This window comes from Streptomyces triticagri (genome assembly GCF_003429565.1).
Taxonomy (GTDB): domain Bacteria; phylum Actinomycetota; class Actinomycetes; order Streptomycetales; family Streptomycetaceae; genus Streptomyces; species Streptomyces triticagri.
Genome location: NZ_QUAK01000008.1, coordinates 1 through 55,888 on the forward strand (window position 1 = coordinate 1; position 55,888 = coordinate 55,888).

The 55,888-nt window shown below is 71.5% G+C and carries 55 protein-coding genes and 1 pseudogene (1 of these 56 cut by a window edge); 39 read left to right on the forward strand and 17 right to left on the reverse strand.

Translation table 11 applies throughout. From position 1 onward, the window contains the following. Positions 1-52: 52 nt before the first annotated feature. Positions 53-406 carry a YybH family protein gene (locus tag DY218_RS00820; protein ID WP_128553960.1) on the reverse strand — a complete coding sequence of 118 codons (354 nt, stop codon included), beginning with the start codon at positions 404-406 and terminating at the stop codon, positions 53-55. 63 nt (positions 407-469) lie between these two features. On the opposite strand from DY218_RS00820, the gene DY218_RS00825 reads away from it, so the two are divergent. Both DY218_RS00825 and DY218_RS00830 read left to right on the forward strand, forming a co-directional pair. Then, positions 470-793 (forward strand): helix-turn-helix transcriptional regulator (locus DY218_RS00825; protein ID WP_128553961.1); only part of this gene is annotated, 324 nt, incomplete at its 3' end. A gap of 1 nt (position 794) precedes the next feature. Then, positions 795-1,714: pseudogene (locus DY218_RS00830) on the forward strand (helix-turn-helix transcriptional regulator); the annotation flags it as partial. Here the strand turns inward: DY218_RS00830 and DY218_RS00835 are convergent. After that, positions 1,706-2,746: a LacI family DNA-binding transcriptional regulator gene (locus DY218_RS00835; RefSeq protein WP_128553956.1), complete on the reverse strand. Its 1,041-nt coding sequence runs from the start codon at positions 2,744-2,746 to the stop codon at positions 1,706-1,708. The pseudogene DY218_RS00830 and the gene DY218_RS00835 overlap by 9 nt on opposite strands. 390 nt (positions 2,747-3,136) lie before the next feature. Here DY218_RS00835 and DY218_RS00840 point away from each other — a divergent pair, with 390 nt between their 5' ends. The 7 genes from DY218_RS00840 to DY218_RS00870 all read left to right on the forward strand — a co-directional run bounded on the left by DY218_RS00840 (position 3,137) and on the right by DY218_RS00870 (position 13,072). Then, positions 3,137-4,420, forward strand: coding sequence for an ABC transporter substrate-binding protein (locus tag DY218_RS00840; RefSeq protein WP_128553950.1), 1,284 nt, complete (start codon positions 3,137-3,139; stop codon positions 4,418-4,420). An 11-nt stretch (positions 4,421-4,431) separates the two neighbouring features. Then, positions 4,432-5,394 (forward strand): carbohydrate ABC transporter permease, encoded by a 963-nt coding sequence (locus DY218_RS00845; RefSeq protein WP_128553949.1) that lies wholly within the window; start codon positions 4,432-4,434, stop codon positions 5,392-5,394. Positions 5,395-5,453: 59 nt separating this feature from the next. Further along, a complete protein-coding gene (locus DY218_RS00850; protein ID WP_233521284.1) occupies positions 5,454-6,305 on the forward strand; it encodes a carbohydrate ABC transporter permease in 852 nt (283 codons plus the stop codon). Positions 6,306-6,373: 68 nt separating this feature from the next. Next, on the forward strand, positions 6,374-7,669 hold the full coding sequence (locus DY218_RS00855; protein WP_128553947.1) for a glycoside hydrolase 5 family protein: 1,296 nt from the start codon (positions 6,374-6,376) through the stop codon (positions 7,667-7,669). Positions 7,670-7,730: 61 nt separating this feature from the next. After that, positions 7,731-10,778, forward strand: coding sequence for an alpha-mannosidase (locus DY218_RS00860; protein ID WP_128553946.1), 3,048 nt, complete (start codon positions 7,731-7,733; stop codon positions 10,776-10,778). Between the two features lie 360 nt (positions 10,779-11,138). Next, a complete protein-coding gene (locus DY218_RS00865) occupies positions 11,139-12,488 on the forward strand; it encodes a transcriptional regulator (RefSeq protein ID WP_128553945.1) in 1,350 nt (449 codons plus the stop codon). Between the two features lie 53 nt (positions 12,489-12,541). Next, entirely contained in the window at positions 12,542-13,072 is a 531-nt protein-coding gene (locus DY218_RS00870) for an NUDIX hydrolase (RefSeq protein WP_128553944.1), read from the forward strand. A 72-nt stretch (positions 13,073-13,144) separates the two neighbouring features. Here DY218_RS00870 and DY218_RS00875 read toward each other — a convergent pair whose 3' ends face one another. Both DY218_RS00875 and DY218_RS00880 read right to left on the reverse strand, forming a co-directional pair. Next, the gene (locus tag DY218_RS00875; RefSeq protein ID WP_128553943.1) at positions 13,145-13,402 is read right to left on the reverse strand and encodes a hypothetical protein; all 258 of its coding nucleotides are present in this window, start codon (positions 13,400-13,402) and stop codon (positions 13,145-13,147) included. 372 nt (positions 13,403-13,774) lie between these two features. Then, positions 13,775-14,635 carry a 3-hydroxybutyryl-CoA dehydrogenase gene (locus tag DY218_RS00880; protein ID WP_128553942.1) on the reverse strand — a complete coding sequence of 287 codons (861 nt, stop codon included), beginning with the start codon at positions 14,633-14,635 and terminating at the stop codon, positions 13,775-13,777. A gap of 253 nt (positions 14,636-14,888) precedes the next feature. Between DY218_RS00880 and DY218_RS00885 the strand changes: the two genes are divergently transcribed. Continuing rightward, positions 14,889-16,130, forward strand: coding sequence for a glycoside hydrolase family 10 protein (locus tag DY218_RS00885; RefSeq protein WP_128553941.1), 1,242 nt, complete (start codon positions 14,889-14,891; stop codon positions 16,128-16,130). A 79-nt stretch (positions 16,131-16,209) separates the two neighbouring features. Here the strand turns inward: DY218_RS00885 and DY218_RS00890 are convergent, their stop codons facing one another. Then, entirely contained in the window at positions 16,210-16,395 is a 186-nt protein-coding gene (locus tag DY218_RS00890) for a DUF1918 domain-containing protein (protein ID WP_128553940.1), read from the reverse strand. A gap of 132 nt (positions 16,396-16,527) precedes the next feature. Next, positions 16,528-17,439: a DMT family transporter gene (locus DY218_RS00895; protein WP_407703531.1), complete on the reverse strand. Its 912-nt coding sequence runs from the start codon at positions 17,437-17,439 to the stop codon at positions 16,528-16,530. Here DY218_RS00895 and DY218_RS00900 point away from each other — a divergent pair. The 3 genes from DY218_RS00900 (at position 17,345) to DY218_RS00910 (ending at position 20,072) form a co-directional block, all read left to right on the forward strand. Further along, a complete protein-coding gene (locus tag DY218_RS00900) occupies positions 17,345-18,916 on the forward strand; it encodes an aminotransferase-like domain-containing protein (protein WP_407703530.1) in 1,572 nt (523 codons plus the stop codon). The genes DY218_RS00895 and DY218_RS00900 overlap by 95 nt on opposite strands. 70 nt (positions 18,917-18,986) lie before the next feature. After that, a complete protein-coding gene (locus DY218_RS00905) occupies positions 18,987-19,403 on the forward strand; it encodes a GNAT family N-acetyltransferase (protein ID WP_128553937.1) in 417 nt (138 codons plus the stop codon). Between the two features lie 96 nt (positions 19,404-19,499). After that, on the forward strand, positions 19,500-20,072 hold the full coding sequence (locus tag DY218_RS00910) for a histidine phosphatase family protein (RefSeq protein WP_128553936.1): 573 nt from the start codon (positions 19,500-19,502) through the stop codon (positions 20,070-20,072). 489 nt (positions 20,073-20,561) lie between these two features. Here the strand turns inward: DY218_RS00910 and DY218_RS00915 are convergent, their stop codons facing one another. Then, positions 20,562-21,164: a CGNR zinc finger domain-containing protein gene (locus DY218_RS00915; protein WP_128553935.1), complete on the reverse strand. Its 603-nt coding sequence runs from the start codon at positions 21,162-21,164 to the stop codon at positions 20,562-20,564. Between the two features lie 57 nt (positions 21,165-21,221). On the opposite strand from DY218_RS00915, the gene DY218_RS00920 reads away from it, so the two are divergent. The 3 genes from DY218_RS00920 to DY218_RS00930 all read left to right on the forward strand — a co-directional run bounded on the left by DY218_RS00920 (position 21,222) and on the right by DY218_RS00930 (position 23,920). Beyond that, positions 21,222-22,418, forward strand: coding sequence for an MFS transporter (locus DY218_RS00920; protein WP_128553934.1), 1,197 nt, complete (start codon positions 21,222-21,224; stop codon positions 22,416-22,418). A 93-nt stretch (positions 22,419-22,511) separates the two neighbouring features. Then, the gene (locus DY218_RS00925) at positions 22,512-23,324 is read left to right on the forward strand and encodes a VOC family protein (RefSeq protein ID WP_128553933.1); all 813 of its coding nucleotides are present in this window, start codon (positions 22,512-22,514) and stop codon (positions 23,322-23,324) included. Positions 23,325-23,377: 53 nt separating this feature from the next. After that, entirely contained in the window at positions 23,378-23,920 is a 543-nt protein-coding gene (locus DY218_RS00930) for an MOSC domain-containing protein (RefSeq protein ID WP_128553932.1), read from the forward strand. Between the two features lie 32 nt (positions 23,921-23,952). Here DY218_RS00930 and DY218_RS00935 read toward each other — a convergent pair whose 3' ends face one another. After that, positions 23,953-24,603 (reverse strand): TetR/AcrR family transcriptional regulator, encoded by a 651-nt coding sequence (locus DY218_RS00935; protein ID WP_128553931.1) that lies wholly within the window; start codon positions 24,601-24,603, stop codon positions 23,953-23,955. Between the two features lie 124 nt (positions 24,604-24,727). Between DY218_RS00935 and DY218_RS00940 the strand changes: the two genes are divergently transcribed. Both DY218_RS00940 and DY218_RS00945 read left to right on the forward strand, forming a co-directional pair. Further along, positions 24,728-25,150 carry a DUF4345 domain-containing protein gene (locus DY218_RS00940; protein ID WP_128553930.1) on the forward strand — a complete coding sequence of 141 codons (423 nt, stop codon included), beginning with the start codon at positions 24,728-24,730 and terminating at the stop codon, positions 25,148-25,150. Between the two features lie 163 nt (positions 25,151-25,313). After that, entirely contained in the window at positions 25,314-25,724 is a 411-nt protein-coding gene (locus DY218_RS00945) for a RidA family protein (protein WP_128553929.1), read from the forward strand. A gap of 3 nt (positions 25,725-25,727) precedes the next feature. On the opposite strand, the gene DY218_RS00950 is transcribed toward DY218_RS00945, so the two are convergent. Then, positions 25,728-26,204 (reverse strand): hypothetical protein, encoded by a 477-nt coding sequence (locus DY218_RS00950; protein ID WP_128553928.1) that lies wholly within the window; start codon positions 26,202-26,204, stop codon positions 25,728-25,730. A gap of 172 nt (positions 26,205-26,376) precedes the next feature. Between DY218_RS00950 and DY218_RS00955 the strand changes: the two genes are divergently transcribed. Then, positions 26,377-27,045, forward strand: coding sequence for a TetR/AcrR family transcriptional regulator C-terminal domain-containing protein (locus tag DY218_RS00955; protein WP_128553927.1), 669 nt, complete (start codon positions 26,377-26,379; stop codon positions 27,043-27,045). Positions 27,046-27,146: 101 nt separating this feature from the next. After that, entirely contained in the window at positions 27,147-28,205 is a 1,059-nt protein-coding gene (locus DY218_RS00960) for a vWA domain-containing protein (protein ID WP_128553926.1), read from the forward strand. 84 nt (positions 28,206-28,289) lie between these two features. On the opposite strand, the gene DY218_RS00965 is transcribed toward DY218_RS00960, so the two are convergent. The 4 genes from DY218_RS00965 to DY218_RS00980 all read right to left on the reverse strand — a co-directional run bounded on the left by DY218_RS00965 (position 28,290) and on the right by DY218_RS00980 (position 31,241). After that, the gene (locus tag DY218_RS00965) at positions 28,290-28,853 is read right to left on the reverse strand and encodes a dihydrofolate reductase family protein (RefSeq protein WP_128553925.1); all 564 of its coding nucleotides are present in this window, start codon (positions 28,851-28,853) and stop codon (positions 28,290-28,292) included. A 32-nt stretch (positions 28,854-28,885) separates the two neighbouring features. Beyond that, entirely contained in the window at positions 28,886-29,491 is a 606-nt protein-coding gene (locus DY218_RS00970) for a dihydrofolate reductase family protein (RefSeq protein WP_128553924.1), read from the reverse strand. A 77-nt stretch (positions 29,492-29,568) separates the two neighbouring features. After that, positions 29,569-30,144 (reverse strand): hypothetical protein, encoded by a 576-nt coding sequence (locus DY218_RS00975; RefSeq protein WP_128553923.1) that lies wholly within the window; start codon positions 30,142-30,144, stop codon positions 29,569-29,571. 329 nt (positions 30,145-30,473) lie between these two features. Beyond that, positions 30,474-31,241, reverse strand: a complete 768-nt coding sequence (locus DY218_RS00980; protein ID WP_128553922.1) for a VOC family protein — start codon at positions 31,239-31,241, stop codon at positions 30,474-30,476. A gap of 45 nt (positions 31,242-31,286) precedes the next feature. On the opposite strand from DY218_RS00980, the gene DY218_RS34095 reads away from it, so the two are divergent. From DY218_RS34095 to argH, 7 genes are all read left to right on the forward strand, one after another. Next, a complete protein-coding gene (locus DY218_RS34095) occupies positions 31,287-31,460 on the forward strand; it encodes a hypothetical protein (RefSeq protein WP_158573946.1) in 174 nt (57 codons plus the stop codon). Between the two features lie 94 nt (positions 31,461-31,554). After that, the gene (argC, locus tag DY218_RS00985) at positions 31,555-32,583 is read left to right on the forward strand and encodes an N-acetyl-gamma-glutamyl-phosphate reductase (RefSeq protein WP_128553921.1); all 1,029 of its coding nucleotides are present in this window, start codon (positions 31,555-31,557) and stop codon (positions 32,581-32,583) included. Positions 32,584-32,656: 73 nt separating this feature from the next. After that, positions 32,657-33,814 (forward strand): bifunctional glutamate N-acetyltransferase/amino-acid acetyltransferase ArgJ, encoded by a 1,158-nt coding sequence (gene argJ, locus DY218_RS00990; RefSeq protein ID WP_128553920.1) that lies wholly within the window; start codon positions 32,657-32,659, stop codon positions 33,812-33,814. Next, positions 33,811-34,725: an acetylglutamate kinase gene (gene argB, locus DY218_RS00995; RefSeq protein WP_128553919.1), complete on the forward strand. Its 915-nt coding sequence runs from the start codon at positions 33,811-33,813 to the stop codon at positions 34,723-34,725. The genes argJ and argB overlap by 4 nt, the downstream gene beginning before the upstream one ends. Continuing rightward, a complete protein-coding gene (locus tag DY218_RS01000) occupies positions 34,722-35,960 on the forward strand; it encodes an acetylornithine transaminase (protein WP_128553918.1) in 1,239 nt (412 codons plus the stop codon). Before argB ends, DY218_RS01000 begins: the two co-directional genes overlap by 4 nt. Before the next feature lie 19 nt (positions 35,961-35,979). Further along, positions 35,980-36,513 carry an arginine repressor gene (locus DY218_RS01005; protein WP_128553917.1) on the forward strand — a complete coding sequence of 178 codons (534 nt, stop codon included), beginning with the start codon at positions 35,980-35,982 and terminating at the stop codon, positions 36,511-36,513. A 159-nt stretch (positions 36,514-36,672) separates the two neighbouring features. Continuing rightward, entirely contained in the window at positions 36,673-38,100 is a 1,428-nt protein-coding gene (gene argH, locus DY218_RS01010) for an argininosuccinate lyase (RefSeq protein ID WP_128553955.1), read from the forward strand. A gap of 44 nt (positions 38,101-38,144) precedes the next feature. On the opposite strand, the gene DY218_RS01015 is transcribed toward argH, so the two are convergent. Beyond that, positions 38,145-38,609, reverse strand: a complete 465-nt coding sequence (locus tag DY218_RS01015; RefSeq protein ID WP_128553916.1) for a YdeI/OmpD-associated family protein — start codon at positions 38,607-38,609, stop codon at positions 38,145-38,147. Positions 38,610-38,719: 110 nt separating this feature from the next. Here DY218_RS01015 and DY218_RS01020 point away from each other — a divergent pair, with 110 nt between their 5' ends. Together DY218_RS01020 and DY218_RS01025 are read left to right on the forward strand one after the other, a co-directional pair. Beyond that, the gene (locus tag DY218_RS01020; RefSeq protein ID WP_128553915.1) at positions 38,720-39,271 is read left to right on the forward strand and encodes a TetR/AcrR family transcriptional regulator; all 552 of its coding nucleotides are present in this window, start codon (positions 38,720-38,722) and stop codon (positions 39,269-39,271) included. Further along, complete coding sequence (locus DY218_RS01025; RefSeq protein ID WP_128553914.1) at positions 39,268-40,815, forward strand: MFS transporter; 1,548 nt, start codon at positions 39,268-39,270, stop codon at positions 40,813-40,815. The genes DY218_RS01020 and DY218_RS01025 overlap by 4 nt, the downstream gene beginning before the upstream one ends. Positions 40,816-40,834: 19 nt before the next feature. On the opposite strand, the gene DY218_RS01030 is transcribed toward DY218_RS01025, so the two are convergent. Then, on the reverse strand, positions 40,835-41,506 hold the full coding sequence (locus DY218_RS01030; protein ID WP_128553913.1) for a lysophospholipid acyltransferase family protein: 672 nt from the start codon (positions 41,504-41,506) through the stop codon (positions 40,835-40,837). A 242-nt stretch (positions 41,507-41,748) separates the two neighbouring features. Between DY218_RS01030 and DY218_RS01035 the strand changes: the two genes are divergently transcribed. From DY218_RS01035 to DY218_RS01045, 3 genes are all read left to right on the forward strand, one after another. Next, on the forward strand, positions 41,749-42,915 hold the full coding sequence (locus tag DY218_RS01035) for a glycerophosphodiester phosphodiesterase (RefSeq protein WP_128553912.1): 1,167 nt from the start codon (positions 41,749-41,751) through the stop codon (positions 42,913-42,915). 118 nt (positions 42,916-43,033) lie between these two features. Next, entirely contained in the window at positions 43,034-43,597 is a 564-nt protein-coding gene (locus tag DY218_RS01040) for an RNA polymerase sigma factor (RefSeq protein WP_128553911.1), read from the forward strand. A 17-nt stretch (positions 43,598-43,614) separates the two neighbouring features. Continuing rightward, the gene (locus tag DY218_RS01045; protein ID WP_128553953.1) at positions 43,615-44,127 is read left to right on the forward strand and encodes a GNAT family N-acetyltransferase; all 513 of its coding nucleotides are present in this window, start codon (positions 43,615-43,617) and stop codon (positions 44,125-44,127) included. Here the strand turns inward: DY218_RS01045 and DY218_RS01050 are convergent. Together DY218_RS01050 and DY218_RS01055 are read right to left on the reverse strand one after the other, a co-directional pair. Next, positions 44,109-44,585, reverse strand: a complete 477-nt coding sequence (locus DY218_RS01050) for a hypothetical protein (RefSeq protein WP_233521282.1) — start codon at positions 44,583-44,585, stop codon at positions 44,109-44,111. The two genes, DY218_RS01045 and DY218_RS01050, sit on opposite strands and share 19 nt — an antisense overlap. A 1-nt stretch (position 44,586) precedes the next feature. After that, positions 44,587-44,946 carry a hypothetical protein gene (locus DY218_RS01055; RefSeq protein WP_128553910.1) on the reverse strand — a complete coding sequence of 120 codons (360 nt, stop codon included), beginning with the start codon at positions 44,944-44,946 and terminating at the stop codon, positions 44,587-44,589. Positions 44,947-45,015: 69 nt separating this feature from the next. On the opposite strand from DY218_RS01055, the gene DY218_RS01060 reads away from it, so the two are divergent. From DY218_RS01060 to cobT, 7 genes are all read left to right on the forward strand, one after another. Beyond that, entirely contained in the window at positions 45,016-45,660 is a 645-nt protein-coding gene (locus tag DY218_RS01060) for an HAD family hydrolase (protein ID WP_128553909.1), read from the forward strand. A 390-nt stretch (positions 45,661-46,050) separates the two neighbouring features. Further along, positions 46,051-47,118: a methionine ABC transporter ATP-binding protein gene (locus DY218_RS01065; protein WP_233521281.1), complete on the forward strand. Its 1,068-nt coding sequence runs from the start codon at positions 46,051-46,053 to the stop codon at positions 47,116-47,118. Then, positions 47,115-47,849, forward strand: coding sequence for a methionine ABC transporter permease (locus tag DY218_RS01070; RefSeq protein WP_128553908.1), 735 nt, complete (start codon positions 47,115-47,117; stop codon positions 47,847-47,849). Before DY218_RS01065 ends, DY218_RS01070 begins: the two co-directional genes overlap by 4 nt. A 78-nt stretch (positions 47,850-47,927) precedes the next feature. Further along, a complete protein-coding gene (locus tag DY218_RS01075; RefSeq protein WP_128553907.1) occupies positions 47,928-48,752 on the forward strand; it encodes a MetQ/NlpA family ABC transporter substrate-binding protein in 825 nt (274 codons plus the stop codon). 166 nt (positions 48,753-48,918) lie between these two features. Beyond that, complete coding sequence (locus DY218_RS01080) at positions 48,919-49,557, forward strand: GNAT family N-acetyltransferase (protein ID WP_128553906.1); 639 nt, start codon at positions 48,919-48,921, stop codon at positions 49,555-49,557. Between the two features lie 178 nt (positions 49,558-49,735). Next, positions 49,736-50,941 carry a precorrin-6y C5,15-methyltransferase (decarboxylating) subunit CbiE gene (gene cbiE, locus DY218_RS01085; RefSeq protein ID WP_128553905.1) on the forward strand — a complete coding sequence of 402 codons (1,206 nt, stop codon included), beginning with the start codon at positions 49,736-49,738 and terminating at the stop codon, positions 50,939-50,941. A gap of 457 nt (positions 50,942-51,398) precedes the next feature. Beyond that, positions 51,399-55,888: the 5' portion of a nicotinate-nucleotide--dimethylbenzimidazole phosphoribosyltransferase gene (gene cobT / locus DY218_RS35765; protein WP_407703529.1), read on the forward strand. 1,873 nt of this gene lie beyond the right edge of the window; only the first 4,490 of its 6,363 coding nucleotides appear in the window; its start codon is at positions 51,399-51,401; its stop codon lies beyond the right edge, outside the window.

Sequence of the window (55,888 nt, forward strand, 5' to 3'; positions counted from 1 at the left end):
GTGCCGGAACCTCGCGGGTTCCGGCACCGCGCCCTGTGTCACGACCGGGGCGTCACGACCCCAGGGCCGGCTGGTCCGCCGCCCACAGCCAGGTCCCGTCCGGCTGGCGGCGGGCCACCTCGACGGTCACATCGCCGTTGGTGAGCGTGGCCGCGGTCAGCGCCAGATCCCCGGACACCAGCGCCGGATGCTGGGTGCCCGGTGAGAGCACCGGCGCGGCCGCGACGAACTGTTCGTACACCTTGCGGATCTCCTCATGTCCGGTGGCGAGGCTGCCCGGCGGGAAGGCGAGGACGGCGCCCGGCTCGTACAGCGCCACGAGCCCTTCCACGTCGCCCGCGTTGGCGCGCTCGATGAAGTACCTGCCCAGGTCGTTCGGCTCGGTGGCCGCTCTTCTGTCTGTCATGCGGAGCAGCCTCGCAAGCCATACGTGACACCCTCTGTCACGTATGGCGGTACGGTTCCGGGCATGCGCGCCGACCGCCTGGTGTCACTGGTCCTGCTCCTTCGGCAGTACGGCCGGCTGTCCGCGACCGCGCTCGCCCGCGAACTCGAGGTGTCCACCCGCACCGTGCTGCGCGACGTCGAGGCGCTGTCCGCGGCGGGAGTGCCGGTGTACGCGGAGCGTGGCCGGCACGGCGGATTCGCCCTGCTGCCGGGTTTCCGTACCGAACTCACCGGGCTCAACCACGAGGAGGCGCTTGCGCTGCTCGTCGCCGGATCACGCCGCGGCGCGCAGGCGTTCGGCCTGGGATCGGCACTGGCCTCGGCCATGCTCAAGGTGGTCGACGCCNTGTCCGCGACCGCGCTCGCCCGCGAACTCGAGGTGTCCACCCGCACCGTGCTGCGCGACGTCGAGGCGCTGTCCGCGGCGGGAGTGCCGGTGTACGCGGAGCGTGGCCGGCACGGCGGATTCGCCCTGCTGCCGGGTTTCCGTACCGAACTCACCGGGCTCAACCACGAGGAGGCGCTTGCGCTGCTCGTCGCCGGATCACGCCGCGGCGCGCAGGCGTTCGGCCTGGGATCGGCACTGGCCTCGGCCATGCTCAAGGTGGTCGACGCCCTGCCCGCGAGCTACCGGGACGTCGCCGCCGACGCGGCCCGGCGTCTGCTCATCGACCCGGACACCGATCTGCTCGCGCGTCGGGAGCCGGCCGAGGAGCTGCCGCACGCTGTCGTGGCCGAGGTCCGGCGCGCGGTGTTCGCCGGGCACCGGCTGCGCATCCACTACGCGGCCGTGGACCGGACCCCGAAGTGGCGCACCGTCGATCCGATCGGCCTGGTCACGGTCCGCGGGCAGGGCTACTTGCTGGCCACGAGGTCGGGTGCGGACCGCACCTACCGGCTTGCGCGCATCCTGGCCGCCGAAGAGGCCGCCGAGCCGGCGCAGCGTGCGGAACGGGTCGATCTGGAGCGGCTGTGGCAGGAGCGCAGCACGCGATTCCGGACCGGGGGCGAGCAAGTCACCGTGCAGATACGGGTGGCGGCGGAGCGGCGCGCTGAGCTGGTCGGCACGGCGCTGGCCGTCCGCGCCGAAGTCGCCGGTGCGGACGGACTGTTGTGCGTCGAGGCGAGCTTCCAGGACCGGCGGCATGCCGTGTGGGCGCTGTGGCAGCTGGGCACGGACGCGGAGGTGCTGGCGCCCGAGTGGCTGCGTACGTCCTTGCGTGAGCGGGCAGCCGCGATCGCCGCCCGCTACGAGGAGTCACCGTGACCGCGGCCCGGGGCCGGTGACGTTCCGTGCGGGCACTCCCGTGCTCTCCCGCTCGATCAGGGTCGGCAGCGGCATCCGGGCGGTGCGCTCCGGCCCGCCGTCGAGCAGGGCGGTGAGCTCCTGGGCGGCGAGGCGGCCGAAGGCGAGGGTGTCCCGGGAGAGTGCGGTGAGCCAGGGGTGGACCATGCGGCACAGCACGGAGTCCTCCCAGGACACGATGGACACGTCGGTGGGGACGCCGAGGCCGAGGCCCGCGGTGACGGCGGCGCCGGCGGCGGCCATCACGTCGTTGTCGTAGATCAGGGCAGTGGGCGGCTCGGACTCCTCCAGTACGCGGCGGGTGACCGTGGCGCCCTCGGTGTCGGAGTAGTCCGTGGTGACCGAGCGCGCGCCGGTCAGTCCGCGGCGGGTGGCCTCCTCGCGCAGGGTGCGGATGCGGCGCTCGGTGTGGGTGAGCGAGTCGAGGCCCGCGATGTGCACGATGCGGCGGTGGCCGAGCTCGTACAGCCGGCCCACGACGGCGGACATGGCGCCGATGTCGTCCGCGCGGATCTGGGAGAGTCCGGCATGGGTCTCGTCGCCCGGGAGTCCGCCGATGACCACGCCGGGCAGGCCGAGTTCGGCGAGGAGCGCCGGTCGCGGGTCGTCGACGCGCGGATCGACCACCAGGACGCCGTCCACCCGGTGCTCGGCCCACCAGCGCCGGTAGACCGCGCATTCGGCGGGCACGTCGTCCACCACCTGGAAGAGCAGGCCGAGGCGGCGATCGGCGAGCACTTCCTGGATGCCGGAGATCAGCTGCAGGAAGAACGAGTCCACACCGAGGGTCTGTGCCGGCCTGGCCACCACGAGTCCGACGGTGGCCGATCCCTCGCCGGACAGGGCCCGCGCCGCGGTGCTCGGGTGCCAGCCCAACTGCGCGGCCACCCGGCGGATTCGGTCGCGGGTGACCTCGGAGACGCCCGGCCGGTCGTTGAGCGCGAAGGAGACGGCGCTCTCCGAGACTCCGGCCCGCCGGGCTATGTCCTTCATCGTCGGCCTGCGCGCGGCGCTGCGGCGGGCCGGCGGAATGTCGTCGGCGGACGGGGAGTTCGCAGTCACCCGTGCCCCTTTCCCCGTTGGTCCCTGCGCATCGTAAGGCCTCGGACGGATCCGGTCGAGAGGTGTGCACCGATCGACTAATGCGCTTGAGCTGATGAGTCAGGCGTTGACTCTAAAGCGCATTAGTCACGACTGGCAATCCCTCAAGAAGGTTGCTCTGACCTGCAGTTGTGTCGGAGCGTAAAGCTCTTTCCGGAGAATCCATTGACTTTCTCCCCACTCGCCGTGCAAGGTCTGCTGCGAACGCAGTCGGCGGTTCCTGGTACCGCCCTGGCGTCCCTTCCGTCCGCACGCCTGGTCCGAACTAAGGAGCCGTTCACCGTGCGTATCTCCCGCAGGGCCCTCGCCACTGCCGCCGTCCTCGCCACCGTTCTGCCGCTGAGTGCCTGCGGTGGTTCCGACTCCGGCTCGAGCGACGCCTCCGGCAAGGTCGAAGGCAAGATCACCTTCCAGACCTGGAACCTGAAGGCCGAGTTCAAGGACTACTTCAACGGCGTCATCGCGGACTTCGAGAAGAAGAACCCGGGCACCGAGGTGGAGTGGGTCGACCGGCCTGCCGAGGGATACGCCGACAAGATCAGCGCCGATGCGGCGGGCGGCACGCTGCCCGACGTCGTCAACGTCTCCCCGGACCTGGTCGCCCCGCTCGCCAAGGCGGGCCTCGCCCTCGACCTCGACAAGGAGGCGTCCGAGTACCGCAAGGAGTACCTGGACGGCGCCTGGAAGAGCCACCAGATACCCGGCACCGAGGGCACCTTCGCCTTCCCCTGGTACCTGAACACCGGCCCGGTCTTCTACAACAAGAAGCTCTTCAAGGACGCCGGACTCGACCCGGAGAAGCCCCCGAAGACGTACGACGACGTCTTCGAGGCCGGCACGGAGATGGCGAAGAACAGCAAGGGCAAGGTCGCCGCCCTCGCCAACGTCCCCGCCATCGAGGACTTCGGCCGCTACGGCGTCCCGCTGATGAACAAGGAAGGCACCGGCTTCGCCTTCAACGACGCGAAGGGCGTCGAACTCCTCACCCGCTACAAGAAGTTGTACGACGCGGAGGGCCTCGACGCGCAGGCGCTGACCGCGACCCCGGAGTCCGCGGGCCACAAGTTCCTCACCCAGTCCGTGGCGATGAACCCGGGCAGCGCGCTCGACCTGGCGAACTTCAAGAAGGACGCCCCGAGCCTGTACAAGAACATCGGCATCACCGACCAGATCAGCAGTACGGGCAAGGCCAACATGTACGTCATGGGCGTGATGGTGAACTCGCAGACGAAGCAGAAGCCCGCGGCCGTCGCCTTCGCGCACTTCGTCACGGACAAGACCCGGCAGATGCAGTTCGCCAAGCAGGTCGCGGTCTTCCCGAGCACCGAGGGCTCCCTGGACGACCCGTACTTCACCAAGCAGGACGGCACCGACGAGACGAAGGTCAGGATCGCCGCCGCCGAGTCCCTGAAGACCGCCGAGAACTACACGCCGGTGCTGTTCAGCGAGCAGATGAAGGTCGAGCTCAAGAACCAGGTGGCCAAGGCCCTGCAGGGCAAGCAGAGCCCCAAGGCCGCCCTGGACAACGCTGTCAAGACCTGTGACCGACTGCTGAAGCAGAGCTGAGCCGCACCCTCATGAAGACTCCCACCGCCATCCGGGCGACCGCCGCGGACCTGCCGGCCGAGGGCGCCTCGCCGCCGCCCCCGCGCCGGCGGTCCCCGCGCGGGATCAGGCGCCAACTGCCCACCAGCCCCTGGCTGTTCGCCGCCCCCGGGCTGCTCGTGATCGGCGCCTTCATCCTGTATCCGTTCCTGAGCACACTGGTCAACGCGTTCACGGACAAGCGGACCCTGATCCCCGGCGAGTTCGTCGGACTCGACAACTTCCGCGAGCTCCTGCACGACGACATGTTCTGGATCGGCCTGCGCAACAGCACTCTCTACGTCCTCGGGGTCGTCCCCGCGCTCGTCCTGCTCCCGCTGCTGCTCGCCCTCCTCGTGCAGAAGCACATCCCGGGCATCACGTTCTTCCGCTCCGCGTTCTACACCCCGGTGGTCGCCTCCATCGTGGTGGTCGGCCTGATCTGGGTCTGGATGCTGGACGACCGCGGACTCGTCAACGCCGTGTTGGAGGCCGTGGGCGTCGGCAAGGTCGGCTTCCTCAGCGACCAGTGGCTGCTGCTGTTCAGCGCGATGGGCGTCACGGTCTGGAAGGGCCTCGGCTACTACATGATCATTTACTTGGCGGCGCTCGCGAACGTACCGCGTGAGCTGCACGAGGCGGCCGCGGTGGACGGTGCGGGGGCGGTACGCCGCTTCCTCACCGTCACCGTGCCGGCGGTCCGCTCCACGATGGTCCTGGTCGGGGCGCTCGCCTCGGTGGCCGCCTTCAAGGTGTTCTCCGAGGTGTATCTGATGGCCGGGCCCAGCGGCGGCCCGGCCGGCGAGGACACCACCCTGGTGATGCTCGTGCAGCGCGTCGGCACCGGGCTCACCGGCCGGGTCGGCTACGCCTCCGCGATATCCGTCGTCGTCTTCGTCGTCACCGTCGCGCTGATGCTGCTCGTGCTGCGCGCCGACCGCAAGGAGGACGCGTGACCACCACGACCACGCAGCCGGCCGCCGAGCAGCCGAAGCGGCGGCGTACTCCCCGGGTCCTGCGGATCACCGACGAGAACGGCAAGCGGGTCCCCGCCTGGCAGCTCGTCGTGCGCTACGTCCTGCTGCTCGCCGTACTCGCCCTGATGATCGGGCCCTTCCTGTGGCAGCTGTCCACCTCGCTCAAGGGGCCGCACGAGGACATCTTCAGCTCGCCGCCCGAGTTCCTGCCCAGCGAACCGACCCTCGGGAACTTCGGCCGGGTCGCCGACACCATTCCCGTATGGGACTACGCCTTCAACTCGCTGAAGGTCGCCGTCGCCAACGTCCTGACGAACTGCGTCGGCGCCGCGCTCGCCGGCTACGCCCTGGCCCGCATGCGCTACCGCGGCCGCAAGGCGGCGCTGCTCGCCTTCATCCTGGCGATGCTGGTGCCCGTGGAGGGCATCATCATCGCCCAGTTCACCACCATGCGGGACCTGGGACTCAACAACACCCTGATCGCCGTCCTGCTGCCCGGCTGCGTCAGCGCGCTCAACGTCCTGCTGATGCGCAACGCCTTCCTCAACCTGCCCCAGGAGGTGGAGGAGGCGGCCTTCGTGGACGGCGCCAACGTCTGGCAGCGGTTCACCCGCATCGCCCTGCCCGCGGTCAAGGGCACCCTCGCGGTCGTCGCGATCTTCGCCTTCATGGGCGCCTGGGACGACTTCCTGTGGCCGCTGATCGTCCTCTCCGACCCGGAGAACTTCACCCTGACCATCGGCCTGAACTATCTGCACGGCACCTTCGCCAACGACGAACGCCTGGTCGCCGCGGGCACCATCATCGCCGTGCTGCCGCTGATCGTCCTCTTCGCCTGTCTGCAGCGGTTCTTCTTCCGCGGCGTGGGCGAGGGCGCGGTCAAGGGCTGACGGGGACCGGCGCCACACACGGGCACGCCCGCCGACCACCACCACGAGATTCGGGACACCACCTCTCCATGAGCTCCACCGCGCCGCGCTTCGGCGTCAACTACACGCCCAGCCAGGGCTGGTTCCACCACTGGCTCGACTTCGACCTCGACGCCGTACGCACCGACCTCGACCAGATCGCCGGGCTCGGCCTGGACCACATCCGGGTCTTCCCGCTGTGGCCGCTCTTCCAGCCCAACCGCACCCTGATCCGCCCGGCGGCCGTCGACCAGCTGGTCCGACTCGCCGACGCCGCGGCCGAACGCGGTCTCGACGTGAACGTGGACGGACTGCAGGGCCATCTCTCCAGCTTCGACTTCCTGCCCGCCTGGACCCAGACCTGGCACCGGCGGAACATCTTCCACGACCCGGACGTCGTCGCCGGGCAGGCCGAGTATCTGCGTACGCTCGCCGCCGCCCTCGCCGACCGGCCGAACTTCCTCGGCATGACGCTCGGGAACGAGGTCAACCAGTTCGCCGCGGGACCGCACCCCGATCCCGACCGCATCACCGCCGACCAGGCGGAGCACTGGCTGCACACCCTGCTCGACGCCTGCGAGCAGGGCGCACCCGGGCGGCTGCATCTGCATGCCGCCTACGACGCCGCCTGGTACCAGGACGATCAGCCCTTCACGCCCGCGCAGGCCGCCCGGATCGGCGCTCTGACGGCCGTGCACTCCTGGGTGTTCAACGGCACGGCGCAGCGGCACGGGCGCACCGGAGTGGCGACCGAGCAGCACGCCGCGTACCTCGTCGAGCTGTCCAAGGCCTGGGCCCTGGAGCCGCATCGGCCGGTCTGGCTGCAGGAGGTCGGTGCTCCGGCGCCGCTCATCCCGGCCGAGCACGCCGCCGCGTTCTCCACCGCGACCGTGACCGCTGCCCTGGACTGCCCGGACCTGTGGGGCGTCACCTGGTGGTGCTCGCACGACGTGTCCCGTTCGCTGGCCGATTTCCCCGAACTCGAGTACAGCCTGGGCCTGTTCACCAACGACGGCCGGGGCAAGCCGGCCGGCGAGGCGATCGCCGCCCTCGTCGCCGAGCAGCGCCGGCAGCCGCATGTCCCGGTGCCGCGCAGCACGGCCCTGGTCGTCGACGCCGGGGACGAGCACACCGCGCCCGGTCGCTCGGTCTGTGCGCCCGGTGGTGCCGTCTTCGAGGCGTTCGCGCGGCTCACCGCGGACGGTGCCCGGCCCACCACCGTCCTGGCGGACCGTTCCGCGGACCCCGCGCACCTGGCGGCCCGCGGCATCACGGAGGTCGTCACCCCCGAGCAGGCCGGCACCAGCAGCACGTCGGATGCCGCCACCGCCGCACACCCCTGGTAGTTGTCCGCCCCGACAGCGGACACTTCGGTAAGAGACATCACCAACCCCCGGAGCACCCCTGATGCATGACGACCGCACCCTGGTCGAGGCCCGACTCAAGCGCGTCCTCGACGAGCGCATCCGCCCCGCCGTGTACCCGGAATCGGTCCCGCTCCAGGTCGCCGTGTGGAATGCGCCCGGCGAGCCGGTCCCGGTCGCCGAAGGCCTCGCCGCCGCCCCCGAACCGATCGACGTCGGCGAGCAGTGGGGTGCTCCATGGGGCACCAGCTGGTTCCGCGTCACCGGGCATGTGCCCGCCGAGTGGGCGGGCCGTACCGTCGAGGCGATCCTCGACCTCGGCTTCGACGAGAACATGCCCGGCTTCCAGTGCGAGGGCCTGGTCTACCGTCCCGACGGCAGCCCGGTGAAGGGCCTCAATCCGCGCAACCAGTGGGTCCGCATCGGCGCACCGGTCGAGGGCGGCGAGGAGGTGCGCCTGCACATCGAGGCCGCCTCGAACCCGGTCATCCTCGACTACCACCCCTTCCTGCCGACACAGCTCGGTGACAAGGAGACCGCCGGCAGCGAGCTCCAGTACAAGCTGACCCGGATGGACCTCGCGGTCTTCGACGAGGAGGTCTGGAATCTCGTCCAGGACCTCGAAGTCCTGGGCGAGTTGATGGCGGAACTGCCGGTCGAGGGCGCACGGCGATGGGAGGTGCTGCGCGCCGTCGACCGCGCCCTGGACGCCGTGGACCTGCAGGACGTGAACGGTTCGGCGGCCGCCGCCCGCGCGCGGCTGACCGAGGTGCTCGCCACGCCCGCGCAGCCGTCCGCGCACCGCATCAGCGCGGTCGGCCATGCGCACATCGACTCCGCGTGGCTGTGGCCGCTGCGCGAGACGGTGCGCAAGGTGGCGCGTACGACGTCGAACATGACCGCGCTGATCGAGGACGAGCCGGACTTCGTCTTCGCCATGTCGCAGGCGCAGCAGTTCGCCTGGATCAAGGAGCACCGGCCGGAGGTCTACGCGAAGGTCAAGAAGGCCGTCGCCGAGGGGCGGTTCGTACCGGCCGGTGGGATGTGGGTCGAGTCCGACACCAACATGCCCGGATCCGAGGCGATGGCGCGGCAGTTCGTGCACGGGAAGCGGTTCTTCCTGGACGAGTTCGGCATCGAGAACGACGAGGCCTGGCTGCCGGACACCTTCGGCTTCGCGGCGGGTCTTCCGCAGATCATCAAGGCCGCCGGCTCCAAGTGGCTGCTCACCCAGAAGATCTCGTGGTCGCAGACGAACAAGTTCCCGCACCACACCTTCCAGTGGGAGGGCATCGACGGCACCCGGATCTTCACGCACTTCCCGCCCGTCGACACCTACAACTGCTCGATGAAGGGCAGCGAGATCGCCCACGCGGCGAAGAACTTCAAGGACAAGGGCGTCGCCCGGCACTCGCTCGCGCCGACCGGCTGGGGCGACGGCGGTGGCGGCACGACGCGCGAGATGGTCGCCAAGTCCGCCCGGATGCGGGACCTCGAAGGCTCGGCGACCGTCCGGTGGGAGACGCCCGAGGAGTTCTTCACCAAAGCGGAGGCCGAGTACGCCAACCCGCCGGTCTGGGTGGGGGAGCTGTACCTGGAGCTGCACCGGGCCACCCTCACCAGCCAGGCGAAGACCAAGCAGGGCAACCGGCGCAGCGAGCACCTGCTCCGGGAGGCCGAGCTGTGGGCCGCCACCGCTGCCGTGCGGGCCGGATTCCCGTACCCGTACGAGCAGTTGGACCGGATCTGGAAGACCGTCCTGCTGCACCAGTTCCACGACATCCTGCCCGGCTCCTCCATCGCCTGGGTGCACCGCGAGGCGGCTGCGACATACGCCGCCGTCGCCGAGGAGCTGAACGGCATCGTGGACGCGGCGCAGCGGGCGCTCGCGGGCGAGGGCAGCCGGACGATCACCTTCAACTCCGCCCCGCACACCCGCTCCGGAGTCCCGGCGGGCGGCGCCGCACCGGCGGCCGTCACCGGCGAGACCCGGATCACCGACCGCCCGGGCGGCGGGCACGTCCTGGACAACGGTCTCCTGCGCGTCGAGATCGACGCCCGCGGCCTGGTGATCTCCGCCTACGACCTGGAGCAGGAGCGGGAGGCCGTCGCACCCGGCGACGCGGCGAACCTGCTGCAGATCCACCCCGACTTCCCGAACATGTGGGACGCCTGGGACGTGGACGAGTTCTACCGCAACACGGTCACCGACCTCGTCGATCTCGACGAACTCGGTGTGGTGGACGCCGACGGCGCGCCCGCGGTCCGCATCGTGCGCTCCTTCGGCGACTCGCGGGTCACCCAGGTGCTGCAACTGCCGCCCGGCGTCAAGCGGTTGGACATCGACACCGAGGTCGACTGGCACGAGACGGAGAAGTTCCTCAAGGCGGCCTTCCCGCTCGACCTGCACGCCGAACGGTACGCCTCCGAGACCCAGTTCGGTCACTTCTACCGGGCCACCCACACCAACACCAGCTGGGAGGCCGCCAAGTTCGAGGCCTGCAACCACCGCTTCGTCCACCTGGAGGAGCCCGGCTGGGGCGTGGCGCTCGCCAACGACTCGACGTACGGCCACGATGTGACCCGCACCGTGCGGGCCGCCGACCCGGCCGCCGGGGTGCGGCGCGGGACGACCACCACCGTCCGGGTCTCGCTGCTGCGCGCGCCCCGCTTCCCCGACCCGGAGACTGACCAGGGGCTGCACCGCTTCCGGCACGCCCTGGTGCCGGGCGCGACGATCGGGGACGCCGTCCGCGAGGGCTTCCGCACCAATCTGCCCGAGCGGCGGGTCACCGGCGACGCCGCCGTGGCGCCGCTGGTCACCGTCGACGACGACGCGGTGGTGGTCAGTGCGGTGAAGCTCGCGGACGATGCGAGCGGCGACCTCGTGGTGCGGCTCTACGAGTCGGCCGGTGGCCGCGCCCGGGCACGCCTCACCACCGGATTCACGGCCGGCGGTGTGGTGGCGACCGACCTGCTCGAGCGGCCGCTCGCCGATGCCGCGGCGCTCGAACTCGCCGACGGTGTCGTGTCGTTGGACCTGCGCCCGTTCGAGCTGGTGACGCTGCGGCTGACCCGCGCCGCGGACTGACCGCCGGCAGGGGGCGGGCCGCGCGGTCCGCCCCCGATCGATGGCCGACGCGACCGGCGTCGTCCGCCGGCCGCATTGGTGATCGGCAGGCGGCCCGGCGGACGACGTGGGATGGACCGCCGCACTGTACGAGGGGGAGCCGGCGGCCCCGGCCGCCTCTGACGAGGCCGGCGGGTCCGGCCCGAGGGAGCCGGACGGTGGGGGGATTTTCGGGGCATTCCAAGTGAACCGGGCCCGAGGGTGCGAGGGCAGCGCGCGAGCCGCCCGGCCGCGGGCACTCGGTTCACACCCCGTGTGAAGGCGGGGCGAGTAGGCTCCTTGGCGACCAGGCTCCTTGGCACCGAGTCACCGGAGGGCCGCATGCAGCCCAACACCCTGCTCGACGCCATCCTCGACGAGGCCGGTGTCTCGCACGCCGGTCTCGCCGCGCACGTCAACCAGGCGGGCCGGCGCCGCGGCCTGACGCTCCGCTACGAACACACCGCCGTGGCCCGCTGGTTGAAGGGCCAGCGCCCGCGCGGGCAGGTGCCGGACCTGATCTGCGAGGTGCTCGCGGCGCGACTGCACCGGCCGGTCACCCTCGACGACATCGGCCTCGGCGTGCCGGGAGGCCCCGCCGCCCAGTGGGGCGGAGTCGGTGCGAGCCTGTCCGGATTCGTCGAGCGCGCCACCGCCCTGTGGCGGTCCGACGAACAGCAGCGGCCGCACATCCTGGGCGCACCGGCCGTCACCGGCACCCCTGCGGTGATGCCGGTCTGGGAGTGGGAGAACCCGCCGGAGGACGTCGATGTGTCCCGCGGCGGACGCCAGCGGGTCAGCATGTCCGACATCGCGATGCTCCGCTCGGCGCGGGCCCACTACGAGCAGATGTACCGCAAGACCGGCGGGGTGGCGACCCGCGCCCGGATCATCCGCTTCCTGAACGCCGAGACCGCCCCGCTCCTGCGCGGCAGTTACTCGGACGACACGGGCCGGCATCTGCACAGGGCGACGGGCGGCCTGGTCGCGGTCGCCGGCATCTGCGCCTACGACTCCGATGCGCACGGCCTGGCGCAGCGCTACTTCCACCAGGCACTGCGCCTGGCCAAGGCCAGCGGGGACCGCGGCCTCGGGGCGTATGTGATCGCGCTGCTCGTCAACCAGTCCCTGTTCATGCGGGAGTTCCGGCAGGCGGTGGCCTTCGCGGAGGCAGCGCTCAGGGCCGCGGGGCACGACATCACCCCCGCGCTCGCCGCCGATCTGTACGCGATGCAGGCCAAGTCGTACGCCCATCTCGGCGACGGTTCGAGCGCCCTGGCATGCATCGGACGGGCCGAGTCGGCCGCCGAACGCATCCACCGCAGCCGCGAGCCGGACGAGACCGGGTACGTCCAGCCGGGCCTGGTCAATGTGCAGGTGGCGGAGGCGCTCTTCAGCCTCGGCGATCTGATCGCGGCCCGCGAGCACGCGGCGGCCGCCGTGGACACCCCGGCCCACGACCGTGGCCGGGTGCACCGTCTGGCGATGCTCACCCAGATCGAGCTGCGGCAGGGCGAGGCCGATCGGGCCGTGGCCACCGCGGTCGAAATGGCCGAACAGGCACGGGGGATGGAGTCCCAGCGGCTGCGCGACCGGCTGCGTTCGGTGCGTGAGCATCTCGTACGCAACGGCTGCTCGGGCACCGACCAGGCGGCCGCCCTCATCGACGGAGCGCTGCGCGTACCGCTGTGAACCGCTCTCCGGCTGGGATATTGCCCCTATCCCGGCGGAAGGTGGGCAGGACCGTGCAGTGGACGACACGAGACGAACAGACTGTGTACGGGAACCGTTGGTTCCAGGTCAATCTCGCCGATGTGGAGCTGCCCGACGGACGGCATCTCGACCACTTCGTGATACGCCTGCGCCCGGTCGCGGTGGCGACGGTGGTGAATCCGGCGAACGAGGTGCTGCTGCTCTGGCGGCACCGGTTCATCACCGACAGCTGGGGCTGGGAGCTGGCGGCCGGCGTCGTCGAGGACGGCGAGGGCATCGACGTCGCGGCGGCCCGCGAGCTGGAGGAGGAGACCGGCTGGCGACCGGGACCGCTCAGACATCTGATGAGCGTCGAACCCTCCAACGGGCTCACCGACGCACGCCACCACATCTACTGGTCGGAGGAGGGCACCTACATCGGGCACCCCGAGGACGACTTCGAGTCCTCCCGCCGCGAGTGGGTGTCGCTCAAGCTGGTGCCCGACATGATCGCCCGCGGTGAGGTCCCGGCCGCCAACATGGCGGCGGCGCTGCTGCTCCTGCACCATCTGCGGCTCGGTTAGGGGGCGTCTCCCCGAGGGCGAGTTGCCCCTCGCGTTGCCCCGCGTGGGGCCGGCGGTGTGCGGGTCGGGGTGTCAGTGGCCCACGGCCTGCCACACCGCCACCACCAGCGCGCCGAGCGCGGCGAGCACCGCAAGTGCGGGCAGCGGCCAGCGAGTTCGCTCCAGGGCGGCGACCCGGGCGCTCAGTTCCTCCAGATCCTTGGCGCTCCGGTCGTCGCGCTGAGTGAGCAGTGCGAGGTGTCCTTCGACGCGGGTGAGTCCCACATCGAGGCTCCGGCGCAACTCTGCGTGTTCTTCCGGGGCCACGGGATGCTCCGGGTCGGCGGTCACGGGCGTGCTCCTCTCCGGTCGGTGCCGGCTGCCGTGCGCACAGCCGGGTCGCTGGCGCACGCACAGTCAACTCGGCTGGTGGATGCGGCGGAAGTGTGTGCGCGGGGCATATGCGTGTACCGCGGTGCACACACCGTGCGAACCGGGGGAGCCGGGCGCGCGCCCGAGGGCCGCGAGGGCCGTCGGAGGGCGTGTTCCTGGCCGGAACGATACGGAGCGTGGCCGATTCACGCTCCGAGCCTCGCTACCCTGCGTGGCTGAAAACAGCGGGGCGCCCGAGGCTCCCGGTACGCAGAGGGGCCGTCACCCGAAGTCCGGGTGACGGCCCCTGCGTTCGACCGGAGCGAGCCGGCCGGATGCCGTTCGTGCGGGTCAGGAGTACGTGTAGAAGCCCGAGCCGGTCTTCCGGCCGAGCCGTCCGGCGTCCACCATGCGCTGCAGCAGCGGGGGAGCGGCGTACAGCGGCTCCTTGTACTCGGCGTACATCGAGTCGGCGACCGAGTGGACGGTGTCCAGACCGATGAGATCGGCCAGCTTCAGCGGGCCCATCGGGTGGGCGCAGCCCATCTCCATGCCGTTGTCGATGTCCTCGCGGCTCGCGATGCCCGACTCGAACATCCGGATCGCGGAGAGCAGATACGGGATGAGCAGCGCGTTGACCACGAAGCCCGAGCGGTCCTGGGCGCGGATCGCGTGCTTGCCGAGCACCTTCTCGACCACGGCCTCGGCCCGGCTGATGGTGCCCTCCGACGTGGTCAGCGCCGGGATCAGCTCGACGAGCTGCTGCACGGGGGCCGGGTTGAAGAAGTGGATGCCGATGACATGGTCCGGGCGCGAGGTCGCGACGGCCAGCTTCACCAGCGGGATGGACGACGTGTTGGACGCGAGAATCGCGTCCGGGCGGGTCACCACGTGGTCGAGGACCTGGAAGATCTCGGTCTTCACCGCCTCGTTCTCCACCACCGCCTCTATCACCAGATCGCGGTCGGCGAACTCGCCCAGGTCGGTGGTGAAGCTCAGCCGCGACTGCGTGGCCTCCCGCTCCTCCTCGGAGATCTTGCCGCGCTCGGCCGCCTTGGTCAGGGAGCTGAGCAGCCGGGTGCGGCCGAACTCGAGGGCCTCACCGGTGGTTTCGGCGACCTTGACGTCCAGTCCTGCGCGGGCGCAGACCTCCGCGATCCCCGCCCCCATCTGGCCGCATCCGACTACGCCGACGCGTGCAATATCCCCCATGGGGTCCGTCACCTCGTGCCTCTCGCTGGTCTTCGGGCCGACCGGTTGCTCAAGGCTGCGGCGCCCGTCCTGCGGAGCTGGTCTCCCGCCCTCGGTCCGGTCGGGACCGCTTGCTCGGGGTGCGTACGGGACGTCCCTCGCACCCTCGAGCCCACGACGGTACTCCGAGGTTCTGTGCATCCGGTGACTGGGGCGGGCATCCTGTGCGGGACCACTACTGAGCAAAAGTTGCAAGGGGGTGCATTCGGTGCGTATGACGCGCAGGGGCTTCACGGTCGCCGCGGCGGCCGCGCTGACCGGGATCGCGACGGCCGGAGACGCGGCCGCGGGGGCCCGCCGGCCGCAGGTCCCGGGCCCGGCGACCGGCCACTCGGAGTTCCGCGGGATGTGGCTGGCGAGTGTCGACAACCGGGACTGGCCGACGGCGCCGGGGCAGAGCGCCGAACAGCAGCGGGCAGAGCTCACGGGCTTCCTGGACACCGCGGTGGACCGCCGGCTCAACGCGGTGATCCTCCAGGTCCGCCCGACCGCGGACGCCCTGTGGTCCTCGCCGTACGAGCCCTGGTCCGATGTGCTCACCGGCACGCAGGGCCGCGACCCGGGCTGGGACCCGCTCGGCACCGCCGTCGAGGAGGCCCACCGGCGCGGACTCGAACTGCACGCCTGGTTCAACCCGTACCGTGTCGCCCTTCACACCGATCCGGGCAAGCTCGCACCCGACCACCCCGCCCGCGTGCACCCCGACTGGGTGCTGCCGTACGGCGGGAAGCTCTACTACGACCCGGGGATCCCGGCGGTCCGCCGCTTCGTCCAGGACGCGATGCTCGACGCGGTGCGGCGCTACCCGATCGACGCGGTGCATTGGGACGACTACTTCTACCCGTATCCCGTCGAGGGCGAGGTCTTCGACGACGACGCCACGTACCGGCGCTACGGCGCGGGCTTCCCCGACAAGGCCGCCTGGCGCCGGGACAACACGGACCGGCTGGTGTGCGAGATGTCCGAACGGATCCGGCGCGAGCGCCCGGGTGTGCGCTTCGGCATCAGCCCGTTCGGCGTCTGGCGCAACAAGGCCACCGACCCGGAGGGCTCGGACACCACCGCCGGCGTGCAGACCTACGACGACCTGCACGCCGACACCCGCCAGTGGATCCGCAACGGCTGGATCGACTACATCGCGCCCCAGCTGTACTGGAACATCGGCTTCGAGGCGGCCGACTACGCCAAGCTGCTGCCCTGGTGGGCCGAGACCGTACGGGGCACCGGCGTCCAGCTGGTCGTCGGCGAGGCGCTCTACAAGGCCGGCGATCCCGAGCAGCCCGAGCCCTGGCAGGACCCGGCCGAACTGTCCCGGCACCTCACCCTGGCCAAGGACTTCCCCGAAGTGCGCGGGCATGCGTACTTCTCCGGCACGGAGATCGCCCAGGACCCGACGGATGCGATGGCCCGGGTCGTACGGGACCACTACCTCAGGCCGGTGCGCCCGCCGCGCTGACCGGTACCGGCTCGGCCCGGCGGCCCGGACAGCGCCCGGGCCGCCGGGACCGACTGATCCGGCGGGGCTCCTGCCGGAGCTACTCGGGATGCCTGACGACGGTGTCCGGCCCCGGGGACATCACCGATTCATGGCCGTCCTCGAAGCGGACCCGGTACGGGGGAGTGCCGTCGTCGCCGAGCACTTCGACGACCTCGGCGATCCGGTCGTGCTGTCCGACGGTGCGGCCGTGCACCAGGAGCCGGTCGCCCACTGCTGCTTCCATGGGACGTGACCTCCTCGTTCGAACGGGGAGCGGTACGTGCCGCAATTCTACGGCCGGGACGCCCACCGGGACCCGGCGGAACAGGCCCCGAACGGCTCCCCGTACGCCTCCGTCATACCCCTTCGGCGACCCTCAACCGCGCGACCGCTGCGTCACCGCGATGCACACCAGGACGGCGAGTGCGGTCAGCGGAGCCGCGGCGCCCAGGTCCTCACCGAGCAGCAGCACCGACCAGACCAGCGTGAGCAGCGGCTGCGCCAGCTGCAGCTGGCTGGCCCGTGGCACCCCGATCGTCGCCATCCCCCGGTACCAGACGACCAGGCCGAGGAACTGGGAGCCGGCGGCGACCCAGAGCAGCCCGGTCACACTGTGCGCGGTCAGCTGCACCGGCTCGAAGGCGAGTGCCACCACCGCCCCGGGCACCACCAGCGGCAGACAGCCGACCAGCGCCCAGCCGATGACCTGCCACCCCGGCATCACACGCGCCAGGCGCCCGCCCTCCGTGTACCCGGCCGCGCAGATCAGCAGTGCCGCGAACAGATACAGATCCGCCGTGGTGAGTGCACCGCCGCTCTGCCCGACCGTGAAGGCGATCACCACGGCCGCGCCGGCCAGCGCGGCGCCCCAGAAGACCCGCGAGGGCCGGGCGCCGGTCCGCAGCGAGGAGAACACCGCGGTGGTCAGCGGCAGCAGCCCCACCACGACCGCGGCATGGGAGGTCGTCGAGGTCTCCAGGGCCAGGGTGGTCAGCATGGGGAAGCCGAGTACGACGCCGGCCGCGACCACCGCGAGGCCGCCCCAGTGGGCCCGCGAGGGCAGCGGGACGCGCAGGGCGAGCAGACAGGCACCCGCGATCACAGCGGCGAGCACACTGCGCACGGTCACCAGGGACCAGGGACCGAAGCCTTCGAGGCCCCAGGCCGTGGCGGGGAAGGTCAGCGAGAAGGCGGTGACACCGAGTGCGGCCTGGACGGTGGCCGCCCGTGGGGTCGGTCGGCGGGGGTCGGGGCTCAGGGCGGCCGCCACGGGGGGATCGTCCGTCACCGCTATCGACCTGGTCTGGATAGCGCTATCCTCTGCTGTCATGCACGAGAGTAGCAGTGTGGCCCAACTGGCGCAGATCCTGCGGACGGAGGTGAACCGCTACTCACCGGGTGGGAAGCTGCCGTCCAGCAGGGCCCTCGTGGAGACGTATCGGGTCAGTCCGGTCACCGTGTCGCGTGCCCTCGCGCAGCTGGTCGCCGAGGGGCTCGTCGTCACCCGGCCCGGCGCCGGCGCCTTCCGCGCCGAGCCGCGAGCCGCCGCGGATCCGGCCGGGGACACCTCCTGGCAGGAGCTGGCGCTGAGCGCCGACTCCAGCAACGACCTGATGCCGCGGTCCGTCGACGCCACCGGAGTCATGGTCAATCTGGCCGCGCAGCCCGCCGGGGTCATCGAGTTCAACGGCGGCTATCTGCATCCCGTGCTGCAGCCCGAGCGCGCCATGGCCACCGCGCTGGCCCGCGCCGGCCGCCGGCCCGGCGCCTGGGGGCGCCCGCCCACCGACGGTGTCCCGGAGCTGCGCGAATGGTTCGCGCGCGGCTGCGGAGGGGCCGTCACCGCGGCCGAGGTGCTGATCACGGCGGGCGGCCAGTCGGCCCTCACCACCGCGCTGCGCGCCCTCGCTCCGCCCGGTGCCCATGTGCTCGTCGAATCGCCGACGTACCCCGGGATGCTGGCGATCGCGCGGGCCGCCGGGCTGCGGCCGGTGCCCGTGCCGGTGGACACCGACGGCGTACGCCCCGAACTGCTCGAATCCGCCTTCCGGGCCACCGGGGCGCGGGTTTTCGTCTGCCAGCCGCTGTTCCAGAACCCGACCGGCGCCGTGCTCGCGGCCGACCGGCGCCGTGCGGTCGTCCGGATCGCGCGGGCGGCCGGCGCCTTCGTGATCGAGGACGACTTCGTACGGCGGCTCGCCCATGACGACGCGGGCGAGCTGCCGCCACCGCTCATCTCGGAGGACCCCGACGGAGTGGTGGTGCACGTCTGCTCCCTCACCAAGGCCACCTCGCCCAGTTTCCGGGTGTGCGCCCTGGTGGCCCGCGGGCCCGTGCTGGAACGTCTTCGCGCGATCCACATCGTCGAGCAGTTCTTCGTGCCGCGGCCGCTGCAGGAGGCGGCGGTGGAGCTCGTCGGATCCCCCGCCTGGGACCGGCATCTGCGCACGGTGGCGGGAGAGCTGCGGCAGCGGCGGGACACCATGGTCACCGCGCTGCTCAGGGATCTGCCGGCGCTCGCCCCCACCCATGTGCCGTCCGGCGGCTTTCATCTCTGGGCACGGCTGCCGGACGGCGCGGACGAGGCCGCTCTGGTCTCCGCAGCACTCCGCGCCGGTGTCGCGATCACACCGGGGCGCCCGTATTTCTGCGCGGAACCGACGGCCGGGCATGTGCGCCTGAGCTTCGCCTTCCTCGGCTCGGTGGCGGAGATCGGCGAAGGCGTACGGCGGCTCGCGGCGGCCTGCGAACAGACGCTGCGGTGACGCTCGTGGGGTGGCCCACGGTGCGGAACCCAGTGGCGCGCGCGGATCGTGGCCTGCAAGCCTTCGCCGCATGAGCGAGTACGAGATCTCCACCGACCCGGCCCGCCTCGATGCGGCGCGCATCCACCACTGGCTCTCCACCGACGCCTACTGGGCACTCGGCCGGAGCCGTGCGAAGCAGGACAGCGCCATCGCGAGTTCCCTGAACTTCGGCGCGTACGACAGGGCCACCGGCGAGCAGCTCGGCTACGCGCGCGTGGTCACCGACCGCGCGACCTTCGCCTGGCTCTGCGATGTGTACGTGGCCCCCGCCACCCGCGGCACCGGGCTCGGCACGGCCCTGGCCACGGCGGTCCGCGAGGAGCTGCGGCCGCACGGGATACGCCGGATCCTGCTCGCCACCGAGGACGCGCACGGGGTGTACGCGAAGGTCGGCTTCGAGCCGCTGGCCAGGCCGGACAACTGGATGGCGCTCTTCTTCGAGTGACCACCGCGCAGGACTGATCCGATATGCCCGGACCTCGGCACCCCGTGCCGGCGGCGGCCTCTTGACCACCGGAGCGTGTGCCTCCACGATCACCGCATGCACGTTCGGGTCACGCTCATAGCCGCCGCCCGCAGCTCCTCGCTGCTTGCGGAGCGCTTCGACGACGACCGGCCGCTCGATCAGGCCGGCTGGCACGAAGTGCAGCTCGCCGCGCATGCCCTCGTCCCGCTCGGGGCCGCCGAGCTGCGCTACTGCTCGCCGTCCGCGCGCAGCAGGGCCACCGGCGACGCCCTCGGCTTTGCGCCGCTGGCCCAGCCCGCGCTGCGCGACTGCGACATGGGGCACTGGCGCGGCTACACCCTGGCCGACGTGACCGCTCGCGACCCGGCCTCGGTCGACGCCTGGCTGAGCAACCCGCGATCCGCGCCGCACGGCGGCGAGTCGCTGCTCGCGTTCATCTCGCGCGTCGGCCGGTGGCTGGACACCCGCCCCATGGACGACGGCAGCCGTATCGTCGCGGTCGCCGAACCGGGCGTGGTCCGCGCGGCCCTGGTCTACGCCCTGAAGGCACCGCCCGCGACGTACTGGAACATCGACGTCCGCCCTCTCTCCACCGTGAGCCTCACGGGCCAGGCGGGCCGCTGGAGCCTACGACTCGACGCGGGCTGACCTGCGAGCGCCGGCACGGCCTGCCCCGGAACTTCGCCCTCCGGCCCGGTCCGGCTCATCAGCACCCCGCTCGGGGGCCGGCCCCAACCTCGCCGGCGTCCGACCGAGTCGGCTGGGCGCGTCCCGCCGGCCTTGCTGCCTGGCCGGATCGGGCTTGGGGACGGGCGGGTGCCAGGGGTGTTCCGGTCGCCTGGATGATGGGCGGTGTCGGCCGGGGTGGTGTCCGGTCGAGTGGTTCTGGCACGTTGCACCAGCCGTGCTGCCTGGCCGGATCGGGCTCCGGGCGGTCCCTGAGGTGGGCGGGTGACAGGGTGCTCCGGTCGGCTGGATCCGCGTACAGCCCCGGCCCGAGCCCGAGGGTCGGGCTGAGTCGTCCCGGTGCCTGAGGCCGGGCCTGAGCAGGGCTGAATCCGGGCTGTCCCCGGAGCGGGCGCGGTGTAGGTGCCGGGCCCGCGCATCATGCTGCCTGTCCCGCAGGGACATGCGCCCCTACCCCCCGCCGCCCCCGGCGGCGCGGCGGCGGTGGGCCGCGACGCGCTCGCGGGTGGCGCAGCGGCGGGAGCAGTAGCGGCGGTCCGGTCCGCTGCCCCGGGTGATGAAGACGTGCCGGCAGCTCGGTGAGGCGCACACACCACCCGGCGGCTCCTGCCGGTCCCAGAGCAGCACCGTCAGCGCGAGACACGACGAGGCGAGCAGCCACTCGCCCCATGGCGCTTCGTCGTCGCTGTCCAGATGCGGGTGCCAGGGACTCTCGCCGTGATGGGAACTCAGCCGCAGCGAACCCGTGCCACGGGCCAGCAGCCGGTTGAGGCGGGATGCGGCGAGATCCACATCGGTGGCCTCGAACACCGCACGCAGCTCCTCGGCGGCGGCCCGCAGATCGGCCACGTCCGCCTCGGTGAGCCGGACCGGTCCCGGTTCGCCGTACTCCAGGAGTACGGCCGCCACGGCCTCGGGCTCCGGCGGCTCGGGACTGAGCGCGTTCAGCAGGGCGACCGTGCGGCGGGCCAGGGTGAGGACGGAATGCCTGGTGGACCACTCATGAGTCGCCGCCGGGCCTGATGCGGAAGATGCTGATCCGGACGGGGGCATGGCGCCCACTGTAACGCTTGTGGCGGAACTTACCGTTGCACTCGTAACGTCTCCTGGATGATCCTGCGTTACCCGTGGCCGCGCTACGTCGCCGGCGCCACGCTCGCTCGCGTCGGAGACGAGATGTCGGGCCCGGCCCTGCTCCTCGCCGGACTCGCGGTCACCGGATCCGCGCCGGCCGCGGGCACGCTGCTCGCGGGAGCCACAGCCGCGGCCGCGGTCGGCGGGCCGGTGCTCGGCACGCTCCTCGACCGCTCGCCCGCGCCAGGACGCCTCCTCGGCCTGGCGGTGCTCGGCCACGGCGCGGCCCTCGCCGTGGTGGCCCCCGTGCTCGGTGCCACGTACGCGGGCGCGCTGCTCATGGCCGTCGCTGCCGGGCTGCTCGGCCCCGCCCTCTCCGGCGGCTGGACCTCGCAACTGCCCCTGGTCGTACCGTCAGGACGCCTGGATCGGGCCGCGACCGTGGACGCGATGACATTCCACGTGGCGAGCCTGGCCGGCCCCGCTCTCGCCGGACTCGTCGCCGCCCGGTTCGGCGCGGTGGCCGGCCTCACCTCGGCCGCCCTCCTCATCTGCGCCGCCTCATCGGCGACTTGGGGGACGGGAGGCGGGCGACCGCGAGCCGACGCGCAGCCCGGCGTCGTCCCGCGGCAACGGACGCGCGGGTTCGTACGCGACCTCGCGGCAGGGTTCGCGGCCCTGCGGCGGAGCAGGGCGCTGGCAGGGGCCGCCCTGTCCTCCACGCTGAGCTGCGCCGCGGAAGGGCTGTTCGTCGCCTGCCTTCCACTGCTCGGCGTGCGGGTCTTCGGCGCGGCGCCGCACGGCGTGCTGCTCATCGCCGCCACGGCCGTGCCCGCGCTGGCCGCCAATGCGCTGCTCGCCCGCCGGCCCCGACTGCTGCGCCCGCCCCGCATCCTGGTGGGCGCCCCGCTGGTGCTCGCGGCGGCCATGAGCCTGGCCGCCGTACTCGACCCGGTCGCCGTGATCGTGGCCGCGCTGCTCGCCGGAGCGGCCGAAGGGCCGCAGCTCGCGGCCCTGTTCGCGATCCGGCACCGATGCGCACCGGCCGGACTGCGCGCGCAGATCTTCACCACGGGAGCAAGTCTGAAACTCGCCGGATACTCCTGCGGCGCCGCCGCGGCCGGCGCCCTGGCGGCCCTCTCCCTGCCCGCCGCACTCCTCGTCGCGGCCGGCGTCCACGCACTCGCCGCACTGAGCGCCGCAGCGCTGCTGCCGCGCGGGCGAAACTCGTGAGGCCCGCGCGAAAGCGGCCGGAAGCGGTCCTACTTACTTCCTATGGTGCGCATACGGCAACCACCCGCGGCACCCCTGAAAGGGCGACCCACCATGAGCGTCATCGACGTGAACCAGCCCGACGGCACCCCCACCTGGATCGATCTCGACCTGTCCGGCGACGAGACCGAGCGGGCACAGGACTTCTACGGTTCGCTGTTCGGCTGGGAGTTCCGCGCGAGTCCCGAACGGGGGCCCGGACATGTCACGTGTCTGCTCCGCGGCGGTGCCGTCGCCGGATTCAGGCCGACGGCCGGCGCCACCGGTGGGAGCCCCGGCCAGGGACAGCTCAACAGCCCGCCAAATCCCCGCCGTTGGCGTATGTACTTTGCGGCGGACGACTGCGACGCCGCGTCCGCGCGCGCCGTCGCGGCCGGCGGAAGCCTCACCGAGGGCCCGCACGAGGTCGACGACCTGGGCCGCCTCGCCCTCGTAGTCGACCCGCAGGGCGCCGAGTTCGGACTGTGGCAGGGACGCCGGTCCCCGGGCTGCGAGCTGGTGAACGAACCGGACTCGCTGGTCCGCCAGGACCTCGTCACCCCCGACGCCGGCCCCGCCCGGGCGTTCTACCCGGAGGTCTTCACGTACACCCTGGACCGCAACGACGATCTGCCGGACTTCGACTTCACGTTTCTGCGCCGCCCGGACGGACACGAGATCGGCGGCATCTTCGGGAACCCGGGTGCCGAACAGGCCGCCTGGCACACCGTGTTCGAGGTGGCGGACGCGGACCGCTCGGCGGCGCTCGCGCGTGCCGCGGGCGGCGAGGCCGGTGCGGTCATCGATTCGCCGTACGGGCGCACGGCCGAGATCGTCGATCCGCTCGGCACCGCGTTCGGCATCATCGCCCGGCCACCCGCCGGCTGACCGGAGGTAGGGTCGCCGGTGACCGGTACGGTGCGACGGAGGGGGCTTCGGGCATGGACGGGACAGTCACCGCGGTCAGCAGCAACGGCGCGTACTCGTTCACCAAGCCGAACCGGGAGCGGATCACTCTCCTCGCCGGCCTCGGCGTGGACGGTGACGTACACGCCGGAGTCACCGTCAAGCACCGCTCGCGGGTCGCCAAGGACCCCACCCAGCCGAACCTCCGGCAGGTCCACCTCCTTCACGAGGAACTCTTCGCCGAGGTCGCGGCCGCCGGATTCGACGTGGCGCCCGGCGCCCTCGGCGAGAACATCACCACCCGCGGGATCGACCTGCTCGGCCTGCCGGCCGGCACCCTGCTGCGCATCGGCCCGGAGGCGGTCGTGGCGGTGACGGGGCTGCGCAACCCCTGTCGGCAGATCGACGCCTTCCAGGACGGACTGCTCAAGCAGGTCGTGGGGCGGGACGGCAGCGGTGGTGTCGTACGCAAGGCCGGCATCATGAGCGTCGTCGTGGACGGGGGAGTGGTGCACCCGGGCGACGCCGTGGTGGCGGAGCTTCCGGCCGGCCCGCACCGGCCGCTCGACCGGGTCTGACCTGGCGTCGACGTCCCCTCCGGGCGAGTGCGTCACGCTTTCCGTGAGCCCGGTCGACCGTCCGGGGCCGAGCCCGCCGGCGGCCAGTCCGGCGCCGGATCCTCGTCCAGGAGCGGCCGGATCGCGCCGAGCACCGCGCCGATGCAGACGTCGCGCAGCTCGGTCCGGCTGCAGCTCTCCTCGGTCAGCCAGTCGACGCAGAGCACCTGGACGAAGACGAGCCAGCCGTTCAGCACTCCCGACACGGCACGGCGGACGGCGTCGTCCGTGACCGGCAGTACGGCGAGCAGGCGCTCGCGGAGCGCGCCCAGTTCGTCCGTCATGATCGTCTGGATGACACGGTCGCCGGCCAGCACGCGGTTCGCGGCGAGGACCGTGTTGCGGTTCTCCGCGAAGTACTCGATGTGTGCGTCGAGGCCCTGGGTCAGCTGCTCGACGAGGGTGTCCGCGGGGTCGAGCCGGGTCCGCTCGAGGAGCTGCTCGGCCGCCTGCCGGTAGAGCGTGGCGAACAGCTCGCGTTTGCCCGGGAAGTGGCGGTAGAGCAGCGCTCGCGAGATCCCCGCCCGGGTCGCCACCTCCTCCATCAGCACCTCGTCGTACGGCCGCTCGGCGAAGAGTCGGGCGGCGACCGCGAGGATCTGGTCGCGTCGGGCATCGGGCGTCAGTCGCCGGCGAGGAGGCACGAAGCCATGCTACTTGACACGTGTCTATCAGTGACGCCTATGCTGGTAGACACGTGTCAACCAGCTGCAAGGTGATCAGCTGGAGGCAACCGGCTAGCGGCAACCAGCTAGGAGTGTGGCGGTCATGTCTCAGGTCAAGGCATTGCGACTGCTCGCGTCGGTGATGGGCTGGGCCGGTGTGGCGATCGGCCTCTTCCATGTACTGGCAGGAAATCTGGCGATCCCGGGCGCCACGTCGGCGGGGCCCACGGTCGACAGTCTGGGTCGCTTCCTGGGTGCGACCTTCGCGGGGTACGGGCTCGCCTGGCTCTGGGTGGCGCGTCAGTCGCCGATCCCGGCCCTGGCGGTGCGGTGGCTGACGGCGGTGTTCTTCCTCGGCGCGCTCGGCCGGATCCTCTCGCTGGCGGTGGAGGGGCGGCCGCACTGGTTCCAACTCGCCCTCGGTGGCGTCGAACTGGTGGTGTCGCCGATCCTGTTCTGGCTCTCGGGGGCGGACGAGGCCGCGAGCCGGGCCGGGGCGGATCGCCGGCCTGCAGGGTCACTCTGAGGTTCCTGAGTCACCGAAAAGTGCGTTCTTCCACGTCGCGCCACGCTCTCCTACGGTTCTTGAGTAACCAGCAGAGAGCGTGCGGGTGGTGATCCCGCGCCGATTCCGGGCGTGGGAGCTCGGACGTCCGCCCGCGCGCTCTGCCCCGAGGAAGGCGGACGCCATGGCCATCACCCTGATCGATCCCGAGGGGCTGCCCGAAGTCCCGGTGTACCGGCAGGTCTCGGTCGCGACCGGCTCGAGGCTGGTCTTCGTCGCCGGTCAGGTCGCCTGGGACACCGATGGCCGGACCGTCGGTGCGGGCGACCTCGCCGTGCAGGTCGAGCAGGCCTATGTCAATGTCGGCACCGCGCTCGCCGCGGCCGGCGCGAGCTTCGCCGATGTGGCGAAGCTGAACGTCCACGTCGTCGACTGGACGCCCGACCTGATGCCCCGGCTGCTGGCCGGAATCGACCGCGCGGCCGAACGTCTCGGCAGCAGGCCGATGGCGCCCGCCACACTGCTCGGCGTGGCCGCGCTCGATGTGCCCGAGCATCTGGTCGAGGTGGAGGCCGTCGCCGTGCTCGACCGCTGAGGCTCACCGGACTCGGGAGGGTGCCGCTCCGGTGGGTGCGGGGGCGGTGGCGCGGGAGGCGCTGCGTTCCCTGCGCAGGAGGACGACCGCCGCGAGCCCCGCAAGGCAGGGGAGCAGGCCGAGCAGTCCGTAGGAGAGCGGCAGCACCCGGTCGTACGGCGCGGACGCGTACGTCAGGCCGAACAGCGCCAGGCAGCTGCCCGCGGCGAACAGCGTGCCGGCGAGCGCGAGCGCATGGCGTGAGCCGCGGCGGGCCCAGCGGATCGCCCAGAGCCAGCAGGGGATGCCGAGCAGTCCGACGATGCCCAGATAGGCGGTGATCGCCGTGCGGTCCTTGGCCACTTCGGAGGCGGACCAGTGCGGATAGGCGTCGCGGACGTGGCTTGCGATGCTGTCGGCGGTGGCCAGATCGGCGAGTGGAACCACCGCGACTGCGGCGGTGAGCGCAAGGCCCAGATGCATCGCTGTGCGGGAGGTCATGGTCGTCACCCCTTCGGTTCGGTGCGATCGGTTCGGTGTGATTCTTACGTCGTAAATTTCACTGCCAGGCTATATTTACGCCGTAAGAATCGTCAACCGGGATCTCCGGACGCCGACCGGGATCTCCGGACATCGGGACGTGCCGGGATCCGGCAGCGAAGGAGGCGGTGGCATGGCGGCCAGAAGGGCGCGCGGTCACAGTGCAGGGCTGACACGGCAGGTCGTACTCGAAGCGGCCCTGGGTCTCTCCGACCGGGACGGGCTGAAGGCGCTGTCGATGCGCCGGCTCGGCGAGGAGCTGGGCGTGGAGGCGATGGCGCTCTATCACCACGTGCCGAACAAGGACGCACTCCTGGACGGCATGGTCGAGCAGGTGGTGGCCGAGGCCGTGCCCGAGGAGTTCGGGCCCGCCAACTGGCAGGAGGGGCTGCGTACTTACGCGGCGGCGCTGGACGCCGCGCTGGCCGCGCATCCGCAGGTGGTGCCGCTGCTGATGTCCCGGCCGGCGGTCACGCCGCGCAATCTGCAGTTGATGGAGACCGTGGTCGGTGCGCTGCACGGGGCGGGCTTCCCGCTGCGCCGGGCCCTCGATGTGGTGTACGCGGTGACCAGTTTCGTGATCGGCCATGCGGCGGCGCAGGGCGGCGCCGTGGGGGAGGCCGACGGCGAGAGCGCCGACCTCGCTGCAATGGATCCGGAGGCCTATCCGCTCCTGGTGCGTGCGGCGGAGGAGTCGGGTGCGGCACCTGCCGCGGAACGCTTCGACTTCGCCCTGGGCGCCCTGCTGTCCGGGTTCGAGGCGGAGGCGGGACGCCCGGAGCGGGCGGCGGCCGAGGGCTGAGGCGGCCGGGCCTTGCGCCCGACCCCGCGCCCAACTCCGTTGTCAGTGCCTCCGCATAGAGTGAATTCATCACTTCAGCACTCCGGAGGGGGAGCACAGGCGTGTCCGTGAAGAAGATTCAGCACAAGGTGAATCACGTAGCCCTTGTCGTGGACTGTTCGGGTTCCATGCACCCGCATCAGGACCAACTCGTCCGCGTCGTCGACGAATTCGTGGCGGGCCTCAAAGCCGAATCGGACAGCCTCGGTCACGAGACCAGGATCAGCCTCTATTCCTTCGACCACAGAGTGGAAAACCTGGTCTGGGACATGGACGTCAAACACCTCCCGTCCATGCGCGGGTTGTACCGCGTGGAGAACGGCGCGACGGCACTCATCCAGGCATCCCTGAAGTCCCTTGACGACCTCGGCCACATCTGGGAGGAGTACGGCGAGCACAGCTTCCTCCAGATCGTGGTCACGGACGGCGAGGAGAACGCCTCGGGAGGCGACCGCCGGCACGACGGCGACATGACGATCCTCGGCCCCTGGCTCGACCGGATCACGGCCAAGATGGGCGCGCTCCCGGGCCACTGGACCTCGGCGATCCTCGTGCCGAATTCGCTGGCCAAGCGCACGGCCCAGAACTACGGCTTCCCCGCGGGGAACATCGCGATCTGGGACGCAGAGTCCAAGGAGGGCGTCGAGGAGGCGATCGGCACCGTGCGTGCCGCCGCCACCAGCTTCCTGCGCGGCCGCGAGCAGGGCGTGCGCGGCACCAAGAACCTGTTCGCGGTCGGCCAGGACATATCGGTGGACGAGGTGCGGGCCAGCCTCGAGCCGATCCCGGCCGACCGGTACCGCCTCCTGAAGGTCGACAAGGAGGCCGAGATCCGCCCCTTCGTCGACTCGCACCCGGGCGTCACCTACGAACGCGGCGCGTGCTACTACCAATTGGGCGCCCGAGCCCAGGTCCAGGCGAACAAGGAAGTGATAGTCGTCGAGAAGAGCACCGACCGCGCCTATACGGGCGACGCGGCACGCAGCCTTCTTTTCGGTACGGGAATTCAGGGCACGGTCTCGGTGAAGGCGGGGAACAATCCGGACCTCGAGGTCTACGTCCAGAGCCGCTCGGTGAACAGAAAGCTGAAGCCGAACACGCGCCTGCTCATCATGCTCTGAGCGTCGTCCCGGCCGCGGGGCGCGGCGTCGGTGCTCAGGCCCGACGCCGTGCCCGCGGTCATCAGCGCGTCCGGAGTGAGCCGGTCAGCGTGCCACCCGGTAGCGGACGTAGGCGACCCCTGCGCCGATCGTGCGGTTCTCGACGAGTTCGAGATCCACCCGGCGCTCGCTGCGAGGGAAGAACGGGACACCGCCGCCGAGCAGTATCGGATATACCCGGGCCCGGTACTCGTCGATCAGTCCCGCCGCGGCCGCCTGGGACGCGAGAGCCGCGCCGCCGATCGCGATGTCGCCCGTGCCCGGTTCGGCGCGGAGCCGTTCGATCTCCTCGGCGAGGCTGCCGGTCGCGAGGCGGGCATTGCCCTGCACCGCCGACAGCGTTGTGGAGAACACCACCTTCGGGAGCGCCTGCCAGAGAGCGGCGAACTCGCGCGTCGAGAAGTCGAGCGACGGATTCTGCTCGGCGGTCTCCCAGTACAGCATCGTCTCGTACAGCCGCCGGCCGAGGAGATGGACGCCCGCACCGCGCACCTCGTCGGTGGCCAGGCGGAAGACCTCCTCGTCGGGTGCCGCCCAGTCGAAGGAGCCGTCCGGTGCGACGATGCAGCCGTCGGCCGACATGGTCATGGAGTAGGTCACGCTGCGCATCGGGGTCCTCCTCGGTCGGCGGGCGGGCACCGTCAGGCGGGATCGCCGAGTGGCGGGTGCTCGAGCACCCGGGGCCTGTACTCGACGAGTTGGATACCGCCGTCGAAGGTACGGTGCTCGGTCATCTCGAGGGCGACGTCCGGATAGCCGTCGTAGATGCGTTCTGCACCCGTGGCCCCGGTGATCACGGGGAACATCACGACGCGGAACCGGTCGACGAGCCCGGCTCGCAGCAGGGTCCGGCACAGGCTGAGGCTGCCGATCGTGCTGAGCAGCCCCGAACCGTTCGACTTCATGGCGCGGACCGCCTCGACTGCGTCGTCGTGGACAAGGGTGGCGTTGGCCCATGTCAGCGGATCCTCGAGCGAGGAGGAGAACACCACCTTGGAGGCCTGCGTGAGCTCGTCGACGGACGCCTCCTCGTCGGGCCTGAACTCGTCCTGACCGGTCGGGACCTCGCCGGCGGCGAACCCCGACATCAGGCGGTAGGTGTTCGCCCCCATCAGGTACGTGGCCTCGGGCTGATCGGCGAGCCATGCGAGGTACTCCGGGCCCTCGAGGCCCCAGAACCCGGGCCATCCCTCTCCCGATGCGTAGCCGTCGAGGGACGTGATGAAGTCGACGAGAAGCTCAGACATGGCGGTTTCCTCTCAGAGGTGTCAGGAGCTTGGACCGCCCGGAGCCCGCAAACTCATCGGAGAACGCTCGGAGTCCCTCAGAGTTTGCCCGCCATGAGAACCGTGCGATGACCCCCGAGCGCGCGGGCGAGACCTTCGAGGAACTCCGGGTCGAAGTCGGGCCAGTCCCAGAACTCGAAACCGAGATACCCGAAGGCGAAGAAGTGATCCGACCAGGTCCACGCGGTCAGGTCACCGGAGCGTCGGCACAGCGGGCAGACGACTGCCGCGCTGCCTGTGTCGCTCCAGTCGTTGATGGCTGCACCGAAGGGTTCCCATACCCCCTCGATCTCCTCCAGCCGGTCGGTGAAGAAGACCGCCCGCCCGGCACAGTGCGGGCACACCGCGAACCTGGCTTCTCCCTGACCGCAGTTGAACACGGTGCGGTCGGTCTCGATCCTGAGCCCGCCGCCGGGCTCCCAGTCCTTCTGCTCGACCGCCTTGGCCCAGGAGGGACCGGGTGGATGCCCCGACGGCGCCCCGAGAACACAGTCGCTGAGCTCGGCCCGAACCATCCCCTCCTTGACCAGCCAGTCGAGTCCCCCGGCTGCCAGGGTGTGGGCGTCCGCATGCGTGGCGTCGAGGTCGACGACAGTCTGGAAATAGTTCCCCATGGGCAAAGAGTAGAAGCAGCCACCGACAGGCCGGGAGACGCCGGCGGACGAGACTGCCGGCTGATCGGCTCAGTGTGAAGCCGCGAAGCCGTCGGACTGGTCGAGGTGTGACTGAGTGCGTGAGTTGGCCCGACTCACCGAGTACGGCGCTCAGTTGGCAGAGCGGCGTCGGGCCCGCAGGTGTGGCCACGATCTCGACGAGGTCCTCCTGCGCGTCGGGAAGGCCACCGAGAAGCTGGCTACGGATCACCAGGCAGCTGATCGTGCCGTGGATGAGTCCCAGATGGTGCCGGATCTCCCGCCACTTCGGCGGGCAGCTGACCGCCGGTTCAGCTCGTCGTCGCCGCACCGACATCGAACTCCGTGCCGAACGGGTCCGTGATGTTCGCGACCCGCCCGTAGATCATGTCGTAGGGCTCGGCCGAGGTCCCACCCGCGTCGACCGCTCGCCGCGCCGCCGCATCGGCGTCGTCCACCTGGAACAAGGTCCCCCAACGGGACTTGGTGGCCTTTGGGTCACCGGCGATGCCGCCGATCTCGTGGCCATCCGGTCTGCGCAGGAACGTGAAGTCGAGCTCGGGCATGTCCGGGTTGGCATCCAACGTGTAGCCGAAGACCGCGACGTAGAAGTCGCGTGCGGGCCCGGGTTCCGCGGTGACCAGGTCGTTGCGGAGCAGGGCGTTCGGCTCGTTGACGATCTGGCAGCCGATGTGGGTACCGGCCTGCCACAGTCCACACTGTGCACCGGTGGGGTCCCTGATGATCGCCGTCCGGCCCTGGTCCAGCACGTCCATCGGACCGGTGATGATCGAGCCGCCCGCGTCCCGCGCTCGGGCGGCCGCGGCGTCACAGTCATCCGTCGCGAAGTAGACGTTCCACCAGAATTCCGTGGCGTCGGGATCGGGGTTCGGCCTGATGGCGGCGACGGGTCTGCCCCGTAGCAAGCACTGGGTGTAGTGGCCGAACTCCGCCGGTCCCACATCGAACTCCCAACCGAACAACGCGCCGTAGAAGGCCATTGCGCGGTCGAGATCCGGGATGCCAAGGTCGATCCAGGTCGGTGTGCCGGCCGGCTGCTTGGTGGTCAGCTCGCTCATCGTCTCTCCTTGCCGTGTCCCCAGGCCGCGTACCACGGTCGCCAGGTGGGTGATCGGGTCGACCTCGACGACCGCCTGGCGGGATACGCCGGCCTACGGTTCAGACTCCGCGGGCTCGCGGAACTCATCGCCGAGACGACGACGCACCACTTGGACAGCGACCCGCAGCTCAACGCCTGGCCTGGTCCACGACCGAGCATGATCGACTTGTTGCAGTAGCTCACAGCCACACGAGGGCGAACGGCTGTCCCGGCGTCGCGTTGTATAAAACTGCGATGCTGCGTATAGTCATGCCATCGACGAGGAGGAGCCGATGGCAGTACGTGCAGCAGTGGCGGGAGCGAGTGGATACGCGGGTGGGGAACTCCTGCGTCTGCTCCTCGGGCACCCGGATGTCGAGATCGGCACCCTGACCGGCCACTCCAACGCAGGGCAGCGCCTGGGCGCACTGCAGCCCCATCTCGTGCCGCTCGCCGACCGAGTCCTCGAGCCGACCGCGGCCGAGGCGCTCGCCGGACACGACGTCGTCTTCCTCGCGCTGCCGCACGGGCAGTCCGCCGCCGTCGCCGAAGAGCTCGGTCCCGACGTCCTCGTCGTCGACATGGGAGCCGACTTCCGGCTGCAGGACGCGGCCGACTGGGAGAAGTTCTACGGTACGCCGCACGCCGGCACCTGGCCCTACGGGCTTCCCGAACTGCCGGGCGCCCGCGCCGCCCTTGAGGGGTCCAAGCGCATCGCGGTGCCCGGCTGCTACCCGACGGCCGTCTCGCTCGCGCTCGCCCCGGCCTACGCGGCGGGCCTCGCCGAGCCCGAGGCCGTGATCGTCGCGGCCACCGGCACCTCGGGCGCCGGCAAGGCGCTCAAGCCGCATCTGCTCGGCTCCGAGGTGATGGGCTCGGTGTCCCCGTACGGCGTGGGCGGCGTGCACCGGCACACCCCGGAGATGAGCCAGAACCTGAGCGCCGCCGCGGGCGAGCCGGTCACCGTGTCCTTCACCCCGACCCTGGCCCCGATGCCCCGCGGCATCCTCGCCACCTGCAGCGCGAAGGCGGCGCAGGGTGCCACGGCCGAGTCCGTGCGGGCGGCCTACGAGAAGGCCTGCGCCGACGAGCCGTTCGTCCACCTGCTGCCCGAGGGCCAGTGGCCCGCGACCGCATCGGTGTACGGATCCAACGCCGTCCAGATCCAGGTCGTACTGGACGAGACCGCAGGCCGCGTCATCGCCATCAGCGCCATCGACAACCTGACCAAGGGCACCGCCGGCGGGGCCGTCCAGAGCATGAACATCGCCCTCGGCCTGCCCGAGGAGACCGCCCTGCCCGCGACCGGAGTGGCACCGTGAACGCCCCCGGCCACCCGAGCACCACCCCGGCGCGGTACGCCGGAGCGAACGCGGAAGTGAACGAGGAGACACAGTGAGCGTGACGGCAGCAGGAGGCTTCACCGCCTCCGGCATCGCAGCAGGAATCAAGCAGAGCGGGGACGCGGACCTGGCCCTCGTGGTCAACAACGGCCCCCGCCTGGAGGCCGCCGGAGTCTTCACGTCCAACCGCGTCAAGGCGGCGCCGGTCCTGTGGTCGGAGCAGGTCGTCAAGGGCGGTCGTATCTCCGCGGTGATCCTCAACTCCGGTGGCGCCAACGCCTGTACGGGCCCGCAGGGCTTCCAGGACACCCATGCCACGGCCGAGAAAACCGCCGAGGTGCTTCCGGGCCACAGCGCCGGCGAGGTGGCCGTCGCGTCGACGGGGCTCATCGGCGAACTCCTGCCGATGGACAAGCTCCTGCCGGGCGTCGAGAAGGCGGCCGAGGCCCTGTCCGAGCACGGTGGCGAGAAGGCCGCCATCGCGATCAAGACCACCGACACCGTGCACAAGACGGCGGTGGCCGGCGGCGACGGCTGGACCGTCGGAGGCATGGCCAAGGGCGCCGGCATGCTCGCCCCCGGCCTCGCCACCATGCTCGTCGTCCTGACCACCGACGCCGACGTGGACGCGTCCGCACTGGACCGCGCCCTGCGCGACGCCACCCGGACCACCTTCGACCGGGTCGACTCCGACGGCTGCATGTCGACCAACGACACGGTGCTGCTCCTCGCCTCCGGAGCGTCCCGAGTCGCTCCGGAGTACGAGGAGTTCGCCGAGGCGGTACGGACGGTCTGCGCCGACCTCGCACGTCAGCTGATCGGGGACGCCGAAGGGGCGAGCAAGGACATCCGCATCGAGGTGATCAACGCCGCGAGCGAGGACGACGCCGTCGAGGTGGGCCGCTCCATCGCCCGCAACAACCTCCTCAAGTGCGCGATCCACGGCGAGGACCCCAACTGGGGCCGCGTCCTCTCGGCGATCGGCACCACCTCCGCCGCCTTCGACCCGGATCGGCTCAACGTGGCCATCAACGACGTGTGGGTCTGCAAGAACGGCTCGGTCGGCGAGGACCGCACCGGCGTCGACATGCGCTTCCGTGAGGTCAGGATCACCGCCGACCTGGCCGCAGGAGACACCGAACCGGTGGTCGTCTGGGCCAACGACCTCACCGCCGACTACGTCCACGAGAACAGCGCGTACAGCTCATGAGCACCCGTAAGCACACCGCACTGCCCAAGGCGCAGACCCTCATCGAGGCACTGCCCTGGCTGACCCGGCACCACGGCAGGACGGTCGTCATCAAGTTCGGCGGCAACGCCATGATCGACGAGGACCTCAAGGCCGCCTTCGCCCAGGACGTCGTCTTCCTCAGGCATGCCGGCCTGAAGCCGGTCGTGGTGCACGGCGGTGGGCCGCAGATCAGCGCCCAGCTCGACCGGCACGGCCTGGTCAGCGAGTTCAAGGCGGGCCTCAGGGTCACCACGCCCGAGGCCATGGACGTGGTCCGTATGGTGCTCGCCGGCCAGGTGCAGCGCGAGCTGGTCGGCCTGCTCAACGAGCACGGCCCGCTCGCCGTCGGCCTCACCGGCGAGGACGCCCACACCATCACCGCGACCAAGCACCAGCCGCGTATCGAGGGAGAGTTGGTCGACATCGGCCGGGTCGGTGAGATCACTGCCATCGACACCGGCGCCATCGAGGCCCTGCTCGCCGACGGCCGTATCCCGGTCGTCTCCTCCATCGCCCGCTCCGAGGACGACGGACATGTCTACAACGTCAATGCTGATACGGCGGCTGCGGCACTCGCTGCGGCACTTGATGCCGAGACCCTGATGGTCCTCACCGATGTCGAGGGCCTTTACGAGGACTGGCCGAACAGCGACGAGGTGATCAGCCGCCTCACCGCGAAGGAACTCGAGAAACTGCTCCCGGAGCTGGCGAGCGGCATGGTCCCGAAGATGGAGGGCTGCCTGCACGCCGTACGCAACGGAGTGCACACGGCCCGCGTGATCGACGGACGGGTGCAGCACTCGATCCTCCTCGAGATCTTCACCGACGAAGGCATCGGCACCATGGTCGTGCCCGACGCCGACCCCACGAGCAAAGGTGTGGACGCATGACGACCACCGGGAACGCCACCTACGCGAAGCGGTGGCAGGACTCCCTGATGAACACCTACGGGACTCCGCAGCTCACTCTGGAGCGCGGCGAGGGCACCAAGGTCTGGGACGCCGACGGCACCGAATACACCGACTTCGTCGGCGGCATCGCGGTGAACGCACTCGGGCACGCCCACCCCGCGGTCGTCCGCGCGGTCAGTGACCAGATCGCGACCCTGGGCCAGATCTCCAACTACTTCGCCGCCGAGCCGACCGTCGCGCTCGCCGAGCGGCTGCTGCAGCACTTCGGGCGCCCGGGCAGGGTCTTCTTCTGCAACTCCGGCACCGAGGCGATGGAGGCGGCCTTCAAGATCGGCCGCCTGACCGGGCGTTCGCACCTGGTGGCGGCGCAGGGCGGCTTCCACGGCCGGACGATGGGCGCCCTGTCGCTCACCGGCCAGGACGACAAGCGGACGCCCTTCGTCCCGCTGCCGGGCGATGTGACGCATGTGCCGTACGGGGACGTGGAGGCGCTGCGCGCCGCGGTGACCGAGGACACCGCGCTCGTGGTGCTCGAGCCGATCCAGGGCGAGATCGGTGTGCTGCCGCCGCCGCCCGGCTATCTGCGGGCGGCCCGGGAGATCACCGAGGCGACCGGCACCCTCCTGGTCCTCGACGAGGTGCAGACCGGCATCGGCAGGACGGGCCAGTGGTTCGAGCACCAGGCCCACGACGGGGTGCTCCCCGATGTCGTCACGCTGGCCAAGGGCCTCGGCGGCGGGCTGCCGATCGGTGCCACGGTGGCCTTCGGCGCGGCTGCCGATCTGCTGAAGCCCGGCAATCACGGCACGACGTTCGGCGGCAATCCGGTCGCCTGCGCGGCGGGCCTCGCCGTACTCGACACCATCGCCGAGGAAGGGCTGCTCGACCACGTCAAGCGGGCCGGCGAGCGGCTGCGCGGCGGAATCGAGGGCATCGGCCACCCGCTCGTCGCCCAAGTCCGCGGCGCCGGACTGCTGCTGGGTATGGTGCTCACCGAACCGCTGGCCCCGCAGGTGCGGGCGGCGGCTCAGGACGCGGGGTTCCTGGTGAATGTGGCGGCGCCCGACGTCGTCCGGCTGATGCCGGCGCTGACGATCGGCGACGACGACGTGGACGCGCTGCTGCGGGCCCTGCCCGGCGTCCTCGACCAGGCCCAGGACGCCGCGGCGGCCGAGCGGGCCGCGCAGGCCGGACAGGCCGACGGGGAAGGATGATCCGGAGAATGGGACGACGATGAGCCTGCAGGAGAACGAGCAAGCCGGGCCGGCGGTGCCGCAGACGCGCACCGCCCGCCACCGCCGGATCGTGGACATCCTCAACCGGCAGGCGGTGCGCTCCCAGAGCCAGTTGGCGAAGCTGCTCGCCGACGACGGCCTGACCGTCACCCAGGCCACGCTCTCGCGCGACCTGGACGAACTCAACGCGGTCAAGATCCGCAACAACGACGGCGACCTGATCTACGCGGTGCCGAGCGAGGGCGGATTCCGCACCCCGCGGGCCCCGCTCGGCGAGTCGGCGAAGGAGGAGCGGATGCGGCGCCTCTCCGCTGAGCTGCTGATCTCCGCGGAGGCCTCGGCGAATCTCGTGGTGCTGCGTACGCCGCCGGGGGCTGCGCAGTTCCTGGCCTCGGCCATCGATCAGGCCGAGCTGCACGACATCCTCGGCACCATCGCGGGCGACGACACCCTCATGCTCATCAGCCGGGAGCCGGACGGCGGCCAGGCGCTCGCCGACCACATGCTGCATCTGGCGCAGGACACGCGCTGACCTGCATGGAAGGGCCCGTTCCGGACACCTCGTGAGGGGGTGCGGGACGGGCCCTGCGCGCGTCGTGGGGAGGATGGACGACAGCGGCAGATTGACGATTCATGCGGAGTAATGCATAATCATGCATGCATGGAGCGTCAAGATCGCGAGGAGCACGAGTTGAGCAGCAACACCGGTGATGTCCGGCTCTGGGGCGGCCGTTTCGCGGACGGCCCCGCCGAAGCCCTGGCGAAACTGTCCGCGTCCGTCCACTTCGACTGGCGTCTCGCCCCGTACGACATCGCGGGTTCCCGTGCCCACGCGCGCGTGCTCAACGCAGCAGGTCTGCTGACCGCCGAGGAGCTGGATGCCATGCTCGCCGGGCTCGACCGGCTCGAGCGGGATGTCGAGGACGGCTCGTTCACCGGCACCATCGCCGACGAGGACGTGCACACCGCCCTCGAGCGGGGCCTGCTCGAGCGGCTGGGCCCCGACCTCGGCGGCAAGCTGCGCGCCGGCCGCTCGCGCAACGACCAGGTCGCCACGCTGTTCAAGATGTATCTGCGCGACCACGCCCGGATCATCGGCGGACTGCTCGCCGAACTGCAGGGCGCCCTCGTGGGTCTCGCCGAGGCCCACCCGGATGTGGCGATGCCGGGGCGTACGCATCTGCAGCACGCCCAGCCCGTACTCTTCGCGCACCATGTGCTCGCGCACGTCCAGTCGCTGTCCCGGGACGCCGAGCGGCTGCGGCAGTGGGACGAGCGGACCGCCGTCTCGCCGTACGGCTCCGGGGCGCTCGCCGGCTCCTCGCTCGGCCTCGACCCGCAGGCCGTGGCGGCGGACCTCGGCTTCGAGCACGGCTCGGCGGGCAACTCGATCGACGGCACGGCCGCGCGCGACTTCGTCGCCGAATTCGCCTTCATCACCGCCATGATCGGCGTGAACCTCTCCCGGATCGCCGAAGAGGTGATCATCTGGAACACGAAGGAGTTCTCCTTCGTGACCCTGCACGACGCCTTCTCGACCGGCTCCTCGATCATGCCGCAGAAGAAGAACCCCGACATCGCCGAGCTGGCGCGGGGCAAGTCCGGCCGGCTGATCGGCAATCTGACCGGCCTGCTGGCCACGCTGAAGGCGCTGCCGCTCGCGTACAACCGCGATCTGCAGGAGGACAAGGAGCCGGTCTTCGACTCCTGCGACCAACTCGAGGTCCTGCTGCCCGCGTTCACCGGGATGATGGCGACGCTGACGGTCCACCGCGAGCGGATGGAGGAGCTGGCGCCCGCGGGCTTCTCGCTCGCCACGGACATCGCGGAGTGGCTGGTCAAGCAAGGCGTGCCGTTCCGCGTCGCGCACGAGGTCGCGGGGGAGTGCGTCAAGGAGTGCGAGGCGAACGGGATCGAGCTGGACGAGCTCACCGACGCCCAGTTCGCCAAGATCTCGCCGCATCTCACGCCGGAGGTCCGCAGCGTGCTCGATGTCCCGGGTGCGCTCGCCTCCCGCAGCGGCCGCGGCGGCACTGCGCCCTCGGCGGTCGCGGCCCAACTGGCCGAGGTCAAGCAGGACTTGGATCTGCAGAAGGCCTGGGCGGAGGCCAAGAAGTAGCCCCCTCGACGGCACGGTTCACCCGCTGAGCCGCAACGGCCCGGTCACCGCTGAGGTGGCCGGGCCGTCGTCAGTTCGGCGACGATCCCGGCGATCCGCCGCTCGCGGGTGTCCGCGCGCTTGGCCGAGGTGACGGCTTCCGCGCGTTCGCGCCGTCTGCTGTAGGAGAGCGCGGCGAACGCCTCGGTCGCGCCCGGGTGCTGCCCCAGGGCCCGGGCGAGGTCCTCGGGGACCTCGACGGTGCGCTCCGCGAGATCCAGGGCGATGGTCACCTCGCAGGTGTCGCCGGCCCGGACGCCGGCGGCCTCGCGATTGACCGCGCTGAGCGGCAGCATGTACTCGCCGCCGTACACGGCCACCGTGCTGCGGTACGTATGGGGTCCGACGGTCACCAGGACTCGTGGGCGCTTGCCCTGGCCGAGCGCTTCGACGGCCTCCGCGGGCACCCGGAACCCGGTGGCGGTCTTGTCGCCCAGCTCGATACGCGTCGTGAAGGTCTCCGGCGCCATGGCTGCCTCCCGCTTCCCCCGCTTCGGTGGAGTTCCCACGCGTGTGCAGGGCCGACCCTAGCCGCATATTGGATGAGACATCTATGTCTCATTCGGGTTATGGTCGTCTCATGACGACCGATCGAGAGCAGGTGCTCGAGTCCGCGGCCGCCCTCCTCACCCGGAAGGCCACCGCGACGATGGACGAGGTGGCGCGGGCCGCCGGCATCAGCCGGGCCACCCTGCACCGTCTCTTCGCCGGGCGCGACACCTTGGTGCGGGCGATCGAGGACATGAGCCTGCGGCGCTTCGAGGAGGCGCTGGACGCCGCCCGGCTGGACGAGGACGAGGCGTCCGACGCGCTGCGCCGGCTGGTCGCCGAGGCCGAGCCCGTCGCGGGCGTACTCGCCTTCCTGATCACCGAGAACCAGCTCTTCGAGGCCGAGGGCATGAACGAGGGCTGGGACCGGATCGACGACCGCGTCTCGGCGCTGTTCCGCCGAGGCCAGGAGTCGGGCGAGTTCCGGATCGACCTCACGCCTGCTTGGCTCACCGACGCCCTGTACGGGCTGATCAGTTCGGGCGCCTGGTCGGTGCAGGACGGGCGGCTCGCCGCCAAGGACTTCCAGTACATGATCGTCGAGCTGCTGCTCGGCGGCGCACGACGGAGCGTGAAGCGATGACCGGCATCAAGGAGCGTACGACCGCGGACGAGGGGGCTCTGCACCGCCCCGGACGCTGGATCGCGCTGGCCGTTCTGGTGCTCGCCGTCCTCCTGGTCGCCGTGGACGCGACCGTGCTGGCGCTCGCCACCCCGTACATCAGCGAGGACTTGAAGCCCTCGGGCACCCAGCTGCTGTGGATCGGTGACGTCTACTCGTTCGTCATCGCCGGACTCCTGGTCTCCATGGGCAGCCTGGGCGACCGCATCGGGCGCAAGAAGCTGCTGCTCACCGGCGCCGCCGCCTTCGGCGCGGTGTCACTTCTGAACGCGTACGCCACCACGCCCGAGCTGATGATCCTCGCGCGGGCGCTGCTCGGCGTGGCCGGCGCGACCCTGATGCCGTCCACGCTCGCGCTGATCCGGAACATCTTCCACGACCCGCGGGAGCGCTCGGTCGCCATCGGGATCTGGGGCGCTGCCGCGTCGGCCGGTGCGGCGGTCGGCCCGGTCGTCGGCGGATTCCTGCTTGAGCACTTCTGGTGGGGCAGCGTCTTCCTGATCAACCTGCCCGTGATGGCGGTCCTCGTGGTCGTCGGCGTCAAGCTGCTGCCCGAGTCGAAGAACCCGTCGCCCGGCCCCTGGGATCTGCCCAGCGTCGGCCTGTCCCTGATCGGCATGGTCGCGGTGGTCTACGCGATCAAGGAGGCCGCCGCGCACGGCATGCGCTGGGACGTCGCGGCGACCGCGGTGCTCGGCGTGCTGGCCCTGGTCTGGTTCGTACGCCGGCAGCGGGCGCTCGATGCGCCGCTGCTCGATGTGCAGCTGTTCCGCAACAAGGGCTTCTCCGGCGCCGTGCTCGCCGACCTCCTGACCATCCTCGGACTCTCCGGCCTGATCTTCTTCCTGTCGCAGTTCCTGCAGCTGGTCCAGGGCCGGCAGCCGCTGGAGGCGGGGCTCGCCGAACTGCCCGCCGCGGTGGGCGCGGTGACCGCCGGTCTGCTCGCCGGCCGTGCCGCCCGACGCTTCTCGGTACGGCTCGTGGTGGCCGGCGGCCTGGCGGCGGTGGGCCTCTCGCTCGCCGTGCTGACCATGCTCAGCCGGACCACGGGCTATCCGCTGCTCGGCGCGGTGCTGCTCGTGGTCGGCATCGGAGCCGGCTTCGCCTTCACCGTGACCGCCGACGTGATCCTTTCCAGCGTGCCCAAGGAGCAGGCGGGCGCGGCATCCGCGGTCTCGGAGACGGCGTACGAACTCGGCACGGCGCTCGGTATCGCCCTGCTCGGATCCATCGTGACCGGCATCTACCGGGACTTCGGCGCCCCGGACGGAATTCCGGGCCAGGCCGTGGAGGCCGCCCGCGAGTCGCTCGGCGGGGCGGTGGAATCGGCGCGCGCACTGCCCGCCGCCCAGGCCGCCGAACTGCTCGGGACCGCCCAGAGCGCCTTCGTGGACGGACTGCGGGTGGCGGCAGGCGTGGGCGCGGCCGTGCTGCTCGCCGCCTCAGTCGCCGCCTGGTTCCTGCTGCGCGACAGCCGCCTCGAGGACGGCGTCGAGCATCTGTGAGCCGCGGGGGAGGAGACCGTCAGGCGGCCTTGGCCTTCGTGGCGTACATGTCCACGTACTCCTGACCGGACAGCGTCATGACCTCGCTCATCACCGAGTCGGTCACGGCCCGCAGCACGTAGCGGTCGCGGCCCATGCCCTCGTAGCGGGAGAACTCCATCGGCTCGCCGAAGCGGACCGTCACCCGGCCCGGCCGGGGCAGCCCGGCGCCGCCCGGCTGGAGCTTGTCCGTACCGATGATGGCGAACGGCACCACCGGGGCGCCGGTCATCAGGGTCAGCCGGGCGATGCCGGTACGGCCGCGGTAGAGGCGGCCGTCGGGCGAGCGGGTGCCCTCCGGGTAGATGCTGAACACCTTGCCCTCGTCGAGGACGCGGCGCCCCGTCATCAGGGCGGCCGCTCCGCCGCGCCCGCCGTCGCGGTCCACCGGGATCATTCCGCAGCCGGTGAAGAACCAGGCCATCAGGCGGCCCTTGATTCCCTTGCCGGTGACGTACTCGTCCTTGCCGATGAAGAAGACCTGCCGGTTGCAGAACAGCGGCATGATCATCGAGTCGATGAACGTCAGGTGGTTGCCCGCGAGGATCACGGGGCCGGTGGCCGGAATGTTCTCCACGCCCTCCACCCGTGGTCGGAACATCAGGCGCAGGACCGGTCCGAGTACTGCCTTGATGAACGCAAAGCGGGACAACTAGCCCTCCGGTGTCAAGCAGCGGGGATGAGGTATGTGCAGGTGAGGACGATACTCGCGGGCCCGCACCGATTGCACATCGGGTTCACGGAGCGGATACGCAGTGTTGACCTGTCTTTGCACTGTGTTCGTCCAAGGGTCTCCCCGTCGTCATGCGTAGCGTCCTAGCATCGGTCACCCGCTTTGACAGGTGCGGGACATGTCGCGTCCGCGGCCGCGGACGGCGATCCGGGAGGAGACCCATGACGCAGGGCACGACGAAGGAGCAGCAGCCGGGCACAGGACCGGGGCGGCGCGCACTTCTGGGGGCCGCGGTCCTCGGTGCAGGTGGCGCGGCGCTCGGGCTGCCCGGCACGGCGAGAGCCGCCGAGCGAGGGCGCGGCCACTCCCACGACGATCTGCCGGTGCCCCTGGTCGTCGCCCACCGCGGTACGAGCGGCTATCGCCCCGAGCACACGCTCGGCTCGTACCAGCTCGCGCTCGACATGGGCGCGCACGTCATCGAGCAGGATCTGGTGCCCACCAAGGACGGCCATCTCGTATGCCGTCATGAGAACGACATCACCGGCACCACCGATGTCGCCGACCACCCGGAGTTCGCCGGCCGCAAGACCACCAAGTCCGTGGACGGCGTCTCGCTGACCGGCTGGTTCACCGAGGACTTCACGCTCGCGGAGCTGCAGACGCTGCGCGCGAAGGAGCGGATCCCCGAGAACCGGCAGCGCAACACGATCTTCGACGGCCGCTGGTCCGTGCCCACCTTCGAGGAGGTCCTGCAGTGGGCCGAGAAGGAGGGCAGGAAGCGCGGCCGCCGCATCTGGCTGCACGTCGAGACCAAGCACCCCACGTACTTCCGGAAGCTCGGCCTCGGCCTCGAGGAGCCGCTGGTCAAGCTGCTGCGCAAGTACGGCCGGCACAAGAAGAACTCGCCGACGTTCCTGCAGTCCTTCGAGCCGTCCAGCATCGAGCGCCTCGGCAAGCTGGTGGACGGCCCGCTGGTCGTGCTGCTCGGCGACGCCGACACCCAGCCCTGGGACTTCGTCGAGGCGGGCGACCCGCGCACGGTCGCCGACCTGATCACCCCCGAGGGCCTTGAGTGGATCGCCTCCTTCGCGCAGGGCATCGGGCCGACCCTCGACCTGATCATCCCGAAGGACGAGGACGGCAAGCTCCTGGAGCCGACCACGCTGGTACGGGACGCACACGCCCAGAAGCTCGTGCTGCACCCGTACACCTTCCGCAACGAGAACACCTTCCTGCCCGCCGACTACCGGCGCGGCACGGACCCGAACGCCTACGGCGACGTCTTCGGCGCGCTCAAGGCCTATCTCGACACCGGGATCGACGGGATCTTCTCCGACAACCCGGACACGGCGCTGCTCGCGGCGGCCGAGATCGGGGGCCGCTGACCCCGCGCCGTCCAGGGCGGGGCGGCAGTGTGTCACCGTCCTGCCCCTCCTTCACCGTTCGGGATGAGCTTCGGGCGCTGCCGGAAACCTGCCGCCCCGCCCGCTCGTCAAGATCGGCATGACCCGAGCGAAATCCCTCCTGCCGGCCGGCCTCGCGAGCCTGCACCCACTGCTCAGGGCCGAGGCGGCCGCCGAAGCCGCCGCGGCCGGCATCGATCCCGGCGACCTCGAACAGACCGTGTGGCTGCGGCTGTTCGAGCGCGCCGGCGCGGGAGATCCGGTCACCGATGCACCGCGGTGGATGCGTGCGGCGGTACGGGCCGAGGCGCGGATCGCCCGGCGCCGGGCCCGCCGCGAGGTGCCGTACGCCGACGAGGGGCAGCCGGCGGGACCCGCCGGGGGTCACGGTCCGGAGCGTCTCGCGCTCGCCGCCGAGCAGGGCCGGGTCATCCGGGCGGCGGTACGCAGGCTCCCCGGCCGCTGCCCCCGGCTGCTCGGCGCCCTGCTGTCCCCGCAGGACCTCACCTACCGCGAAATCGCAGGGCAGTTGGGAATGTCACAGGGCAGCCTGGGGCCGGAACGTTCCCGATGCCTGGGATGCCTGCGCAGAATGCTCGCGGCGGAGGTTGCGCCGCACGGCCCATGGGGAACAGTGCGGGGTAGGCAACCGGTGGACAGGTGAGCGAGAGGCATGCACACATGGGCATCAGCGTGACCATCTCTGCGGCGACCGAGCAGGACGCCGAACAGATCCTGAAGCTGCAGTTCCTCTGCTACCAGAGCGAGGCGGAGCTGTACGGCGACTACACGATCGAGCCGCTCACCGAGCCGCTCGACTCGATCAAGGGCGAGCTGACCGCCGGCGGCGTGCTGGTCGCCCGCCTCGGCGACGAGGTGGTGGCCGCCGTCCGCGGCAGCGTCGATCCCGACGGCACCGCCCGGATCAACAAGCTGATCGTCCATCCCCGGATGCAGCGGCACGGGCTCGGCGGCCGGCTGCTCATCGCCATCGAGCAGCGGCTCGGCGGCTCGTCCACGGTCAAGCGCTTCCAGCTCTTCACCGGCCACCGCAGCGAGAACAACCTGCAGCTCTACCGCAAGCACGGCTACGCCCCGGTCTCCACCGAGGTCGTCAACGGCCGCCTCACCCTGATCACGCTCACCAAGGACGCCGCCCCCGCCGCGCCGTCCGCCTACGCGGCGAGCGCCTGAGTCCTGGCCCTCCGCAGCCAGTACATCGCGGTCACCGGCAGCAGTACGGGGATGAACACGTACCCCATCCCGTAGTCGGACCAGACCGTGGCGTCCGGGAACGCGGAGGGCTCGACCAGCGTCCAGGTGCCCACGATCAGCACACCGGCCAGCTCCGCCGCACAGCAGGCGAAGGCCGCCCTGCGGGCCTTCTCTCCGCCGCGGACCAGGGTGTACGTGATGAACGCGTAGACCAGGGCGGCGAGCGCCGACAGCGAATAGGCGAGCGGCGCCCGGTCGAGCTCCGTGGACATCTGGTAGACGGAGCGCGACAGTGCGCCCACCACCATGACCCCGTACAGCCAGAGCAGCAGTAGGCCGGGGCCGGTGATCAGGCGGGAGCGGGTGCTGCCTTTCGATGCGCCCGCGGGACCGTTCGCCTCGTCGGCCGTCCCGGACTTCTCGGATCCGTCCGTCATCTCAGCCTCCCCAGATGTCGTGCAGCCGGACTTCGAGTACGGCGAGCACCACGGCACCCGCCGCCACGGTCACCGAGCCCCACCGGGTGCGCTCCGCGAGCGACAGGAAGCCTGCCGCCGGAATGCACGCCGCCGAGCCGACGAGATACGCGACGAAAATCACGGTGCCCTGCTCCGGCTCTTCACCCCGCGCCAACTGCACGATTCCCACGATCAGTTGGACGATCGCAAGGAGCGACACCACGGCCATGCCGATGAAGTGCCAGTCCTTGGTGGGCTGATCGCGCCAGGCGGCGAAGCCGCACCACGCGGCGAGCACGAGCGCGGCCACACCGGTCGCGATCGTCAGGGCGGTAAGCATGCCGCGAGCCTATTACGGGACGAATGGCCCGATGCGCGCGGCCCCGGACGCCCCGTAGGGTCGGGGACCATGAAGATCCACGCCGAAGCCCTGCTGTTCGACAACGACGGAACCCTGATCTCCTCCATGGAGTCCGTCTATCGCTGCTGGACCCGTCTGGCGCAGGAGTACGGCGTCACCGAGGCGATGGCCTCGACCGATCTGCACGGCCGGCCCGCCGCGGAGATCCTCGCCGAGGTGCTCCCCGCCGAGCAGGTCCCCGAAGCCGTCGCCCGTATCGAGCGGCTCGAGGTGGAGGACGTGGCCGGTGGGGTCGTACTGCTGCCCGGGACCAAGGAACTTTTGCAGAAGCTGCCCGCCGACCGCTGGGCCGTCGTCACCTCCGCCACCCGACCGCTCGCCTCCGCCCGACTCCACGAGGTCGGCATCGACTTCCCCACGATGATCGCCGCGAACGACATCACGCGCGGCAAGCCCGACCCCGAGCCGTTCCTGCTCGCAGCCGAGCGCCTCGGCGTCGACCCGGCGCGCTGCGTGGTCTTCGAGGACGCCCCCGCCGGGCTCGCCTCCGGCCGTGCGGCCGGCATGCGGACCGTGGCCTTGACCACAACGCACCGGGCCGACCAGCTCACCGCCGATGTCGTCGTACCCGATCTCTCCGCGGTGTCCGTGCAGGTTACGGACGACGGGGTGGATATCACCACCGAGGGCTGAGCAAACTCGCGGGGCGTCCGGGTGCCGGGCGCCCCGCGTCCGTTATGCGGACGCCGTTGATCGGCTCGTCGTGCCGTCTGTTTTACTGGGGGACATGACCACGACGAGCAACCGCATCCCTGCGACCGAGGCGTACACCGCGCCCGGTGCTCGTTGTATGTGTCGAATGCGCGCCTTCTGAGGGCCCCCGCACCCCCGCCTCGCGCCCCGAAGCGAGACCGCGAGCCGTGTCAGGACAGCACTTCCCGTCCGACCGAGCCTGCCCCGCGTACGCGCCGATCGCCTTCCCCGCACCGATCCCGGGGAGCACTCCGCCTGCGCGCCCGAGAAGACGAACGCCCCCGTGCCCGGTGCACACCGCGCCGCGCACTCGACAGTGACGGAAACCCAGTGATCACCACTACGGGCCTGACCAAGGTCTACCGCTCCCGCGGCCGCGAGGTCACCGCCCTCGACGGCGTCGATCTGCATGTGCGGGAGGGCGAGGTGTACGGCGTCATCGGCCAGAGCGGCGCCGGCAAGTCCTCGCTCATCCGCTGCGTCAATCTCCTGGAGAAGCCCACCGCCGGCACCGTGACCGTGGACGGCGTCGACCTCACCGCACTGGCCGGCCGCGGCCAGCGGGCCGGCCGGGAACTGCGCGAGGCGCGCAGCCGTATCGGTATGGTCTTCCAGCACTTCAACCTGCTGTCCTCGCGGACCGTGCAGGACAACGTCGAGCTCCCCCTGGAGATCCTCGGCAAGTCCGGCCGCGAGCGCAGCCGCAAGGCACTCGAACTCCTCGACCTGGTCGGCCTCGCCGACAAGGCGAAGAGCTACCCGAGCCAGCTCTCCGGCGGCCAGAAGCAGCGCGTCGGCATCGCCCGCGCCCTGGCCGGCGACCCCAAGGTGCTGCTCTCCGACGAGGCCACCAGCGCCCTCGACCCGGAGACCACCCGCTCCATCCTGGAGCTCCTGCGCGACCTCAACCGCCAGCTCGGCCTCACCGTGCTGCTCATCACCCACGAGATGGACGTCGTGAAGACCATCTGCGACTCGGCCGCCCTGATGGAACACGGCAGGATCGTGGAGTCCGGGACCGTGGACGAGCTCCTCGCCACCCCCGGCTCCGAACTGGCCGCCGCCCTCTTCCCGGTCAGCGGCGAGGCGTCCGGCGACGAGCGCACCGTGGTCGACGTGACCTTCCACGGCGAGGCCGCCACCCAGCCGGTCATCTCCCAGCTCTCCCGTACGTACAACATCGACATCTCGATCCTGGGCGCCGCGATGGACACCGTCGCGGGCCGGCAGGTCGGGCGGATGCGCATCGAACTGCCCGGAGCCTTCGAGGAGAACGTCGTGCCGATCGGCTTCCTGCGCGAGCAGGGCCTGCAGGTCGAGGTGGCCGGACACGACGGCGAGGCCGCGCCCCGGCTCGCCGAATCGGCACCCCAGCTCGTCAAGGAGGGCGTCAAGTGACCTGGTCGGAGATGCAGCCGCTGCTGGAGCAGGCCTGTTGGGACACCCTCTACATGGTCGGCTGGTCCACCCTGATCGCCGTCGTCGGCGGACTGCCGCTCGGCGTGCTCCTGGTCCTCACCGACCGCGGCGGGCTGCTGCAGAACACGGTCGTCAACAAGGTGATCGGGCAGATCGTGAACATCGCGCGGTCGATGCCCTTCATCATCCTGATGGTCGCCCTGATGTCCTTCACCCGATGGATCACCGGCACCACGATCGGCGTCGAGGCCGCGATCGTGCCGCTGGCCATCGGTGCCATCCCGTTCTTCGCGCGACTCGTGGAGACCGCGGTGCGCGAGGTGGACCACGGACTCGTCGAGGCCGTACAGGCAATGGGCGGCAACACCTGGACCGTCGTACGCAAGGTCCTGATCCCCGAGTCGCTGCCCTCGCTGATCTCCAGCGCCACCACCACGATCGTGGTGCTCATCGGCTACTCCGCGATGGCCGGCACCGTGGGTGCGGGCGGTCTCGGTGACATCGCCGTCCGCTACGGCTACCAGCGCTTCGAGACCGGGATGATGTGGATCACCGTCGGCGTGCTCGCCGTGGTCATCTCCGCCATCCAGTTCGCCGGAGACCTCGCGGCCCGCTCCCTCGCGCGGCGCGGACGCGGCTCCACCGTCCCCAAGCTGCGGCTGCTGCGCACCCCCGCACCGGCCGCCGTCGAGCCCACCAAGGCTTCCTGAACCCGGCACCTCCGGGCTTCCCGATCCGCCCCGACACCCGCTTCGGGGTCGTACCACCCATGGAGAAAGGCACTTTTCGTGCGTAACACCACCAAGATCACCGCTGCTGTCCTCACCGCCGGAGCCCTCACCCTCGGGCTCAGCGCCTGCGGCTCCGACTCCGGCTCCGGCGACTCCGACGGTCCGCTGACCGTCGCCGCCAGCCCCACCCCGCACGCCAAGATCCTCAACTATGTCAAGGACAATCTGGCGAAAAAGGAAGGGCTCGAGCTCGAGGTCAAGGAGTTCACCGACTACGTCCTGCCGAACACGGCCACCCAGGACGGCTCCGTCGACGCCAACTTCTTCCAGCACAAGCCGTACCTCGAGGACTTCAACGAGAAGAACAAGACGGACATCGTCCCGCTCGTCGACGTCCACCTCGAGCCGCTCGCCGTGTACTCGCAGAAGATCAAGGACCTGGACGGCCTCAAGAAGGGCGCCACCGTCGCCCTGCCGAATGACACCACCAACGAGGCGCGCGCCCTCCAGCTCCTCGACAAGAACGGCCTGATCACCCTCAAGGACGGCGCCGGCGAGAGCGCCACCCCGAAGGACATCGCCAAGAACCCCAAGAACATCCAGTTCAAGGAGCTCGAGGCGGCCCAGGTCCCGCGCTCGCTCGGCGATGTCGACGCCGCGGTCATCAACGGCAACTACGCCGTCGAGTCCAAGCTCAGCCCGGCCGAGGACGCCCTCGTGCAGGAGGCGGCCAAGGGCAACCCGTACAACAATCTCCTCGCCGTCAAGAAGGGCAACGAGAACGACCCCCGCGTGAAGAAGCTCGCGAAGCTGCTGAACTCGCCCGAGGTCAAGAAGTACATCGAGGACGAGTTCGACGGCGCCGTCATCCCGGCGTTCTGAAGCGGGACTTGAGTCCCGGGGCCGCCGGGCGCGCCCCGCGACCCGCTCGCAACGAGCCGTCTACCACAGGGTCCGCACCGCTCAAGGTGCGGACCCTGTGGTGCAGTTATGCGCGTGCATGCTGCATGCTGGGCACTTCAGCAGCCTGTAGCGACGGAGCGGCGCGATGACGACCACCTTCCCGGACATCTCCATCAGCACCGATCGGCTGGTGCTGCGACCGTTCGAGGACGTGGACATCGACGCCTGCACCGAGATGATGAACGACGAGCTGATCACGTCCTGGACCACGGTGCCGCAGCCCTACACACGGGACGACGCCCAGGAGTGGATCACCCGTCAGGCGCCCGCCGAGCGCTCCCGGGGCCGCGGAATCGTCTTTGCCGTCACCGAGTTCCTCACCCAGCGCCTCGTCGGCGTCGTGCGCCTCAGCCACACCGACTGGCGGGTGCGGTCCGCCGAACTCTCCTACCTGATCGCCCCCTGGGCGCGCGGCGAGGGGTACGCGAGCGAGGCCGCCCTCGCCACCGTGCAGTGGCTCTTCGACGACCAGCGCTTCGAGCGCGTCGAACTGCGCACCGCCGCCGACAACACCGCGGCCCAGCAGGTCGCCCAGAAGATCGGCTGCATCAGCGAGGGAGTCCTCAGGGGCGCCTGGATAGCGCGGGCCAGGGACGGCGGCGGTGAGTGGAGCGAGTTCCGTACGGACCTCATCGTCTGGAGCCTGCTGCCCGAAGACCTCGACGGCGTCAGCGAGCAGTTCGCGGAAGCCTCCGGATACACGTCCTTCCCGGAATGGAACTGACCCGCTGTCCGGAGGCGAACCGTTCCGACTGCCCGGAGGGGCCCCGTTCCGACTGCCCCGAGGGGACCGATCCGACGCCGGCCCTGACACGATCCGTGGCCCTGGCAGGTAGGCTCCCCGGGTCGGCTGTGCGGCAGCCCCACGACCACCTGCGAGAACCCCCAGGAGACTGACGACCATGGCCGACCGGGTGACGGTGATCGGCTGGGACGGACCGCCGCTGACCGAGGCGGCACGCGCGGCGCTCGGCGCCGCCACCCTCGTCGCCGGAGCCGCACACCACCTGGATCTGCCCGAAGTCCCCGCACACGCCGAGCGCGTACGGCTCGGCAGCGTCGGGCTCGCCGCCCGCAGGATCGCCGCCCACCGCGGCACCGCCGTGGTCATCGCCGACGGCGACCCCGGCTTCTTCGGCGTCGTCCGCACCCTGCGGGCCCCCGAGCACGGTCTCGAGGTCGAGGTCGTACCCGCCGTGTCCTCCGTCGCCCAGGCCTTCGCCCGGGCCGGAATGCCGTGGGACGACGCGCAGGTCGTGTCCGCCCACCGCCGCACTCTGCGCCGCGCGGTCAACGTCTGCCGCGCCCACACCAAGGTCGCCGTCCTCACCTCACCGGGCGCCGGACCCGCCGAACTCGCCCTGCTGCTCGCCGGTGTGCACCGCACCTTCGTGGTCTGCGAAGAACTCGGCACCGAACGCGAGCAGGTCACGGTCATCACCTCCGACAGCGCCGCCGACCACACCTGGCGCGACCCCAACGTGGTCATCGTCATCGGTGGCCCGGTGGCCGCCGAGACCGGCTGGATCGCCGGCCGCGACCCCGGAGCCAAGCCGCGCGGCTGGGCGCTGCCCGCCGAGGCCTACGGCGGCGGCACCGGCGAGGGCGAGAACGAACGGCTCCGAGCCGCCCAACTGGCCCGCCTCGGCCCCCGCGTCGGCGACCTCGTCTGGGACATCGGCTGCGGCGTCGGCGCATTCGCCGTGGAGGCCGCCCGCTTCGGGGCCGCGGTGATCGCGGTCGACCGGGACGCCGACACCTGCGGCCGCACCACCGCGTCCGCCCGCCGTTTCGGCGTGCAGCTCCAGGTCGTGCACGGCAGCGCCCCGCATGTGCTCGAGGACCTGCCGGAACCCGACGTCGTACGGGTCGGCGGCGGCGGTGCACCGGTCGTCGCGGCCGTGGCCGACCGGCGCCCCGAGCGGATCGTGACGCATGCCGCCACCCGCGACGAGGCCGAGCTGATCGGCCGCGACCTCGGCGAGCACGGGTACGTCGTCGAGTGCGCCCTGCTGCAGTCCGTGGAACTGGACACCCGCGTCTGGACCGAGCGAGAGCGCTCGATCGCCTTCCTGATCTCCGCCCAACTGGACCGGCCCGCCTCCTGATCGGGCCGCGCCGCGCTCCGCCACCGCCGCGGTCCGCGCCGGATGAGGGCCCCTCGTGCGGGTGGGCCGTCGCCCCGTGACCTTGCTCGCCGGGCGCGCGCGGTAGGCTGGCCGATCGTTGTACTACTCCCGGGCGTTCGTCGTTTCGTACGTCAATGACCCGGAAAGTGCGCCCGATTTGGGGTGACTGTGGTACGGCAGCGGCCGGGGGACGCGCGACGTGGCGCAGCCCACAACGGGGTCGTGACGGATCTTCCGTTGTGATGCTGGTGCGGCCACAACAATGGCCTTGGCGTTCGGGCGTTCTGGCGCTTTGTCGTCATGGCGCTTCGGCGTCTTGGAGACGGGATGTTCGTGCCGCACGGCGCGCACGCTCGTTCTTGTCCATGGGTGGCCGCCGAGCCGCCCCGGGCGAGTCGGCCGAGAGTGGAGCACGACCAATGGGCGAGGGGTACGCATGACCGACACCGGCCAGGTCCCGGGCGAGGGACTGCCTCAGGACGCGGGCACGGTGGAGCAGCCGGGCACGGACATCCCGGGTGCGTACACCATGCGGGACGTTCCCGGTACGGGCGGCGCTCCGGCGGGCGAGGACGACGATCTGTTTCTGATGCCGGGCGCGCAGGGGGCGTGGGCCGAGACGCACCTGGCGGATCCGCAGGCGGCGGCCGCTGTTCCCGGGCCCGGGGCGCCGGTGGCCGGTGCGCACGAGGAGTCGGGGCGCGACAGCGGATCCCTCGACCTGGGCGCGGTGCGATCCGGCGGCGGAGACGCGGGGGCCCTTGGGCATCCCGGTGCGGCGTCCGGGCAGTACGACGTGGTGGGTGCGGGTGTGCACGGTTCGGGGAGTGCCCGGGGCGGCGTGCCCGCCGCGCCGGAGCCTTCGGCGGTGGGGCAGGACGGACAACGGCAGGCTCAGGGCGCGCCCGTGCGGCGGCCGTTGCACATGGGTCCGCCCGTTCCCGGTTCCACGGGCGCGGGGAGCCCGGTGCGTTCGCTGGCCGATCGGGGGCCTGCGGCGGCGCCGTCGGTGGCTTCTTCTTCGGCGCAGGCTGTGGCGGTGCCGGGTGCCGGGCAGGGGCCCGTGGGTGTCGGAGCCGGCGCTGGTGGCGTCGGCGGGCCGGTGGTGACGGGCGGACCGGTGCCTGGTGTCGCGGGCGGTGGCGTCCCGGCCGGTGATGGGTCGGCCGGTGATGCGTGGGCCGGTGACGCACCGGCCGTACCCGGTGCGGACGCGACGGCCGGTGGGCCGGAGTATCTGGACGTACCGCCGCACGAGGCGCCGATGCCCGGGCCGCAGTTGGGGACGATTCCGCCCCTGGGTGCCGCTCCCTGGGCGCCCGTGCAGAACTATCCGGTGATGTCTCCCGAGCATGCGGTCATGCCTTCCGGCGGTCCGGTGACTGCTCCCGCAGAAACGGTCGTCCCTGAGCAGAACGCTCCGCAGGATGCCGCCGAGATGGCCGCGGTGTCGCCGGGGCCGAGCGGCGTCGCGCCGTCGCGAGGCGTTTCCCTGCAGCGTGGCCGGGTGGCGGACCAGGCGGGTCCGTCCATGGAGGCGGCCGGGGGCGCGGGCTCCGAGCCGGGCGGCGCCGAGGATGCGGCGGGCCGGCAGGCGCTCGCCGCGGATGCCGCGCTGTCGGCCGTGCAGCGTGTGGTGCAGACCGGAGCGGCCGGCCCAGTCGCCCCGGGGCCTGCGGACGGTCAGGGCGGCTCCGAGGGCGCCGGACACGAGCGCACGCAGGGCGATGCGGTCGGCCAGGGCGACCCGGCAGCGAACGGGCCAGGTGCCCGGCCGCAGACGCCGAGCGGTGCCTCGGCGGCCGCGGAGGGCACGCAGTCCGCACCGGACGCGGTCCACGAGACCGCCGTGCGAGAGCCGGCGCAGGTCGCTCCGGCGCAGGCCGCTCCGGCGCAGGCCGGACCGGTGACGGCCGCCGCTCACGGGGCGGCAGGCATGAGTGACGCGCGGCAGACTGCCGCCGATGTGGCCCAGCAGCCCGGCGGGGCACCGCAAGGCCAGGTGGATGCCGGCGGTGCGGGGGACGCGGTGAGCGCCGGGCAGCCGGCCGCCGGCGCGCAGCAGAACGACACCGGTGTGGCGCGGAACGGTGGCGTCGCACAAACGGTCGCCGACCCGGCGGCCGGGGGCCAGGCGACCTCGATCGCGTCGGCGATCGAAGGGCAGGGGGCAACCGGTGGGCAGGGGACAACCGGTGGGCAGCCGCCGGCCGCCCGGCCCGCTTCGGCAGGGGCGCCCGCCACGGTGCGGGTCGGGGCGGCGGACGAGCAGCACATCCCTACCTCGTCCGAGACCCCGGCCACGGTTTCCGCGCAGCAGTCGGCGCCGGCCGGCCCCGAAGCCGTAGGCGCACAACTGCCCGAGACCGAGGGGCAGCCCGACCGGCTTCCGACCACCGACCAGGAGCAGCGGATCGCCGATCCCGCCCAGGCGCTCACGCCGACTCCGGCGCCGAAGGCCGGCACCGGGCGCCGTCGCCGGATCGTGCAGCCGCAGCCGGCGGTACGTTCTCAGGCCCCGCAGCCGCACGGACCAGCGGCCGGCGGGGCTCACCACCACCCGCACGGTGTCGTATCGCCTACGGATGCGGGCCCGCCCACCGAGGCCGCGTCGCCCGCGACCGGTGCCGCTCAGGCCGGTGCTGCGCAGAACGGTGCTTCCACGGGGGCGACAACCCGGCCCGATTCCGTCCAGCCTCAGCCGACCTCAGCCGACCCGCGACAGGCAGCCTCGGCGCCGGACACCGATCCGGGCAGCGCTGCGGCCGACACCACGACGCCGTCGGCCGCCCCGATCGACCAGGGTGGCGTCACGGCCACCGAGGCAACCGGGCCGAACGGGCCCGTGCCGGGGGATGGGGCGGCGCGTCCAGGCGTGAGCACCCCGGCCGATGCGTCGCCGCTCACGGGCGAGGCTGCTCGGCCCGGCGGGCCGGACTCGCTCGACGAGACGTCACTCACCGGTGACACCGCCCCGGTCGGCGGGTCGCCGTCCCGTCCCGGAGATGCGGCCCCGACCGGCGAGATCACGGCGACCGCAGAGGGCATGGCGCCCGCAGAGGTCATGGCGACCGGCGAGGCCGCATCGTCCGGCGAGGCCGCATCGTCCGGCGAGGCCGCATCGTCCGGCGAGGCTCCTCGGCCCGGCGGGCCCGTTCCGATCGGCGAGGCACCGCTTGCTGGTGGGGCTGCCCCGGTCGGTGAGGCGTCCCAGCCCGGCGAGGGCGTCGAGTCGGGTGCAGTATCACGGCCCGGCCAACCGGCTCCGTCCGAGGGGTCGCCCGTTCCGGGCAACTCGTACCCGCCTGCGGGGACCGTGCCGGCCGGCGGCGCCACGACTCCGGGTGTTACCACCGCGGCCGGCGAGCCGCTGCCTCCTGGCGAGACCGCTCCGGTCGACGGGGCGTCGCTCCCTGGTACTGCCGACTCGGTGGCCGCACAGCCCGGTGAGGCGCCGCCCGAGGATGGGCTTGCTCCGACCGGTGGAGCCGGAAGTTCCGGAGGACCGGCTCCGGTTGGTGAGCCGTTGCTTCCCGGCGAGCTCGCGACCGGCGAGGCGGCCCGGACCGGTGACGGTGCTACGCCTGGTGACGGGCCGTCGGCCGCTGGGGTGGCCGCATCCGGCGGGTCGGCTGCGCCCGGCGAGGCGCCGTTCGTGGGTGATTCTGCGTCGGCCGGCGTGGTCGCAGGGTCCGACGGGCTGGTTCCGGCCGGTGGGGTGTTGCTTGCCGGCGAGGCCGTAACGGGTGAGGGCTCGCGGACTGGTGAGGCGCCGCTCGCGGGTGATTCTGCGTCGGCCGGCGGCGCCGCGCCTTCCGGCGGGCAGTCTGATGGGGCGCCGCTCACCGACGGCGCCCCCGCGGAGGCCCCCAGCCAGGGTGCTGCGGCCGACGAGGCATCGCACGCCGGAGCGGCTGAATCGGCCGACGAGGCCGCACGACGCGGCGGGCCGAACAAGGCCGACGAGGCCGAACTCTTCGACGAGGCGGCACAGACCGGCGAGGCCGAGCGGTCCGGCGGACCGGTTCCGGTGGATGGGGCGTCGCCGACGAGCGAGGCCGCGACGGGCGGCGAGGACTCCCGGTCCGGCGAGGTGACTGCCTCCGGAGAGGCGCCGTCCGCGACCGATCCTGCGTCGGTCGGTGCGGTCGCGCCGACCGACGGATCGGTTCCGGTTGACGGCGCGGCGCAGCTTCCTCGTGGCGTCGGCGCCGCGGAGGCTACCCAGCCGGCCGAGGGCGCCGCTCCCGGCGAAGCCCTGCCGGCGGATGGCGTTGTCGCGCCCGGCGGGCCGGTTGCGACTGGTCAGGCCCCGCTTCCCGGCGCCGCCGCGCACGCCACTCACGTACCGCCTCCTGGCGAGGCATCCCGGCCCGCGCCGGCAGTGGCCGTACCCGACGACGGGCCGAGCCCCGTCCAGGCCACGTCCTCCGACGACGCACCCCACCCCCACGCGGCCGCGCCCGCCGCCGCGGCGCAGGGCGCACCCGCTCCCCAGGACGGAACATCGACCTCCCGCGGCCCCGCCCCGACGCCTCAAGACCCGCTGCCCATGGGCGAGTTCGCCGAGACCGACGGCCAGGTGCCGACCGACCCACACCTGGCACCCGCCCCGCCCGGTGCCCCACAGGAGGCACCGAGCCCCCGCCCCGCGGACGTACGGACCGAAACCCCGGCCGCACACGCGCCCGGGGCCCAGAGCCCGACCCCCGCACCCGCGGCCGCCCCCGCCCCAGTCCCGGACCGCCCCGCCACCTTCGGCGACGAGATCTCCGCGCAGTCGGTGCCCTTCGTCGTACCGCCCATCGAACTGCACGAGGAACCCGAGGCCGCCGTGCCCGCCCCGCGCGAGGGTGATCAGGGCGCGGCGGCCGGCAACCGAGCGACGCTGCCGAACGATTCGGCCGACGGCCCGCGAGCCGACGG

Coding starts and splice junctions, on each gene's coding strand:
- DY218_RS00820 (WP_128553960.1), bottom strand. CDS start 406: ATGACAGACAGAAGAGCGGCCACCGAGCCGAACGACCTGGGCAGGTAC.
- DY218_RS00835 (WP_128553956.1), bottom strand. CDS start 2,746: ATGAAGGACATAGCCCGGCGGGCCGGAGTCTCGGAGAGCGCCGTCTCC.
- DY218_RS00845 (WP_128553949.1), top strand. CDS start 4,432: ATGAAGACTCCCACCGCCATCCGGGCGACCGCCGCGGACCTGCCGGCC.
- DY218_RS00855 (WP_128553947.1), top strand. CDS start 6,374: ATGAGCTCCACCGCGCCGCGCTTCGGCGTCAACTACACGCCCAGCCAG.
- DY218_RS00860 (WP_128553946.1), top strand. CDS start 7,731: ATGCATGACGACCGCACCCTGGTCGAGGCCCGACTCAAGCGCGTCCTC.
- DY218_RS00865 (WP_128553945.1), top strand. CDS start 11,139: ATGCAGCCCAACACCCTGCTCGACGCCATCCTCGACGAGGCCGGTGTC.
- DY218_RS00880 (WP_128553942.1), bottom strand. CDS start 14,635: ATGGGGGATATTGCACGCGTCGGCGTAGTCGGATGCGGCCAGATGGGG.
- DY218_RS00885 (WP_128553941.1), top strand. CDS start 14,889: ATGACGCGCAGGGGCTTCACGGTCGCCGCGGCGGCCGCGCTGACCGGG.
- DY218_RS00890 (WP_128553940.1), bottom strand. CDS start 16,395: ATGGAAGCAGCAGTGGGCGACCGGCTCCTGGTGCACGGCCGCACCGTC.
- DY218_RS00905 (WP_128553937.1), top strand. CDS start 18,987: ATGAGCGAGTACGAGATCTCCACCGACCCGGCCCGCCTCGATGCGGCG.
- DY218_RS00910 (WP_128553936.1), top strand. CDS start 19,500: ATGCACGTTCGGGTCACGCTCATAGCCGCCGCCCGCAGCTCCTCGCTG.
- DY218_RS00915 (WP_128553935.1), bottom strand. CDS start 21,164: ATGCCCCCGTCCGGATCAGCATCTTCCGCATCAGGCCCGGCGGCGACT.
- DY218_RS00920 (WP_128553934.1), top strand. CDS start 21,222: ATGATCCTGCGTTACCCGTGGCCGCGCTACGTCGCCGGCGCCACGCTC.
- DY218_RS00925 (WP_128553933.1), top strand. CDS start 22,512: ATGAGCGTCATCGACGTGAACCAGCCCGACGGCACCCCCACCTGGATC.
- DY218_RS00930 (WP_128553932.1), top strand. CDS start 23,378: ATGGACGGGACAGTCACCGCGGTCAGCAGCAACGGCGCGTACTCGTTC.
- DY218_RS00940 (WP_128553930.1), top strand. CDS start 24,728: ATGTCTCAGGTCAAGGCATTGCGACTGCTCGCGTCGGTGATGGGCTGG.
- DY218_RS00945 (WP_128553929.1), top strand. CDS start 25,314: ATGGCCATCACCCTGATCGATCCCGAGGGGCTGCCCGAAGTCCCGGTG.
- DY218_RS00950 (WP_128553928.1), bottom strand. CDS start 26,204: ATGACCTCCCGCACAGCGATGCATCTGGGCCTTGCGCTCACCGCCGCA.
- DY218_RS00955 (WP_128553927.1), top strand. CDS start 26,377: ATGGCGGCCAGAAGGGCGCGCGGTCACAGTGCAGGGCTGACACGGCAG.
- DY218_RS00965 (WP_128553925.1), bottom strand. CDS start 28,853: ATGCGCAGCGTGACCTACTCCATGACCATGTCGGCCGACGGCTGCATC.
- DY218_RS00970 (WP_128553924.1), bottom strand. CDS start 29,491: ATGTCTGAGCTTCTCGTCGACTTCATCACGTCCCTCGACGGCTACGCA.
- DY218_RS00975 (WP_128553923.1), bottom strand. CDS start 30,144: ATGGGGAACTATTTCCAGACTGTCGTCGACCTCGACGCCACGCATGCG.
- DY218_RS00980 (WP_128553922.1), bottom strand. CDS start 31,241: ATGAGCGAGCTGACCACCAAGCAGCCGGCCGGCACACCGACCTGGATC.
- argC (WP_128553921.1), top strand. CDS start 31,555: ATGGCAGTACGTGCAGCAGTGGCGGGAGCGAGTGGATACGCGGGTGGG.
- argB (WP_128553919.1), top strand. CDS start 33,811: ATGAGCACCCGTAAGCACACCGCACTGCCCAAGGCGCAGACCCTCATC.
- DY218_RS01000 (WP_128553918.1), top strand. CDS start 34,722: ATGACGACCACCGGGAACGCCACCTACGCGAAGCGGTGGCAGGACTCC.
- DY218_RS01005 (WP_128553917.1), top strand. CDS start 35,980: ATGAGCCTGCAGGAGAACGAGCAAGCCGGGCCGGCGGTGCCGCAGACG.
- DY218_RS01015 (WP_128553916.1), bottom strand. CDS start 38,609: ATGGCGCCGGAGACCTTCACGACGCGTATCGAGCTGGGCGACAAGACC.
- DY218_RS01020 (WP_128553915.1), top strand. CDS start 38,720: ATGACGACCGATCGAGAGCAGGTGCTCGAGTCCGCGGCCGCCCTCCTC.
- DY218_RS01025 (WP_128553914.1), top strand. CDS start 39,268: ATGACCGGCATCAAGGAGCGTACGACCGCGGACGAGGGGGCTCTGCAC.
- DY218_RS01035 (WP_128553912.1), top strand. CDS start 41,749: ATGACGCAGGGCACGACGAAGGAGCAGCAGCCGGGCACAGGACCGGGG.
- DY218_RS01040 (WP_128553911.1), top strand. CDS start 43,034: ATGACCCGAGCGAAATCCCTCCTGCCGGCCGGCCTCGCGAGCCTGCAC.
- DY218_RS01045 (WP_128553953.1), top strand. CDS start 43,615: ATGGGCATCAGCGTGACCATCTCTGCGGCGACCGAGCAGGACGCCGAA.
- DY218_RS01050 (WP_233521282.1), bottom strand. CDS start 44,585: ATGACGGACGGATCCGAGAAGTCCGGGACGGCCGACGAGGCGAACGGT.
- DY218_RS01055 (WP_128553910.1), bottom strand. CDS start 44,946: ATGCTTACCGCCCTGACGATCGCGACCGGTGTGGCCGCGCTCGTGCTC.
- DY218_RS01060 (WP_128553909.1), top strand. CDS start 45,016: ATGAAGATCCACGCCGAAGCCCTGCTGTTCGACAACGACGGAACCCTG.
- DY218_RS01080 (WP_128553906.1), top strand. CDS start 48,919: ATGACGACCACCTTCCCGGACATCTCCATCAGCACCGATCGGCTGGTG.
- cbiE (WP_128553905.1), top strand. CDS start 49,736: ATGGCCGACCGGGTGACGGTGATCGGCTGGGACGGACCGCCGCTGACC.